The 56,244-nt window shown below is 65.8% G+C and carries 49 protein-coding genes and 3 tRNA genes (2 of these 52 only partly in view); 15 read left to right on the forward strand and 37 right to left on the reverse strand.

The window, feature by feature from the left end; genetic code table 11:
* The 3 genes in view from DTS01S_RS04105 to DTS01S_RS04115 are tightly spaced (at most 15 nt apart) and all read right to left on the reverse strand, a layout consistent with a single transcriptional unit that may run on beyond the window.
* Window positions 1-624, reverse strand: partial view of an ABC transporter ATP-binding protein gene (locus DTS01S_RS04105; RefSeq protein WP_061287376.1) — the 5' portion only. The gene continues 432 nt to the left of window position 1, outside the view; only the first 624 of its 1,056 coding nucleotides appear in the window; the start codon lies at window positions 622-624; its stop codon lies off the left edge, out of view.
* 15 nt (window positions 625-639) lie between these two features.
* A complete protein-coding gene (locus tag DTS01S_RS04110; protein ID WP_016445693.1) occupies window positions 640-1,557 on the reverse strand; it encodes an ABC transporter permease in 918 nt (305 codons plus the stop codon).
* Window positions 1,554-2,516: an ABC transporter permease gene (locus tag DTS01S_RS04115; RefSeq protein WP_061287377.1), complete on the reverse strand. Its 963-nt coding sequence runs from the start codon at window positions 2,514-2,516 to the stop codon at window positions 1,554-1,556. Before DTS01S_RS04115 ends, DTS01S_RS04110 begins: the two co-directional genes overlap by 4 nt.
* A 290-nt stretch (window positions 2,517-2,806) precedes the next feature.
* Here DTS01S_RS04115 and DTS01S_RS04120 point away from each other — a divergent pair, with 290 nt between their 5' ends.
* Window positions 2,807-3,070, forward strand: coding sequence for a YfhL family 4Fe-4S dicluster ferredoxin (locus DTS01S_RS04120; RefSeq protein ID WP_016445695.1), 264 nt, complete (start codon window positions 2,807-2,809; stop codon window positions 3,068-3,070).
* A gap of 4 nt (window positions 3,071-3,074) precedes the next feature.
* Here DTS01S_RS04120 and pth read toward each other — a convergent pair whose 3' ends face one another.
* The 7 genes from pth to DTS01S_RS04155 all read right to left on the reverse strand — a co-directional run bounded on the left by pth (window position 3,075) and on the right by DTS01S_RS04155 (window position 9,015).
* Window positions 3,075-3,698, reverse strand: coding sequence for an aminoacyl-tRNA hydrolase (pth, locus tag DTS01S_RS04125; RefSeq protein ID WP_061287378.1), 624 nt, complete (start codon window positions 3,696-3,698; stop codon window positions 3,075-3,077).
* Window positions 3,699-3,822: 124 nt separating this feature from the next.
* The gene (locus DTS01S_RS04130) at window positions 3,823-4,452 is read right to left on the reverse strand and encodes a 50S ribosomal protein L25/general stress protein Ctc (RefSeq protein ID WP_016445697.1); all 630 of its coding nucleotides are present in this window, start codon (window positions 4,450-4,452) and stop codon (window positions 3,823-3,825) included.
* Between the two features lie 172 nt (window positions 4,453-4,624).
* The gene (locus DTS01S_RS04135) at window positions 4,625-5,584 is read right to left on the reverse strand and encodes a ribose-phosphate pyrophosphokinase (protein WP_026063011.1); all 960 of its coding nucleotides are present in this window, start codon (window positions 5,582-5,584) and stop codon (window positions 4,625-4,627) included.
* 44 nt (window positions 5,585-5,628) lie between these two features.
* A tRNA-Gln gene (locus DTS01S_RS04140) sits at window positions 5,629-5,705 on the reverse strand.
* A gap of 29 nt (window positions 5,706-5,734) precedes the next feature.
* A complete protein-coding gene (gene ispE, locus DTS01S_RS04145; protein ID WP_017405119.1) occupies window positions 5,735-6,598 on the reverse strand; it encodes a 4-(cytidine 5'-diphospho)-2-C-methyl-D-erythritol kinase in 864 nt (287 codons plus the stop codon).
* 72 nt (window positions 6,599-6,670) lie between these two features.
* A complete protein-coding gene (locus DTS01S_RS04150) occupies window positions 6,671-7,183 on the reverse strand; it encodes a lipoprotein insertase outer membrane protein LolB (RefSeq protein WP_017405120.1) in 513 nt (170 codons plus the stop codon).
* Between the two features lie 44 nt (window positions 7,184-7,227).
* The gene (locus DTS01S_RS04155) at window positions 7,228-9,015 is read right to left on the reverse strand and encodes a tetratricopeptide repeat protein (RefSeq protein ID WP_026062311.1); all 1,788 of its coding nucleotides are present in this window, start codon (window positions 9,013-9,015) and stop codon (window positions 7,228-7,230) included.
* 62 nt (window positions 9,016-9,077) lie between these two features.
* Here DTS01S_RS04155 and mutM point away from each other — a divergent pair, with 62 nt between their 5' ends.
* From mutM to mutY, 3 genes are all read left to right on the forward strand, one after another.
* Complete coding sequence (gene mutM / locus DTS01S_RS04160) at window positions 9,078-9,905, forward strand: bifunctional DNA-formamidopyrimidine glycosylase/DNA-(apurinic or apyrimidinic site) lyase (protein ID WP_017405121.1); 828 nt, start codon at window positions 9,078-9,080, stop codon at window positions 9,903-9,905.
* A 338-nt stretch (window positions 9,906-10,243) separates the two neighbouring features.
* A complete protein-coding gene (locus DTS01S_RS04165; RefSeq protein ID WP_017405122.1) occupies window positions 10,244-12,241 on the forward strand; it encodes a dynamin family protein in 1,998 nt (665 codons plus the stop codon).
* A 4-nt stretch (window positions 12,242-12,245) separates the two neighbouring features.
* Window positions 12,246-13,316: an A/G-specific adenine glycosylase gene (gene mutY, locus DTS01S_RS04170; RefSeq protein ID WP_017405123.1), complete on the forward strand. Its 1,071-nt coding sequence runs from the start codon at window positions 12,246-12,248 to the stop codon at window positions 13,314-13,316.
* 22 nt (window positions 13,317-13,338) lie between these two features.
* Here the strand turns inward: mutY and DTS01S_RS04175 are convergent, their stop codons facing one another.
* From DTS01S_RS04175 to DTS01S_RS04205, 7 genes are all read right to left on the reverse strand, one after another.
* Complete coding sequence (locus DTS01S_RS04175) at window positions 13,339-13,599, reverse strand: hypothetical protein (protein WP_017405124.1); 261 nt, start codon at window positions 13,597-13,599, stop codon at window positions 13,339-13,341.
* Window positions 13,596-15,029, reverse strand: a complete 1,434-nt coding sequence (gene creD, locus DTS01S_RS04180) for a cell envelope integrity protein CreD (RefSeq protein WP_061287379.1) — start codon at window positions 15,027-15,029, stop codon at window positions 13,596-13,598. The genes DTS01S_RS04175 and creD overlap by 4 nt, the downstream gene beginning before the upstream one ends.
* Window positions 15,030-15,153: 124 nt before the next feature.
* Window positions 15,154-16,614 carry a two-component system sensor histidine kinase CreC gene (gene creC / locus DTS01S_RS04185; protein ID WP_017405125.1) on the reverse strand — a complete coding sequence of 487 codons (1,461 nt, stop codon included), beginning with the start codon at window positions 16,612-16,614 and terminating at the stop codon, window positions 15,154-15,156.
* Between the two features lie 16 nt (window positions 16,615-16,630).
* A complete protein-coding gene (gene creB, locus DTS01S_RS04190) occupies window positions 16,631-17,353 on the reverse strand; it encodes a two-component system response regulator CreB (RefSeq protein ID WP_016445708.1) in 723 nt (240 codons plus the stop codon).
* A gap of 30 nt (window positions 17,354-17,383) precedes the next feature.
* Complete coding sequence (gene rapZ / locus DTS01S_RS04195) at window positions 17,384-18,286, reverse strand: RNase adapter RapZ (RefSeq protein ID WP_016451048.1); 903 nt, start codon at window positions 18,284-18,286, stop codon at window positions 17,384-17,386.
* A gap of 4 nt (window positions 18,287-18,290) precedes the next feature.
* Window positions 18,291-20,066, reverse strand: coding sequence for a DNA repair protein RecN (recN, locus tag DTS01S_RS04200; RefSeq protein WP_017405127.1), 1,776 nt, complete (start codon window positions 20,064-20,066; stop codon window positions 18,291-18,293).
* A gap of 2 nt (window positions 20,067-20,068) precedes the next feature.
* Entirely contained in the window at window positions 20,069-20,965 is an 897-nt protein-coding gene (locus tag DTS01S_RS04205; RefSeq protein ID WP_016451050.1) for an NAD kinase, read from the reverse strand.
* Between the two features lie 30 nt (window positions 20,966-20,995).
* Here DTS01S_RS04205 and hrcA point away from each other — a divergent pair, with 30 nt between their 5' ends.
* The 3 genes from hrcA to DTS01S_RS04220 all read left to right on the forward strand — a co-directional run bounded on the left by hrcA (window position 20,996) and on the right by DTS01S_RS04220 (window position 22,401).
* Window positions 20,996-22,000 (forward strand): heat-inducible transcriptional repressor HrcA, encoded by a 1,005-nt coding sequence (hrcA, locus tag DTS01S_RS04210; RefSeq protein WP_016445711.1) that lies wholly within the window; start codon window positions 20,996-20,998, stop codon window positions 21,998-22,000.
* Window positions 22,001-22,067: 67 nt separating this feature from the next.
* Window positions 22,068-22,146: transfer RNA gene (locus DTS01S_RS04215), tRNA-Ile, on the forward strand.
* A gap of 178 nt (window positions 22,147-22,324) precedes the next feature.
* Window positions 22,325-22,401: transfer RNA gene (locus tag DTS01S_RS04220), tRNA-Arg, on the forward strand.
* Between the two features lie 89 nt (window positions 22,402-22,490).
* On the opposite strand, the gene DTS01S_RS04225 is transcribed toward DTS01S_RS04220, so the two are convergent.
* From DTS01S_RS04225 to DTS01S_RS04245, 5 genes are all read right to left on the reverse strand, one after another.
* On the reverse strand, window positions 22,491-24,869 hold the full coding sequence (locus DTS01S_RS04225) for a CHASE2 domain-containing protein (RefSeq protein WP_061287380.1): 2,379 nt from the start codon (window positions 24,867-24,869) through the stop codon (window positions 22,491-22,493).
* A 27-nt stretch (window positions 24,870-24,896) separates the two neighbouring features.
* On the reverse strand, window positions 24,897-26,687 hold the full coding sequence (locus DTS01S_RS04230; RefSeq protein ID WP_017404605.1) for a FecR family protein: 1,791 nt from the start codon (window positions 26,685-26,687) through the stop codon (window positions 24,897-24,899).
* On the reverse strand, window positions 26,684-27,397 hold the full coding sequence (locus DTS01S_RS04235; protein WP_016445714.1) for a response regulator transcription factor: 714 nt from the start codon (window positions 27,395-27,397) through the stop codon (window positions 26,684-26,686). The genes DTS01S_RS04230 and DTS01S_RS04235 overlap by 4 nt, the downstream gene beginning before the upstream one ends.
* A 95-nt stretch (window positions 27,398-27,492) precedes the next feature.
* The gene (locus tag DTS01S_RS04240; RefSeq protein WP_017404606.1) at window positions 27,493-28,785 is read right to left on the reverse strand and encodes a tryptophan--tRNA ligase; all 1,293 of its coding nucleotides are present in this window, start codon (window positions 28,783-28,785) and stop codon (window positions 27,493-27,495) included.
* A gap of 75 nt (window positions 28,786-28,860) precedes the next feature.
* Window positions 28,861-29,538 (reverse strand): site-2 protease family protein, encoded by a 678-nt coding sequence (locus DTS01S_RS04245; RefSeq protein WP_016445716.1) that lies wholly within the window; start codon window positions 29,536-29,538, stop codon window positions 28,861-28,863.
* 176 nt (window positions 29,539-29,714) lie between these two features.
* Between DTS01S_RS04245 and DTS01S_RS04250 the strand changes: the two genes are divergently transcribed.
* Window positions 29,715-31,040: a methyl-accepting chemotaxis protein gene (locus DTS01S_RS04250; protein WP_047217067.1), complete on the forward strand. Its 1,326-nt coding sequence runs from the start codon at window positions 29,715-29,717 to the stop codon at window positions 31,038-31,040.
* A gap of 77 nt (window positions 31,041-31,117) precedes the next feature.
* On the opposite strand, the gene DTS01S_RS04255 is transcribed toward DTS01S_RS04250, so the two are convergent.
* Together DTS01S_RS04255 and DTS01S_RS04260 are read right to left on the reverse strand one after the other, a co-directional pair.
* Complete coding sequence (locus DTS01S_RS04255; protein WP_016445718.1) at window positions 31,118-31,762, reverse strand: L-threonylcarbamoyladenylate synthase; 645 nt, start codon at window positions 31,760-31,762, stop codon at window positions 31,118-31,120.
* A gap of 25 nt (window positions 31,763-31,787) precedes the next feature.
* Complete coding sequence (locus DTS01S_RS04260) at window positions 31,788-32,651, reverse strand: 3',5'-nucleoside bisphosphate phosphatase (RefSeq protein ID WP_061287381.1); 864 nt, start codon at window positions 32,649-32,651, stop codon at window positions 31,788-31,790.
* Window positions 32,652-32,862: 211 nt separating this feature from the next.
* Here DTS01S_RS04260 and DTS01S_RS04265 point away from each other — a divergent pair, with 211 nt between their 5' ends.
* The gene (locus DTS01S_RS04265) at window positions 32,863-34,635 is read left to right on the forward strand and encodes a methyl-accepting chemotaxis protein (RefSeq protein ID WP_046984442.1); all 1,773 of its coding nucleotides are present in this window, start codon (window positions 32,863-32,865) and stop codon (window positions 34,633-34,635) included.
* Window positions 34,636-34,692: 57 nt separating this feature from the next.
* Here DTS01S_RS04265 and DTS01S_RS04270 read toward each other — a convergent pair whose 3' ends face one another.
* The 8 genes from DTS01S_RS04270 to DTS01S_RS04300 all read right to left on the reverse strand — a co-directional run bounded on the left by DTS01S_RS04270 (window position 34,693) and on the right by DTS01S_RS04300 (window position 43,711).
* Window positions 34,693-35,355, reverse strand: coding sequence for a DUF799 domain-containing protein (locus tag DTS01S_RS04270; RefSeq protein WP_017407772.1), 663 nt, complete (start codon window positions 35,353-35,355; stop codon window positions 34,693-34,695).
* A 1-nt stretch (window position 35,356) separates the two neighbouring features.
* Window positions 35,357-35,731: a DUF4810 domain-containing protein gene (locus DTS01S_RS04275; protein ID WP_034364091.1), complete on the reverse strand. Its 375-nt coding sequence runs from the start codon at window positions 35,729-35,731 to the stop codon at window positions 35,357-35,359.
* Complete coding sequence (locus DTS01S_RS04280; protein WP_061287382.1) at window positions 35,728-36,408, reverse strand: CsgG/HfaB family protein; 681 nt, start codon at window positions 36,406-36,408, stop codon at window positions 35,728-35,730. Before DTS01S_RS04280 ends, DTS01S_RS04275 begins: the two co-directional genes overlap by 4 nt.
* Before the next feature lie 473 nt (window positions 36,409-36,881).
* On the reverse strand, window positions 36,882-38,234 hold the full coding sequence (locus tag DTS01S_RS04285) for a TolC family protein (protein ID WP_169804689.1): 1,353 nt from the start codon (window positions 38,232-38,234) through the stop codon (window positions 36,882-36,884).
* 68 nt (window positions 38,235-38,302) lie between these two features.
* Window positions 38,303-40,447, reverse strand: coding sequence for a peptidase domain-containing ABC transporter (locus tag DTS01S_RS04290; protein WP_061287383.1), 2,145 nt, complete (start codon window positions 40,445-40,447; stop codon window positions 38,303-38,305).
* 2 nt (window positions 40,448-40,449) lie between these two features.
* Complete coding sequence (locus DTS01S_RS04295) at window positions 40,450-41,694, reverse strand: HlyD family secretion protein (RefSeq protein ID WP_255247308.1); 1,245 nt, start codon at window positions 41,692-41,694, stop codon at window positions 40,450-40,452.
* A gap of 385 nt (window positions 41,695-42,079) precedes the next feature.
* Window positions 42,080-42,535 carry a hypothetical protein gene (locus DTS01S_RS30290; protein ID WP_139223787.1) on the reverse strand — a complete coding sequence of 152 codons (456 nt, stop codon included), beginning with the start codon at window positions 42,533-42,535 and terminating at the stop codon, window positions 42,080-42,082.
* 24 nt (window positions 42,536-42,559) lie between these two features.
* Window positions 42,560-43,711 carry a JmjC domain-containing protein gene (locus DTS01S_RS04300; protein WP_061287384.1) on the reverse strand — a complete coding sequence of 384 codons (1,152 nt, stop codon included), beginning with the start codon at window positions 43,709-43,711 and terminating at the stop codon, window positions 42,560-42,562.
* A gap of 1,251 nt (window positions 43,712-44,962) precedes the next feature.
* Between DTS01S_RS04300 and DTS01S_RS31465 the strand changes: the two genes are divergently transcribed.
* Window positions 44,963-45,226 (forward strand): IS5 family transposase, encoded by a 264-nt coding sequence (locus DTS01S_RS31465; protein ID WP_017406865.1) that lies wholly within the window; start codon window positions 44,963-44,965, stop codon window positions 45,224-45,226.
* Window positions 45,227-45,368: 142 nt separating this feature from the next.
* Here the strand turns inward: DTS01S_RS31465 and recJ are convergent, their stop codons facing one another.
* The 4 genes from recJ to DTS01S_RS04325 form a co-directional block, all read right to left on the reverse strand.
* Window positions 45,369-47,087, reverse strand: a complete 1,719-nt coding sequence (recJ, locus tag DTS01S_RS04310) for a single-stranded-DNA-specific exonuclease RecJ (protein ID WP_061287385.1) — start codon at window positions 47,085-47,087, stop codon at window positions 45,369-45,371.
* Between the two features lie 10 nt (window positions 47,088-47,097).
* A complete protein-coding gene (locus DTS01S_RS04315) occupies window positions 47,098-48,096 on the reverse strand; it encodes a hypothetical protein (protein WP_017406863.1) in 999 nt (332 codons plus the stop codon).
* A 66-nt stretch (window positions 48,097-48,162) separates the two neighbouring features.
* On the reverse strand, window positions 48,163-49,488 hold the full coding sequence (locus DTS01S_RS04320; RefSeq protein ID WP_026062762.1) for a sulfatase family protein: 1,326 nt from the start codon (window positions 49,486-49,488) through the stop codon (window positions 48,163-48,165).
* A gap of 44 nt (window positions 49,489-49,532) precedes the next feature.
* Window positions 49,533-50,555, reverse strand: coding sequence for a tripartite tricarboxylate transporter substrate binding protein (locus DTS01S_RS04325; protein WP_012207201.1), 1,023 nt, complete (start codon window positions 50,553-50,555; stop codon window positions 49,533-49,535).
* 179 nt (window positions 50,556-50,734) lie between these two features.
* Here DTS01S_RS04325 and DTS01S_RS04330 point away from each other — a divergent pair, with 179 nt between their 5' ends.
* The 3 genes from DTS01S_RS04330 (at window position 50,735) to lolD (ending at window position 53,229) form a co-directional block, all read left to right on the forward strand.
* Window positions 50,735-51,205 carry a MarR family winged helix-turn-helix transcriptional regulator gene (locus DTS01S_RS04330; RefSeq protein WP_016445728.1) on the forward strand — a complete coding sequence of 157 codons (471 nt, stop codon included), beginning with the start codon at window positions 50,735-50,737 and terminating at the stop codon, window positions 51,203-51,205.
* Between the two features lie 61 nt (window positions 51,206-51,266).
* Complete coding sequence (locus DTS01S_RS04335; protein WP_026062761.1) at window positions 51,267-52,520, forward strand: lipoprotein-releasing ABC transporter permease subunit; 1,254 nt, start codon at window positions 51,267-51,269, stop codon at window positions 52,518-52,520.
* The gene (lolD, locus tag DTS01S_RS04340) at window positions 52,513-53,229 is read left to right on the forward strand and encodes a lipoprotein-releasing ABC transporter ATP-binding protein LolD (RefSeq protein ID WP_013800885.1); all 717 of its coding nucleotides are present in this window, start codon (window positions 52,513-52,515) and stop codon (window positions 53,227-53,229) included. The genes DTS01S_RS04335 and lolD overlap by 8 nt, the downstream gene beginning before the upstream one ends.
* A 43-nt stretch (window positions 53,230-53,272) precedes the next feature.
* Here the strand turns inward: lolD and DTS01S_RS04345 are convergent, their stop codons facing one another.
* Complete coding sequence (locus DTS01S_RS04345; protein ID WP_061287386.1) at window positions 53,273-54,739, reverse strand: methyl-accepting chemotaxis protein; 1,467 nt, start codon at window positions 54,737-54,739, stop codon at window positions 53,273-53,275.
* Between the two features lie 214 nt (window positions 54,740-54,953).
* On the opposite strand from DTS01S_RS04345, the gene DTS01S_RS04350 reads away from it, so the two are divergent.
* Complete coding sequence (locus DTS01S_RS04350; protein WP_016451088.1) at window positions 54,954-55,775, forward strand: TatD family hydrolase; 822 nt, start codon at window positions 54,954-54,956, stop codon at window positions 55,773-55,775.
* A 70-nt stretch (window positions 55,776-55,845) separates the two neighbouring features.
* On the forward strand, window positions 55,846-56,244 hold the 5' portion of the coding sequence (locus tag DTS01S_RS04355; RefSeq protein WP_016451089.1) for a DNA-deoxyinosine glycosylase. It continues 147 nt past the right edge of the window; only the first 399 of its 546 coding nucleotides appear in the window; the start codon lies at window positions 55,846-55,848; its stop codon lies off the right edge, out of view.

The following is a 56,244-nucleotide window of genomic DNA, read 5'->3' on the forward strand; positions in this document are numbered from 1 at the left end:
CAGCAGCAAGGCCATGGAGTGCTCTGCCACCAGTTCCTGCAGCAGATTGAGAATTTGCTGCTGCACGGTCACGTCCAGCGCCGTGGTAGGTTCGTCGGCGATCAGCAGGTCGGGCCCGCAGGCCAGGGCCATGGCGATGGTGATGCGCTGGCGCTGGCCGCCCGAGAACTGGTGCGGATAGTCATCAAAGCGCTGGGCTGCGCGGGCAATGCCCACGCGCTCCAACAGGGCCACTGCGCGCTCGCGCGCGGCCTGGCGGCCCAGGCGCTGGTGGTGGCGCAGCGGCTCGGCCACCTGGCGGCCGATGCCGTGCACGGGGTTGAGGGCCGTCATGGGCTCCTGAAACACCATGGCCATGCGGTTGCCGCGCAGGCGGCACAGCGCGCGCTCGTCCATGTCCAGCAGCTCCTGGCCGTTGAGCCGGATGCTGCCGTCCACCTGCGCATGCTCCGGCAGCAGGCCCATCAGCGCCAGGGCGGTCAGCGACTTGCCGCAGCCCGACTCGCCGATCAGGCCCAGCGTGGCGCCGCGCTCCAGGATGAATTCCAGGTTCTGCACGGCACGCGCGCGGCCGCGCGGGGTCTGCAAGGTGATGGTGAGGCCGGAGACTTCGAGCAGGGGCATGGGCGCGTGCCTTCCTCAGCGCTGGCGCGACAGGCGCGGGTCGAGCAGGTCACGCAGCCCGTCGCCCAGCAGGTTGAGCCCGAGCACGGACAGTGCAATGGCCAGGCCCGGCCACACGGCCAGCAGCGGCGCCTGGAACATGAGGGTCTGGGCCTCGCTGAGCATGCGGCCCCAGGAAGCCTGGGGCGGCTGCGTGCCCAGGCCCAGATAGGACAGGGCGGCTTCCGCCAGAATGGCCAGCGCGAACTGTATGGTGGCCTGGACCACCAGCACGGGCAGGATGTTGGGCAGCACATGGCGCCAGGTGATGCTGGCGCGGCCATGGCCGCAGGCGCGTGCAGCCAGCACGTATTCACGTGCCCAGACCGCCTTGGCCGATGCCCGCGTGATGCGCGCAAAGGTGGGAATGTTGAAGATGCCGATGGCAATGATGGCGTTGACGATGCCCGCGCCGAACACGGCCGTGAGCATGATGGCCGATAGCAGCGCAGGAAAGGCGAAACTGAAATCGGCCAGCCGCATGATGGCCTCTTCCACCCAGCCCCGGCAGGCCGCGGCGACCAGTCCCAGCACCACGCCCATCGACAGCCCGATGCCCACGGCGATCACGCCGACCAGGATGGAACTGCGCGCGCCCAGGAACAGCAGCGAGGCCACATCGCGCCCATAGGCATCGGTGCCCAGCCAGTGCAGGCTGCCGGGTGCGGCCAGCTTGGCATCCAGGTCCATGTCGTAGGCCGAGCCCGGCGTCCACCACAAGGACAGCAGCGCGGTGAGCAGCAGCAGCGCGGTCAGCATGGCACCCAGCATGAAGCTGCGGTGGCCCAGCATGCGCCGGCCCAGGCTGGCCGGCCTGCTGAGGGTGACCGCCCGCGTGGGCCGATGGCCCGGTGGCGCAGCGGTCGGCGAAACAGGGTTGCCTGGCTGGCTCATATGTCGCTGGCCTCGATGCGTGGATCAATGGCTGCGTACAGCACATCCACGATGAAGTTGATGACCACCACCATGGCCGCCAGCAGCAGCACGCAGTTGCGCACGACGATGAGGTCGCGGTTGGCGATGGACTGGAAGATCAGCCGGCCCAGGCCCGGCAGGTAGAACACGTTCTCCACCACGATGGTGCCGGCCAGCAACTGGGCAAACTGCAGCCCCATGACCGTGAGCACGGGAATCATGGCATTGCGCAGCACGTGGCCCCAGAGCACGGCGCGGCGCGGCAGGCCCTTGGCGCGGGCCGTGCGCACGAAGTCCTCGCGCAGCACTTCCAGCACGGCCGAGCGCGTGATGCGCGCCAGGATGGCCGCCTGCACCACGGCCAGCGAGATCGCCGGCAGCAGCAGGGCCTGCAGTGCGGGCAGGACGCCGCCGCCATCGGCCTCGCTCCAGCCTGGAAAGCCGCCTGCGGATAACCATTGCAGCTTCACCGAGAACACCAGGATCAGCAGGATGGCGAACCAGAAATTGGGGATGGCAATGCCGATCTGCGCCAGGCCCATGACGCCCAGGTCGCCCCATCGGTTGTGGCGCGAGGCGGCATAGATGCCCGCTGCCAGGGCCAGCACGGTGGTGATGAGCATGGCCATCACGGCTAGCGGGGCGGTCACTGCCAGGCGCTCCAGCACCAGATCGCTGACCGGTGTGCTGTAGGCGTAGCTCAGTCCCATGTCGCCATGCAGCAGCCCCTGCAGCCACTGCAGGTAGCGCTGCCAGGCTGGCTGGTCCAGTCCCAGCTGCTCGGCCAGCGCCTGCACGGCCTCGGGGGCGGCATCGGGCCCCATCAGCGTCTGGGCCGCATTGCCGGGCAGCACCTCCAGCACGCCGAACACCACGGCCGAGGCGCCCAGCAGCGTGGCTGCCAGCATCAGCAGGCGCTTGAGCAGGAAGACGCTCATGGGCAGTCGGCCTTGGCACGGTGTTGGGCTGTCACGTCGGCGGAATGTGTGTGGGTGGTTCTTGGCGGGCCCGAATGGTAATGCGCACGGCCCATGCGCGCAGCATAGCGGCCTTTGAAGGTGCATCGCTCCGTGCCGATCCGGCGCGTATGCTTGCCCGTGCAGCCTTCATGCGTATGAAGGGGGCAGGATAATGGCGCAATGACTGATGCCACCTTGCTGCAAGGCCCGTTCGGGGTGCAAGGGCCTGCCCGGCCCGGAGCGTGGCGTGCGCTTGCGAGGGACCTGCCATGGCTTTGATGATCACCGACGAATGCATCAACTGCGATGTCTGCGAACCCGAGTGCCCCAACGATGCAATCTCCATGGGCGAGGAGTACTACGAGATCGAGCACAGCAAGTGCACGGAATGCGTGGGGCATTTCGATGAACCCCAGTGCGTGCAGATCTGCCCCGTGGCCTGCATTCCCGTGAATCCCGCCCACGTGGAAGACCGCGAGACGCTGATGCAGAAATACCTGCGTCTGCAATCCCAGGCTCCCGCCGCTTCCTGATCGCTCAGCCCTTGTCGCTCTCGGCTGTGGCCGGGTGCACGGGCTTGGGGCGTGGAGGCTTGGTGGTGTGGATCAGCAAGGTCGCCTTGTCCATGTCGCCCGCCTGCAGCTCGGGCCAGGCCTTGAGCGAATGGGCAATGCTGCCCTCGATCAGCTGGCGCTGGTCGGGCGCGGGCTTCTTGAGCACCCAGTTGGCGACTTCGGCCTTGTGCCCCGGGTGGCCTATGCCGATGCGCAGCCGCCAGTAGTCGGCCGAGCCCAGCTGGGCATGGATATCGCGCAGGCCGTTGTGGCCGCCGTGGCTGCCGCCGCGCTTGAGCTTGACCTGGCCTGGGGCGAAGTCCAGTTCGTCATGGACCACGAGGACCTCCTCGGGCTGGATCTTGAAAAAGCGCGCCAGCGCGCCCACCGATTTGCCGGACAGGTTCATGAAGGTCTGCGGCTCGAGCAGCCAGACACTCTCGCCACGCACGCTGGCGCGGGCCAAGAGGCCGAAGTAGCTGCGCTCGGGCACCAGGTGGACCTTGAGTTCGCGCGCCAGCGCATCTATCCACCAAAAACCCGCGTTGTGGCGGGTGTCCTCATACTCCGGCCCGGGATTGCCCAGGCCGACAAACAATTTGATCATCGGGCGATTATCTCCATGGCGGCCTCAGCAGGCAGGCGATGGTGTTCACCATGCAAAAGGCCCACGCGAGGTGGGCCTTTTGCAGGTTGCGGCAGCCGCAGCCGCCGCAAGGGAAAGCCAAGAATTACTTCTTGCCCTTCTTTGCCGGAGCGGCCGGGGCCGCTGCGGGAGCTGCGGATGCATCAGGAGCCACTTCGGGCAGCTTGATGGAGATCAGGGCCGGGTTCTTGTTGGAGCCGCGCACCACAGCCTTCACGCCGTTGGGCAGCTTGACGTTCTGCAGGCCCAGGGTCGACTTGGAGGTCAGGCCGCTCAGGTCCACCTTGATGAACTCGGGCAGTTGGGCGGGCATGCACACCACGTCCAGTTCATGGATCAGGGGAGTGATGGTGCAGTTCTCGACCTTGACGGCCTGGGACTGTTCCATGCCTTCGAAGTGCAGCGGCACCTTCAGGTGAACCTTGGTCTTGTCGTCAACGCGCTGGAAGTCCACGTGCAGGATCAGCTGCTTGTAGGGGTGGAATTGCACGTCGCGCAGCACGACCTTGGAGGTCTGGCCGTTGACTTCCATGTCCAGAACGCTGGAATGGAACACTTCCTTCTTCAGGGCGTGCCACAGGGCGTTGTGATCGATCTCGATCAGTTGGGCTTCGGCAGCACCGCCGTAGACGATGCCAGGGGCCTTGCCCGAATTGCGCAGACGGCGGCTCGCACCCGTACCTTGCTTGGCGCGCTCAAAAGCGACGAATTGCATAACTAACTCCTAGATGGATGGACCGCGACCAGCCTCATCCGTTGATAAAAGAACGCCTGCCCCGTGCGGAACAGGCTGCTCTTGCGGTGTCCCGGGATGGTCCTGAAACCATCCCGGAACGCGCAAACCTCCCGAAGGAGGTTTGCTGGTTCAGACCACAGGGGCCGATATTTTATTCGGAGAACAGGCTCAGCACCGAATCGCCGGTGGAAATCCGCTGGATTGTCTGGGCAATCAGGGGGGCCACGGACAGTTGGCGGATCTTGCCGCAAGCCTGGGCTTCGGCGCTCAGAGGAATGGTGTTGGTCACCACGACCTCGTCCAGTGCACTGCCGTTGCCGATGCGCTCGATGGCCGGACCCGAGAAGATCGGGTGCGTGCAATAGGCGTAGACGCTCTTGGCACCACGCTGCTTGAGCACTTCGGCTGCCTTCACCAGGGTGCCGGCGGTGTCGATCATGTCATCCATGATCACGCAGTTGCGGCCGTCGATGTCGCCGATCACGTGCATGACTTCGGAGACGTTAGCCTTGGGGCGGCGCTTGTCGATGATGGCCAGGTCGCAGCCCAGCTGCTTGGCCAGCGCACGGGCACGGACCACGCCACCCACGTCGGGCGAGACAACGATCAGGTCTTCGTAGTTCTTCTGGCGCAGATCGCCCAGCAGCACCGGCGTGGCATAGATGTTGTCCACGGGGATGTCGAAGAAGCCCTGGATCTGGTCTGCGTGCAAGTCCATGGTCAGCACGCGCTCAACACCCACGGCCTGCAGCATGTTGGCCACGACCTTGGCCGTGATCGGCACGCGGGTGGAGCGCGGGCGGCGGTCCTGGCGGGCATAGCCGAAGTAGGGAATCACCGCGCAGATGCGCTCGGCCGATGCACGCTTGAGGGCGTCCACCATGACCAGCAGTTCCATCAGGTTGTCGTTGGTCGGTGCGCAGGTCGATTGCACGACGAAGACGTCGCGCGTACGCACGTTCTGCTTGATCTCGACGGCGACTTCTCCATCGGAGAAGCGACCCACGTCGGCTGCACCCAGCGTGGTGCCGAGGTGCTGAACGATTTCAGCGGCCATGCCAGGATTGGCATTGCCGGTGAAGACCATGATGTCAGGATGATGTGAATGCATTGAGCGCCCCAGTACGATGGGTTTGCCTTGACGCGAAAGACGTTTGGCAGGGGAGGAAGGACTCGAACCCTCGCATGCCGGAATCAAAATCCGGTGCCTTTACCAACTTGGCGACTCCCCTACACAGGCCCTCTGCCGCAGGCAGACAGCCTATAAACTCTCATCTTTGAGCCAATCCTTGAGGGGATGGGCCTGCAGATTCCTGCAAACTCTGACATTCCAGATGCCTGGGGCATTCTCGAAGTCGATTGTTTGCGTCAGTGGTGCAAATACTGCACTTCCCGAGCCCGTCATTCTAGCACGCAGTTTGAAGGACTTGAGCCAATCAATGGCTTTTTTCACTTCAGGCTGCAGCCTTTCGGCGACGGGCTGCAAGTCGTTCTGGCCAAAGCCATAGTGATCTGCAGCAAAGTCGGCGATTGTAGCATGGGCATGATCGCGCTTGAGGTCGGGGGCGCGGAAGATGGACAGGGTTTCCAGTCCCGCCTCGGGCTTGACCACCACGAACCGCTGGGGCGGCAGGGCATGGCTGTGCTCCAGCGGCGTGATGTGCTCGCCTATGCCCTCCACCCAGGCGGAGCTGCCGCACAGAAAGAAGGGCACATCTGCGCCCAGGCCCAGTCCAATGCGCTGCAGTTCGCGCCGGGTCAGGTTCAGTTGCCACAGGCGGTTCAGCGCCATGAGGGTGGATGCCGCATCCGACGATCCTCCGCCCATCCCGGCCTGTGCCGGCAGGCGCTTTTCCACGCCTATGTGCACGCCCTGGCTGCAGCCGGTGGCCTGTTGCAGCGCGCGTGCGGCCCGCATGATGAGGTCGTCGGCAGGAAGGGCCATGCCCGAGAGGTCCTCGCGGCTGACGTTGCCGTCGCCGCGCTTGTCGAAGTGCAGCGTGTCGTGCCAGTCCAGCAGCATGAAGACCGATTGCAGCAGGTGGTAGCCATCGTCTCGGCGGCCGGTGATATGGAGGAACAGGTTGAGCTTGGCCGGAGCCGGCACGTCGTGGAGCGAGCGCATGGGCTGGAGAGGATGAGAGGGATGGAGGCGGGTGCGGCGGGATGGGGGTGCAGAGGGCGCGCCCGGCGCAAATCAGGGTGTGTCGAGCACGATGCGCAGCGCTGCCGGCGGCTGCGGGTCATGGCGCCGGGCGGACAGGCGGCCCTGCTCCATGCGGGAGAGGTCGACCTGCCAGCCTGCGGCTGCGGTGGCCCGGCCCTGCAGCCAGTCGAACAGGGCGGCGATGGGCAGGTCGCTGCCCGTCAGCTCTTGCACCAGCGTGGGCAGCGAGTCCGAGGTCTTGCGGTCCTCGCCTTGCTGCAGGCTGGCCTGTCCTGGAGCCCAGAGCAGGCGTGCCAGCGTCGATCCCAGGGGGGTGAACAGCAGCAACTCGCCGCGCTGGGGTGTGCCCAGCAGCTCGAAGCCTGCGCTGAAGGAGTGGTTCTGCGCATCTTCCACCTGCAGCGCCAGTCGGCCCGACCAGTGCCCGGCGGCGGCCGGTGCTGCTGCATCGGCCTGGAGCTGGCGGGGTGGCAGGGCGCAGCCGGCCAGAGTCAGCAGCGCCGTGGCAGCAGCCGTGGCGCACAGCTGCCGGCGGATGAGCATGGGGCGCAAACGATGGGGCACGGGGTGGGGCACGGCGCGGCGGCTCAAAGCGAGACGCCCAGGCGGCGCAGGGTGTCGCGCAGCGTGGTGTTGTCGGGGCTGGAGGCCAGGCCCTGGCGCCAGATCTTCTGCGCGCGTTCGCGATCGCCCTTGACCCAGAGCACCTCGCCCAGGTGCGCCGCGATCTCCACGTCGGGGCGGGAGGCGTAGGCGCTTTCAAGCAGCTTGAGCGCTTCGTCCAGGTTGCCTTGGCGGAATTTCACCCAGGCCAGGCTGTCGGTGATGAAGGGGTCGCCTGGCGACATCTCCAGCGCCTTGCCCACGAGCTTTTCTGCTTCGTCCAGATGGATGCCGCGCTCGGCGAAGGAGTAGCCCAGCGCGTTGTAGGCATGCTGGAAGTCGGGCCGACGCGCGATGATACCGCGCAGCAGCCGCTCCATTTCGTCATGCTTGCCGATGCGCTCCGCGAGCAGGGCCGTGTCGTAGGCCAGTTCGGCGTCTTCGGGGTCCTGTTTTTGCAGCTCGGCCTGCAGCGCATAGGCCTGGGCATTCTGATTGGCGTCGCGCAACAGCTGCACTTCGGCCAGGCGCTTGAGCCGTTGCTGGCTGGGGCCGCTGGCAGGCACGGCTTCGATCAGGGCGCGCGCTTCCTTGAGCTTGCCCTGGCGTGCAAGCAGGCTCGCTCGGCGCGCCTGCACGCTCAGCAGGTTGGGGGCATCGTCGATGCGGCGCAGCAGGGCATCGGCCTCGTCGAACCTGCCTTGCTTTTCAGCGATCTGTGATTGCAGCAGGTAGTACTGGGACTGGCCAGCGCTGCGCGCCACGCCGGCAGGAATCTGCGGCACGAGCTTGCCGAAGCGCTCGGTGGATGCCTGAGCCGCACCCACATCGTTCGTTTGCAGCTGCAGGGCGGCCAGCGTGGCCCAGGCTTCGGCGTAGTCGGGCGAATCCATGGTGATGGAGACCAGTTGCTGCCGGGCCTCGTCCAGGCGCTGCTGACCCAGCAGCACGCGGGCATAGGCCATGCGCATCTGGGCTGACGGGTTCTTGGCCAGGTAGCGCTTGACGATGGGTTCCGCCTCCGGCATGCCGGCTTCCAGCAGCTCCATGGACAGCAGGGCCACGGGGCCTGTGTCGGGCGTCAGCGCCTGGGCCTTTTGCACGGCCTGCATGGCTGCGGCCTTTTGCCCGGCGCCCAGGCGCATGTGGCCGATGGTGGCCCAGGCCAGCGGGCCGCTGGCCGGATTGTCGGTTTCGCCGGCCATAGCCTGCTCGACCACATCGGCAGCAAGGGCCTTGTCGCTGGCGTTGTTGTAGAGCTGGGTGATGCCCAGATAGGTGGCAGGCTTGGACGGAGCGGGCGTGGCCTCGATCTCGCGCTTGAGATAGCTGCCGGTATCGGCGATGCGGTTCAGCGCAACGAGGATCTGGAGCACGAAGCGGTTGGCATCGCGTGACTGGGGAAAGGCGTCCAGCCAGGCGCGGGCATTGGCCAGTGCGCGCTCACCGGAGCGCGACTGCAGCGCCAGTTCCGTGCCACGGCGGTACAGCTGCTCGCTGCCGCTGGTGCGCGCAGCCTCCATCATCATGGCCTGGGCATCGCCCAGCGCGCCTTCGCTGGCAGCGATTTCGCCGACCAGGATCTCGTAGAACAGTTCGGCGTTGAGCGCTGCGCGCTCCTCTTCGGCAGACGCGGCGGCGGACGATGGAGGTTCCGGGGATTCCGTCTCGATGGTGGCTGCGGTCTTGCCAGGCAGAGCCCAGGCAGTGGCGGAACCCATGGCCAGGGCTGCTGCCACGGCGAGTCCCTGAAGGCGAAGGCGATGATCCATCGAATCATAATAATCGAAGCCTCGGCCCGCATTTCGCACAACCTCAGTACAACCCGGATCGCATGCCCGAATTGCCAGAAGTAGAAGTCACGCGGCGTGCGTTCGCCTCGCAGATCGCCGGAGCGCGCATTGAATCCGTGGCGCTGGGCAAGCCATTGCGCTGGCCTCTGGGCATTGCCCCCGAGCTTCTGACCGGGCGCGAGGTGCACAGCGTGCACCGGCGCGGCAAGTACCTGCTGATGCAACTGAGCGAAGGCCTGCTCATGCTGCATCTGGGCATGTCGGGCAGCCTGCGTTTCGTGGCGCCGCACGAGTTGCCGCTGGGTCCGGCGGGCGCACATGACCATTTCGATCTGCACACCAGCAAGGGCCAGCTGCGCCTGCACGATCCGCGCCGGTTCGGTGCGGTGATGTATGTGCCGGCCGAGAACGATCCCTGGGCGCGCAGGCTGCTGGACCATCTGGGAATGGAGCCGCTGGATGACAGCTTCCTGTTCGAGACCTTCAAGGCCGGTCTGAAGGCCAGCCGTACGCCCATCAAGCAATTGCTGCTGAGCGGCAGCGTGGTGGTGGGCGTGGGCAATATCTATGCGTCCGAAGTGCTGTTCATGGCACGCATTGCGCCCACGCAGCCGGCCTGCGAGGTGGGGCCGCGCAAGGTGCGCCGGCTGTTCGAGGAGATTCGCCGCGTGCTGGAACTGGCGGTGGAGCAAGGGGGCACGACGCTGCGTGATTTCTCGGCGCCCGACGGCATGGCAGGCCACTTCCAGCTGCAGGCCAAGGTGTATGGCCGCGAGGGCCAGCCCTGCACGCATTGCGGCTCGCCCATACAGCTGCTGCGCCAGGGCCAGCGCAGCACCTACTTTTGCGCGCGGTGTCAGAAAGCGTGAGATTGCCTCAAAAAGAGGAGCGAATTCTCAACGTCTCGTAACGCTTGTGGAGGCCAGTCTGCGCGAGATTCATATCGGGTCTGTGCGGGAAGCTCACATTTCTGAAAAATCACCCCTCAGCCGCGCTGGATTGATGGTGAAATATTGTTTCATTTGTAAATAAACGATGTTTTGCCCTGAATCCCCCCGTTCCAGGAGCCGGCCTTGGGGCGCAGCTGCGGGCAAAACGGGGCGACGGTGCTATATTTTGATGAGAAAAGGCATCACGCTTGCGGCGCAATGTCGAGGCGATCACTAAGCATCGGCAGGCATTGGCGATGCAATGGCGGGGGAAACACGTGGGACCATCATTCAACGAGCAATTCGACCAGCATGGCGCATGGCGCCGTGGCTTTGCGCAGCAATTGCATGCGCTGCGCGAATGGTTGCAGTCCCAGGAGCTGCTGGATGTCGCTGTGCAGGAGCGGCTGCAGCGGCTGGAAGCCCAGGTGCGCGGCGACAAGGTCATGGTGGCCTTCGTGGCCGAGTTCTCCCGCGGCAAGTCCGAGCTGATCAACGCAGTCTTCTTCGCCCACTACGGCCGCCGCCTCATGCCGGCCAGCGCAGGTCGCACCACCATGTGCCCGGCCGAGCTGGGCTGGGAAGCCGAACTGCAGCCCAGCCTGCGCCTGCTGCCCATCGATACGCGCGAATCGCTGGAAAGCCTGGGCCAGTGGCGCGCCCGGCCCGAGGCCTGGCTGCAGCTGCCGCTGGATGTGAACAATGCCCAGCAGATTGCCGACACGCTGGCCAAGGTGGCCGAGGTGCGCAAGGTGTCGGTGGATCTGGCGCGAACCTGGGGCTTCTGGCATGACGATGACCAGGGCGGCAATCCCTTCGTGGATGAGCAGGGCCTGGTGGAGGTGCCCATGTGGCGCCACGCGCTGATCAACATGCCCCATCCCCTGCTCAAGCAGGGGCTGGTCATTCTGGATACGCCCGGCCTGAATGCCGTGGGTGCCGAGCCCGAGCTGACCGTCAACCTCATCCCCCAGGCCCATGCCGTGGTCTTCGTGCTGGCGGCCGATACCGGCGTGACCAAGTCCGACCTGGCCATCTGGCGCGACCATGTGCTGCCGCCCGATGCGGCGTCGGGCCAGCAGGCACTGGCCGATTCGCGGCTGGTGGTGCTCAACAAGATAGATACGCTGTGGGATAGCCTCAGCTCCGCGACGCAGGTGCAGGCCCAACTGCAGCGCCAGCGCCAGGAATCGGCCCAGATGCTGGGCCTGCCTGTGGAGCGGGTGTTGCCCGTGTCGGCACAAAAGGGCCTGGTGGCCAAGGTCTCCGGCAACGAGGCGCTGCTGCAGGCCAGCGGGCTGCCCATGTTCGAGAACATGCTGGCCGAGGGCATCATGGGCCAGCGCCAGAAGGTGCTGCAGACGGCTGTCAGGGCCAATGTGCAGCAGTTGCAGGTCGAGGTGGAGCGCGTGCTCAATATCCGCCGCCGCGACCTGGACGACCAGATGGCCGAGCTGCGCAGCCTGCGCGGCAAGAACGCCAGCGTGATTGCCTCCATGCGCAACCGCATCGAGAGCGAGCAGCGCGATTTCGATGCCAGCGCCGCCAGGATCCAGGCCGTGCGCCTGGTGCACATGCGCATGCTGCGCGACATCTTCCGCCAGCTCGGTTCCAGCGCGCTCAAGCAGGAACTGGTCGATCTCAAGGAGGCGCTGGAGCAGCGCGGCCTGAAGCTGGGCGCGCGCAAGGTCTACGCGGAAACCTTCGAACGCCTGCGCACCGTGGCGACCCGGGCCCAGGCGCAGGCCGGCGAGATCCAGTCCATGCTGGGCGCGACCTTCAAGGAACTCAATGCCGAGTTCGGCTTCTCGCTGCAGGCTCCTGCGCAGCTGGAGCTGACCGAGTTCGGCGGCGACCTGCAGCGCATCGAGGCCAGCTACACCCAGTACCTGGGCCTGGGCCACGCGCTCAGGCGCAGCAATCCCGCGTTTGCCCAGCGGCTGATCAAGGCCCTTGCCATGCGTCTGCGCACGGTCTTCGAGTCTGCGGCCAACGACGTGGACATGTGGAGCAAGTCCGCCACGGCCCAGCTGGATGCCCAATTGAAAGAGCGCAAGCGCAGCTTTGCCCGCCGCATCGAAGCGGTGGACCGCATCCAGAATGCGGCTTCGGGCCTGGTCGAGCGCATTGCCGAAATCGAGGCCGCCGACGAACAGCTCACGGCCTTGCAGCTGCAGCTGGGACAGGCCACCATGGAACTGCTGCAACCCCTGTCGCCCACGCCCGCCTTCCCCGGCCTGGCAAAGGCTGCACAGGAAACTTCACTGACTGCTTGATATCTTGACCTTTCCCTCGATTGCCACGCCCGTCGTGCAGTGGCAGGCGTCGCATGGACGCAATCACCTGCCCTGGCAGCAGACGCGCGATCCCTACCGCGTCTGGCTCTCTGAAATCATGCTGCAGCAGACCCAGGTGAGCACCGTGCTGGGCTACTACCAGCGCTTCCTTGATGCCTTTCCCGATGTCGCCAGCCTCGCGGCCGCACCGCAGGATGCCGTGCTGGCGCTGTGGAGCGGCCTGGGCTACTACAGCCGTGCGCGCAACCTGCACCGCTGCGCCCAGGCTGTGGTCCAGGAGTGGGGTGGTGCCTTTCCACGCAGGGCCGAGGATCTGGCCACGCTGCCCGGCATAGGCCGGTCCACGGCGGGCGCCATCGCGTCCTTTTGCTTTTCCGAGCGCGTGCCCATCCTCGACGCCAATGTGCGGCGCGTGCTCACGCGCGTGCTGGCTTTCGATGCCGATCTGGCCGTGGCCAGGAACGAGCGCGAACTGTGGGACCTGGCCCAGCAGCTGTGCCCCACCGAGGACCTGCAGCAGGCCATGCCCCGCTATACCCAGGGCCTGATGGACCTGGGTGCCACCATCTGCACGCCGCGCAAGCCCAGCTGCCTGGTCTGTCCGCTGCAGCCGCAGTGCCGGGCGGCCCGCTTCGGCAATCCCGAAAACTACCCCGTGCGAACGCGCAAGCTCAAGCGCAGTTCCGAGGCTTGGTGGCTGCTGATCGCCGTGGACGGGCAAGGCCGCGTCTGGCTGGAGCGCCGCCCGCAGCAGGGCATCTGGGCGGGCCTTTATGCGCCTCCTGTGTTCAATGAACGCGAGGCGCTGGAGCAGGCCGCCGCACGGCACTGGCCCGCCGCACGATCCGCCGACTGGACCGAGCTGCCGGCTTTCCTGCATGTGCTCACCCACCGTGATTTGCATCTGCATCCGGTGCGCGTGCCTGTCCATGGCAGCGGCCCGGATGCTGCCATGGCAGACGGCCAGGGCTGCTGGGCCGATGCCAGGGCCTGGGCCGACATGGGCCTGCCGGCCCCGGTGCGCAAGCTGCTGGATGCGCAGTTTGCGGGCTGAAGCCCAAGGCCGCCGCGTCTTCCTAGAACGTGCGGCGCGGCAGGAGCAGGGCGCAGCGCAGCAGCATCCACGCCAGCCATTGTTCACGTGCGCCCGGCTTGCGCCGTGCGCGTGCGGCGGCCTCGGCAATGTGCAGACGCAGGCTGAACAGGGCCTGGCGGTCGCCCCTTTGCACCGCCTGGTGCCAGGCCTGCTCGCAGCGCTGGCGTTCCAGCGCCTGATCGAGCGGGCTGCGCACGCCGGGCACATCGGCCGTGCCATGGGTGTCGGTGAGGACGTTCATGGCTGCAGCGCTCCCACGGTTGGGCGGGTGCCTGCGTCTGCATCGCCGCGGTCGCCATCCTGCCGGCCAAAGGCATACCAGTCCACATGCCGTGTGCAGACCATGATCAGGGCCAGCACGGCGAACAGCGCGATGGAGCCCACGATGAGCGCGCTTTGCTCCAGCTGCAGCAGCACATACAGCAGGCCGTAGAGCGAGGCGATTCCCGCAGCAAACGGCAGGCCGCGCTGCAGGCTGTCCAGGATGTGGCTGGCGTAGTAGGCCAGCAGCAGCACGCAGGCCGAGGCAGCAATGCCGTAGGCGCTGGCAAATCCCATGTGCTCCGACAGGCTGATCAGCAGCAGGAAGAAGCTGCACAGCGCCGATCCCACCAGCAGGTACTGGATGGGGTGCACGCGCAATTGCTTGAGCACCTCGAACAGGCCGACGGCCACAAAGGTCAGCACCACGAAGAGCAGGCCGTACTTGGTGGCCCGGTCGCTCAGCGAGTAGGCGTTGATGGGATCCACGAAGTCGGTGTCCAGCGACTCCAGGCAGGGGCCGCTGCTGGGCGCGTGCGCCGTGGCGGCGTATTCCTCCATGTCGCGGCGGCCTGGCTGGCACAGCGGCTGCTGGTCGGTGAAGGCCTGGCGCGCGGAAGAGGCCAGTGCCGAGAGATTCCAGCTGGCGTTGAATCCCTTGTCGCTGACTTCACGCCGGTTGGGCAGGAAGCTGCCGCCGAACGAGGGGTGGGGCCAATCGGCCGACAGCTGGACCTGGCTGTGGCTGCCCAGCGGCACGAAGGCCAGCTTTTCGGTGCCCACCAGTTCCAGGGCAATCTTCAGCTCAAGGGGCTCGTCCTTCTTGAGCAGGGCAGGCGCCAGCTCCGCCTGCAGGCCTTGCGAGTAGCGTTCCAGCGAGGTACCGGGTCCCACGTCCAGGCTCTTGCCGCCGGCCTCGATGGTGGCCGAGCGTATACCGCGCGGATCGGTCAGCGACAGCGCCACGCGCAGTGCGCCGCAGCGCACGGCCTGGTTGGCTGTCGCTTCGATGGACGGCTTTTCCAGGTACTGCGCGGCATGGGTGAAGCTGGCGCTGATGCTGTCCTGCATGGCGTAGGTGCTGACCTGGTGCAGGCCGCGCGAGCGCTCTTCCATGCGTGCCGTTGCCTCATGGCGCAGTTGGTCGGGCAGCAGCATGCGCTGGAACTGGCGCGTGGTCCATTCCGTCTTGCTGCCCTTTTCTATGCCGGTGGTCTCGGTGCAGTTTTGCACCAGCACCGGTCCCATCAGCGTCTGGCGTCCGGCCAGGCTGGCGACCACGCCCTGCACGGCGTTGTCGCGGTTGCGTATGCGGTCGCGCACCACGTCATGTACCAGGCCCAGGCCCAGCATCAAAAGGCCCAGCATGACCAGCAGGGCCACGCCTTTGGCAAGAAGTCGGTTCTTCATTCCACATCCCGTTCGTTGATCGTGGACGCAGTCTGGGCGGGGGCTGTGTGGCCGGAATGAAGTCTGTGAAGTGAAGGTGAAGTCGGATTCGCGCCTCCAAATCCGAGTGAACAGGCCCTGGCGGTCAGGGTGCCCGCAGTGGCCAGTTCAGCGTGACACGCAGCCCGGGCTGGGCGTTGGCGGCCTGCATGCTGCCGCCGTGCAGCAGCATGATGCGCAGCACGATGGACAGGCCCAGTCCCGTGCCGCTGCGCTCCCCGTTGGGGCGGGGGGTGGTGAAAAAGCGTTCGCCCAGCCGGCCCAGCAGGGCCTCGGGCACGCCGGGGCCGTGGTCGCGCACGCTGACACGGCCGGGCTCCAGGTCCACTTGGATGCTGCTGCCCTCTGGGGCGAAGTCGATGGCGTTGCTCAGCAGGTTGCTGAGGGCCAGCACCACCAGGTCCTGCTCCCAGGGGCCGCTGCTGTCCTGGCCTTGCAGCACCAGCCGGATGCGGCGCTGGTGCGCAGCGCTGTGCACTTGCGCCATGGCCTGTTCGGCACAGGCCTGCAGGCTGCAGGCCGTGTGCGCGTGCAGGGCGCGGCGCTGCTCCAGCTGGCTCAGGCGCAGCAACTGGTCCACAAGGTTCTGCAGGCGCTGGCACTGGTCCACCACCTGGCGCGCGAACAGCTCGCGGTCGGCGGCGGGCAGGTCTTCCTGCAGCAGCTCGCCTGCGCCACGGATGGCGGCCACGGGGCTCTTGAGTTCGTGCGTGAGGGCGCGCACATAGCCCTCGATGTAGTCGCGCCCCTCCAGGCGGCTGCGCATGTTCTCCATGGCACGGGCCAGTTCGCCCAGCTCGCCGGGCATGCGTGGCGCCTCGGGCATGGGCGGGGCGGTGGTGGGCGAGGCGGCCTCGTTGAGCGTGGGCGCCTGTACCTGCTGGGCATAGCTGCGCAGGCGCCGCACATGGATGACCAGCCACCAGGTCACGGCAAAGCCCACGCCGGCCGACAGCAGGAGGAACAGCAGGCCGCCGCGCAGCATCTTGCTTTCCGCGCTGTCCACGATCTTCTGCACCGAGTGCGCGGGCTTGGAGGCCGTGAGCACGCCCGCAATGCGGCCTTCCACCATGATGGGTGCCGACACATACATGACGCTGCTGGCCTCGTCGTTCTGCACCTCGCGCGTGGTGCGTGCGCCGTATTCGCCGCGCAGCGTGCGGTACACGTCGCGCCAGCGCGAGTAGTCGGCGCCCTGGTCCAGGCCGGCTGAGTCGAACAGCACCAGGCCTTGCTGGTCGGTGATGGTGACGCGCATGTCCAGGCTGGTCTTGCGCGTGTCCCAGATCCAGACCTTGACGGTCTGGTTGGCATAGGCCTGCATGTGGTGCGCGAAGCGGCTGTCCGCAAGGCTTTGCTGCAGCACGCCGCTGGCCATGTCGTCGCTGGCCAGCGCGGCCAGGGCGTAGGCGGTTTCGACCAGCGTGTCCTCGGTCACCTTGCGCACGCTGGGCTTGACCTCGACCATGAAGACGCGCAGCACGAAGAATGCGGCCAGGCCGTTGATGACGAAAAAGGCGAAGAACAGCCGCAGTCCGAGGCGCATGGCGTGCGGCGGCGTGTCAGCCCGGCAGCGTCAGGCTGTAGCCCATGCCGCGGTGGGTGGTGATGAAGTCCTGCTGCGGCACCTGGGCACGCAGCTTGGCGCGCAGGGTCTTGACGTGGGTGTCCACGGTGCGGTCCGTGCTGTCGCTGTCCTGGCCCCAGATGCTGTCGAGCAGGAACTCGCGGCTCAGGATGCGTCCGGGGCGCTCCAGCAGGCAGCGCAGCAGCTGGTACTCGCGCCGCGTCAGCTCCAGGGGCACGCCCTGCATGCGCACGCGCTGACCTTGCGTATCGATGCTGAACAGGGCATCTGCCGGCGGCGCTGTGCTGGCTGTGGGCGCGGGCTGCAGGCGCTGCGCACGGCGCAGCAGGGCGCGGGTGCGGGCCACCAGCTCGCGCGGGCTGAAGGGTTTGGTCAGGTAGTCGTCGGCGCCCAGCTCCAGGCCCAGCACGCGGTCCATTTCCTCGCCGCGTGCGCTGAGCACCAGCAGCGGCACGGCGGCGCCTGCCTGGCGCAGCTCGCGGCACCAGTCCAGGCCGTTGCCATCGGGCAGGCCCACGTCCAGCAGCAGGGCATCGGGCGGCTGCGCCTGCCATTGCGCGCGTGCATCGGCCAGCTGCAGGCAGTGGCGCACGGCGATGCCGTCACGCTCCAGCGCATAGCAGACGGTGCGCGCGATGGCGGGGTCGTCCTCCACCAGCAACACGCGCGGGGCGTTCGTCATCGGCATGCCTTGCATCGCAGTACTCCGGGAGCGGACCCTGGCGCTTCAGATGTCGTGCGCAAGCAGGTCGGCAGGCTTGAGCGTGGGCCGGCTGTCCAGCGAGCGGTGCCGGCACAGCGTGGGCCAGCGCGGGGCGAAGTGCCGCGCCAGTTCCTCGACCAGGAAGACCGAGCGGTGCTGTCCCCCGGTGCAGCCGATGGCCACGGTGACATAGCTGCGGTGGTTGCTGGCCATCATGTCCAGCCAGGACTCCAGGAACTGCTGGATGTCGCGGCGCATCTGGTCCACGCCGGGCTGCTGGCGCAGGAACTCGGCCACGGGCGCATCCATGCCGGTCAGCGGGCGCAGCTGGGGTTCGTAGTGCGGATTGGGCAGCATGCGCACATCGAATACATAGTCGGAATCCGAGGGCAGGCCGTGCTTGAAGCCGAAGGACTGGAAGACCAGGGTCATCTGGCCCACCGGGGCCGCAATCAGCTCCTTGATATAGCTTTGCAGCTGGGACGAGCGCAGGTGGCTGGTGTCGATGACATGCGATTTCTCGCGCAATTCGCCCAGCAGTTCGCGCTCGGTTTCTATGTCCTGCACCAGGGCGCGGCGGCCCTCGGCGACAGGCCCTTGCGACAGAGGATGGCGGCGCCGCGTTTCGGAGAAGCGCCGCACCAGGGTGCCCGTGGTGGCGTCCAGAAAGACCAGGTGGGGCACGACACCCTGGCGCTGCAGCCGTTCGAGCTGCCCGGGCAGGTGGGGCAATCCCCCGGCGCTGCGCGCATCCATGGCGATGGCCACCTTGTTGCTGTGGCGGCCGTGCTCCAGTTCGACGAAGGCGGACAGCAGCTCGGGAGGCAGGTTGTCCACGCAGTAGTAGCCGGCATCCTCCAGCGCATGCAGGGCGACGGATTTGCCCGATCCGGACATCCCGGTGATCAGCACGATCTCAAGCGACATGGCATCAGCCTCCATTGGTGTTGCGCGCGCCGTTGGCCGCACGGTCTGGCTTGGGCCGGGTACGCTGCGCGTCGGCCTGCGGCCGCTGCCGGCCGGGCCTGCGCGGCGCCGGGCGGGGCGGGGGTGCCTGGCGCGCCATGGCCAGCATTTCGCGGGCATGGGCCATCGTGGTTTCGGACTGGCGCTCGCCGCCCAGCATGCGGGCCAGCTCTGCCTCGCGCGCGGCGCTGTCCAGCGGCTGCACGGTGCTGAGCGTGCCCTGCCTTGCGCGCTGCTTGGCCACCAGATAGTGGTGGTCGGCACAGGCCGCGACCTGCGGCAGATGGGTGACGGACAGCACTTGGCGCGATCGGCCCAGCGCATGCATGAGGCGGCCCACGGTCTCGGCGACGGCGCCGCCCACGCCCGAGTCCACCTCGTCGAAGATCAGCGTGCCGGCCTCGCCCAGCTCGCTGGTGGTCACGGCAATGGCCAGCGAAATGCGCGACAGCTCACCGCCCGACGCCACCTTGGCAATCGGCTTGGGGCTGGCTCCAGGATGGCCGGCGACCAGGAAGGCCACGCTGTCCACGCCAAAGGCACCGGGAGAATCGGCCGTGGACAGGGCGGCCTCGAACAGGCCGCCTTCCATGCCCAGGCCCTGCATGGCCTGGGTGATGGCGCGTGACAGGCGCGGCGCAGCCAGGGCGCGTTGCTGCGACAGCACCCGGGCGCTGGCCTGGTAGTGCTGCTGCGCGGATTGCTCTGCAGCGTGCAGGGCCTCGATGTCCACGGCGGCGTCCAGCTGCTGCAGCTCCTGGCGCCAGCCGGCCAGCAGTGCCGGCAGCTCATCGGGCGTGCGGCGGTAGCGGCGCGCCAGCTGCATCCACAGCGACAGGCGTGCATCCAGCTCGGCCAGGCGTTCGGGGTCCAGGTCGGCGCGGCGCAGATAGGCCTGCAGCGAATGGCGCGCATCCTGCACCTGGGCCGTGCACGAGGCCAGCACGTCGGCGATGTTCTGGAACTCGGGCTCCAGGTGTTCCTGGTTCTGTATCAGATGGCTGGCGCGGCCCAGCGGAGTGATCACGCCGGCCTCGTCGTCCTCCAGCATCTGCAGCGTGGTCTGGGCGGTGTCTATCAGGGTCTGGGCATGCGACAGGCGCGTGTGCTGGGCATTGAGCTCGTCCCACTCGTCGGCCTGCGGGGCCAGCTTGTCGAGTTCGGTGATCTGCCACTGCAGCCGTTCGCGTTCGCGCTGCAGGCTGTCCTGGGCTGATTGCGCATGCTGCAGGGCTTGTCGTGCCTGGCTCCAGCGGCTCCAGCAGGCCTGGACCTCGCGGCTGTCTATGCCCGCATAGGCGTCCAGCAGCGCGCGTGCTGCGTCGGGCCGCGTGAGGCTTTGCCAGGCATGCTGGCCGTGGATGTCGATCAGCTGCTCGCCCAGGGCGCGCAGCTGCGTGGCCGTGGCCGGCGTGCCGTTGATCCAGGCGCGGCTGCGGCCCTGGGTGTCCACCGTGCGCCGCAGCAGCAGGCTGTTGTCCTCGCAGGCCAGGCCTGCCGCCTCCAGCCAGGGGCGCAGCCGCGCGCAGCCGTCGAACTCCACGCAGATATCGGCCTGGGGGCAGCCTTCGCGCACCACGTCGGCGTCGGCGCGGGCGCCCAGGGCCAGCTGCAATGCATCGATCAGGATGGATTTGCCGGCGCCGGTCTCGCCGGTCAGCACGGTGAAGCCCGCATGCCAGTCCAGATCCAGGGCCTGCACGATCACGAAGTCGCGCAGCACGATGCGCTTGAGCGCCATGGTCAGGCGCCTCCCTCGTTCCAGCCCAGTTTCTTGCGCAGCGTGGCGAAGTAGTTCCAGCCCTTGGGGTGCAGAAAGCGCACGCTGTGGTGGGCGCGGCTCACGAGGATGCGGTCGCCGTGCTGCAGCGAGGCCAGCGACTGCATGTCAAAATTGGCGCTGACATCGCGCCCGGCCACGACTTCGATCGTGACCTCGTTGGCATCGGACAGCACGATGGGGCGATTGGACAGGTTGTGCGGCGCAATGGGTGCCATCACCCAGGCGGGGATGGACGGATGCATCATCGGCCCGCCGGCGGACAGCGCATAGGCCGTGGAGCCCGTGGGCGTGGCCACGATCAGGCCGTCGGCGCGCTGGTTGGAGACAAAGCGGCCGCCGACCTCGATGCGCAACTCCACCATGCCGGAGGTGCCGCCGCGGTTGACCACCACGTCGTTCATGGCCAGGGCCTCGAACACGCATTCGCCCTCGCGGATCACGCGGGCGCACATCAGGGGACGCAGGTCCTCTTCGTACTCGCCCTGCAGCATGGGGGTGAGCGTGGCCTCGAAGTCCTCCAGCGCGATGTCGGTGACAAAGCCCAGGCGGCCCTGGTTCACCCCGATCAGGGGCGTTCCGTATTGCGCCAGGTGCCGGCTCACGCCGAGCATGGTGCCGTCGCCGCCGACGACCAGGCCCAGGTCGCAATGCCTGCCCAGGCCATCGACATCGAGGGTGGGGTAGTCTGTGAGCCCTGCGTGCAGGGCCGATTGGGTATCAAGCACGACTTCGCAGCCCTGGCGCCTGAGGAAGTCCGCAATGCGCTCGAGCGCGTTGCTGGCATTCTCGGACGGGGCGCTTGCGCTGGGAGCGTGGTACTTCCCGATCAAGGCAACGTGGCGAAACGTGGACGTCATTTCTGGAAATTACATCATTAAAATCATCACATGCTCGACGAACGTGCCAAGTTGTTGCTCAAAGCGCTGATCGAGCGTTACATCGCTGACGGCCAGCCTGTGGGCTCGCGGACCCTGTCGCGTGCGTCGGGGCTTGAATTGTCGCCTGCCACGATACGCAATGTGATGGCTGACCTCGAAGACCTGGGGTTGATCATCAGTCCGCACACCTCGGCCGGCCGCATTCCGACCGCCCGGGGCTACCGGCTGTTCGTGGACACCATGCTCACGGCGGACCGTGCAGATATCGTGACGCCCGAGCTCGTGCCCGAGCAGCCGCAGAAAGTCATCGCCAACGCCGCCAATCTGCTGTCCAGCCTTTCCCAGTTCGTGGGCGTGGTGCTGGTGCCTCGCCGCACCTCGGTGTTCAAGCACATCGAATTCGTGCGACTGTCGGAGCGGCGCTTTCTGGTCATCATCGTCTCGCCCGACGGTGACGTGCAAAACCGCGTCATCTTCACCGACGTGGATTACTCGGCCTCCCAGCTGATCGAGGCATCGAACTTTCTCAACAGCCACTACGCAGGCCTGGCCATGGAAGAGGTGCGCGAGCGCCTCAAGGGCGAGGTCGAGCTTTTGCGCGGCGAGGTGGCCACCCTCATGCAGGCAGCCGTCAACGTGGGCACGGAGGCCATGACCAGTGCCCAGGAGGACGTGGTCATCGCGGGCGAGCGCAACCTGCTGTCGGTCAGCGATTTCTCCAGCGACATGGGCAATCTGCGCCGCGCCTTCGACCTGTTCGAGCAAAAGACCCAGATCCTCAGGCTGCTGGATTTCTCCAGCCAGGCCGAAGGTGTGCGCATCTACATCGGGGGCGAAAGCCAGGTCGTGCCCTTCGAGGAGCTGTCCGTGGTCAGCGCGCCCTACGAGCTCGATGGCAAGGTGGTGGGCACGCTGGGCGTGATCGGCCCCACCCGCATGCACTACGACCGCATGATCCAGATCGTGGACATCACCTCCAAGCTGGTCAGCAACGCGCTGAGCCACAAGCGCTGAGCCGCGCAGGTTAGGATCTACAATAGCCGTTTGCCATGGCGTGCATCCGCGCTGCCTTGGTGAATCAGGGGCCTTAGCTCATGCTTGGTTAGAGCAGCGGACTCATAATCCGTTGGTGCCCAGTTCGACTCTGGGAGGCCCTACCATCCATTGGTATGAAAAAGCCTGCCGCCTTTCCGGGCGGCAGGCTTTTTTGCTGGGAGCGACGCTGCCGGCTGGCATGGCTGCGCCTGGCTGCCATTGAATGCGACTTCCAGGTTTTTTGCAGAAATATGGCGCTTTTGCCTGGAAGCTCCAAAACCCGCTGCTACAATGCGAAGCGTTGCGGCTGTAGCTCAGCTGGATAGAGTACTTGGCTACGAACCAAGGGGTCGTGGGTTCAATTCCTGCCAGCCGCACCAAAAAACGCAAAGCCCTGAAGTTGAAATACTTCAGGGCTTTTTCGTTTTCACGGGCCATCCGCTGGGATCCGCTGGGATGACACCCCCGGTCAGGCTTGCTGCGCCTTCGGCAGCACGATGCTGAAGGTGCTTCCCTGGCCTGGCGCGCTTTCTATCTGCAGCTGCCCGCCATGGCGGGCAGCCACGGTGCGGACAAAGGCCAGCCCAAGGCCTGCGCCGTCCAGGTGCTGATGGTGGTCCAGGCGCTCGAAGGGCTGGCTCAGGCGGGCGACGGCCTGCGCATCCATGCCGGGTCCGTGGTCCCGGATGGCGATGCGGCAATGGCCGGCGTCCTGCAGCAGCAGGCATTGCACCGTGGCGCCGCTTGCCGGTTGCCCGTGCGCTCCGTACTTGATGGCGTTGCCGATCAGGTTGACGGCTGCGCGGTGGAGCATGCCCGGGTCGCCCAGCACGGGGCATTCCTGCTCGGGCAGGCTGAATTCCAGCTGCACATGGGCGGCGCTGGCCTGGGCCCAGCAGCTTTCCACGGCCTGGTCCAGCACCAGGCCCAGGTCCAGCTGCTGCTGGCGCAGCGCCTGCTGCTGGGCACGAGCCAGGTGCACGAAATCGTCGGCCAGCTGCAGGGAGGCCTGGGCATAGCCTTCGATGCGCGGGAGCAGCATGCCCAGGTCGGGCGCTTGTACGGAACCACGCTGCATCTCCAGCAAGGTGATGATGGATGCCACGGGCGCCCGGATGTCGTGCGAGATGAACTGCATGGCCTGGTCGCGCTGGGCCTGGGCGCTGCGCAGATCGCTGATATCGACCAGGGTGATCAGCCAGCCCGTGGTGGGCGGAGCCTCGAAGGCCTGGACCAGCAGCATCAGGCTGCGGCCGCGACCGTCGCGCCCCTCGCTGCTGAGCGGCAGGCCGCCGGCGGCAAGCGCCCTGGCCGTGAGCAGCGGGCTGCCGGCTTGCGGGCCGGGCGCCGTGTCCAGCGCCTGCAGGCCATCGAGCAGCCTGGGAAGGGAGTCGCCAGCGCGCAGGTCGTGATCCAGGCTGCGCGCATAGGCATGGGCCGCGGCATTGGCCAGCAGCACATGGCCCTGGCGGTCGCAGACAAAGGTGGGCGAGGGCAGCTGGCGCAGGCTTTCGCTGACGAAATGGTGCAGGGCGCGCAGTTGCCGCGAAGCCTGCTCGACGGCGGCAATGCGCTGGTCCAGCAGGTCGCCGCCCAGGCGCAGCGCGGTGGGCAGGCCCTGGCCCTGCAGGTCTCGCAGTTCCAGCGCCAGAAAGCGGGCGGCGGCGCGCAGGCGCAGCCAGCTCCACAGCGGATAGGCCAGGGCCAGGCCCAGCAGGGCTGCGGCAGGGGCCGTCTGCACCTGCCAGATGCGTGGTGCCAGCCCGGCCAGCGACAGGCAGGCCAGGGCCAGCAGCGCGCAGGCCAGCATGCCGCCCGAAGGGCCCAGCCAGGCCAGGGCCAGCAGGGCCAGCAGCACGGCTGCGGTGTTGAGCGCACGGTCCAGCCCCGCCGAAGCGCGGTGTACGTGCGAGCCCTGCAGGCTGCCGTTGAGCACATGGGCCAGCATTTCCACGCTGGAGATGGGGCGCGCGCTGGCACCCAGCGGTGCGGTGAACTGCGCTCCCAGTCCGGCGGCCGTCGTTCCTATGAGCACGTATTTGCCGCGAAATGCCGCAGCAGGAATGCGGCCGCGCAGCACGTCGATGTACGAATAGGTGGTGAAGGGCGAGCGGTCACGCGCGCCCTGCTCGGGCCTGGCCTGTGCGAAGGCAATGATCTCCCGCTGGCGGCGCTGCCATGCGGGTGTGCCGGGGTCCAGCGGCGGCACGGGTTCGGGGCGGGCGCATGCGCGGCCGTGCTGGCCCACGCAGTGCAGGGCCAGCGCCATGTGCCACCAGGGCTGCTGCGCGCTGCCTTCAATGGCATGGAAGCTGCGCACGGCGCCGTCGGAATCCACGGGCAGCTGGGTGTGGCCCAGCGCTGCCGCAGCCTGTGCAAAGGCCGGCAGCGGATCCGTGCCCGACGCCACGGGCAAGGCGGTGCGGCCGCTGCGCTGCAGGACGCGCGCCAGCAGCAGATCATCGCCTGGATAGTCCAGATCTTCTTCGCTGAGCATCACGTCCAGGCCGATGGCGCGCGGCGGGGCCTGGCTGATGCGCTCCAGCAGGCCCGCGTGCAAGGCACGCCTCCAGGGCCAGCGGCCTATGGCGTCGATGCTGGCATTGTCGATGGCCACGATGACGATGTCCTGAGATGCCTTGGGGCGGTGCAGCCAGCTGGCCGTGTCCTGCACCAGTCCGTTGATGCGCTCCAGCTGCCCGTCACCGCTGAGCCAGAACACCAGGGACAGCAGTCCCGCCGCCAGCAGCAGCCAGTCCCGCCGCAGCCCCCGGCCACGCGCGGGCGCCGGCTGCACCTGCTGCGCCGGCGTGGCGGGACTGTCAGGCGAAGGCGGCAGGGTGGACAAGCGTGGTCAAGGATTGAACGGGTGCGGTTACTGGCGCTGCAGGCGCTCTCCGCTGCCCGATTGCATCATCTCGCCGCTGGCATCGACGATCCAGCTGCCGGTGCGGAACTGGCGTGCGGCCGAGAAATCGCTGCGCAGGCCGTTGGCGTCCTCGATCTGCAGCCGCAGGTAGTAGCTGCCTGCGGGCAGGTCCTCGGTGCTCCATTGCGGCTGGTCGGTCCAGAGGTCAACCAGCGGCGCGGTGAACTCCTGGTCGCGCGCCACCATCACGTGGTAGCGCTGGCCGGGCTCGCCACTCCAGCGGATCTGGCGGCTGCCCTCGGCGGGGCCGTCGCCCATCTGCAGCGCGCTGGCCGAGGGCTGGGGCGGCACGGCCGCCAGCTGCATGGCCTGGGCTGCGGCGAACGGGCCCTGGTCGGGCTTGCCGTCGGCCAGCGTGCGGATGCTGGCGGCGCGCCAAAGATAGCGGCCGGCCGGCAGCCGGGCCAGCGCGGCTGCGGGCAATGTGCAGTCGTTCAGGTCGCGCGCGTCGATGGCAGGTTCGGCAAAGCCGGCCTGGGCATCGGCAGAAACGACCTGGATGCGGTAGCGCACGGCGCCCACCACCTTGGTGCACTGCAGGCCGGCGCGGCCCAGGCCCACGGTGGCGTCGGCCTGCGGTGATTCGTACAGCGGCGGCACGGGATGGGCCTTGACGCGCAGGGCGCGCCGGCTGGCTGCACCCGGAATGCCCTGGGCGTCGATGCCGCGCAGGGACAGTACATAGTCGCCATCGTCCACGCCTGCCAGGCGCAGCGGTGAGGCCATGGCCTGGAAGCTGGCGCTGCGCAGCACCTGGGTCATGTCCGCGTCGCGCGACAGCTGCAGCTGGTAACGCACGGCGCCGGGCAAGGCCGGCAGGGGCAGGCTGATCCAGTTGGCGTCTTCCGCCAAGGCGGGCCAGGCGGTGATGTCGGGCGCACCCAGCATGGGGCGGGGTTGGCCGACGCGGCCGTCTGCCGCCACGGCCACGCCCTGGCCGGGGTGCAGCAGCGCATCGCCGGAAGGTGCGCCAGAGGCGTCCGAGCCCACGGCGACCGTGCCTTCATCGACGGCGGCCGCTGTCCTGCCTGCCGCATCGGTCTGCACCAGGAAACGCGTGCCCCGCACGCTGGTCGATGCCGCAGGCGTGCGCACTTCGAAGCGGCGCTGGGCATTGCCCTGCTCGGGGGGGACCGAGGCCTCCACGCTGCCTTCTCGCAGGTCGATCACGGACTGCAGGCTGCCGGCCCGGCCCTTGCGGCGCATCTGGCGCAGCAGGACATCGGACTGCGACTGCACGCGCACCAAAGAGCCATCGGCCAGGCGCACGGCCACAAAGGCGTCCGGCGCAAGCTGCAGTCGATCGCCTTCCTGCAGCGTCTGTCCCTTGCGCAGGACCTGGCCAGCGTCTTCGGCCGAGCCGCCTTGCGTGTCGGCCAGATGGTCGAGCGCGCGTGTGCTGCGCGCATCGCCCTGCACGAATTCCACGGAGGCCACGGCGGCGCGCAGCAGGCGCACGGGAATCTCCAGCACGGAGCCGGGCCGCAGACGGTACGGGTTGGCCACGCCGTTGTGCTGCTGCAGCTGGGTCCACTGGCGTGCATCGCCCAGGTAGCGGCTGGCCAGCTGTTCCAGGGTGTCGCCTGTGGCCACGCGGTGGGCGAGCATGTCGCCGCCGCTGGCGGCGGGTTTGATCTGGGCCTGTGTGGCGGCAGCGCCCAGCAGGGCCAGGCTTGCCAGCAGGCAGGCCCGCGCGACGGGCCCGCGCAGGCTGGCGGCGAGCAAGAGTCTGTTCATGGTGTTTGAGGTGCCGCCTGCAATGCCTCGTCAGGCACGTCCAGGCGGTAGCCGTAGCCGTACACGGCGCTGATGGCGTAGGGCTGACCGGCGCGCAGGTTCAGCAGCGCGCGCAGGCGCGAGATATGTGTGTCCAGCGAGCGTGACTGCACTTCGGCGTTGTGGCCCCACACGGCTTCGCGCAGGTGTTCGCGCGACAGCAGGCGGCCCTGGTTCTGGAACAGCGTCAGGGCCAGCGTGTATTCGCGGTGCGTCACCTCGATGGGCTGGCCATTCATTTCCAGGCTGTTGGTGGTGGTGAGGAACCGGAAGGGGCCGAACTCCAGCACGCTTTGCGTGTTCACCGGATAGGCGCGGCGCAGCAGGGCGGCCATGCGCGCGCGCAGCTCGCCGTGGCGCACGGGCTTGACCATGAAATCGTCTGCGCCGCAGGACAGGCCTTCGACGATGTCGGCCTCTTCGCTGCGGTGGGTGATGATGAGGATGGGCAGCTCGCGGCTCACATGTCCGCGCGTCCACCGCACCAGGTCCGTTCCTTCCATGTCCGGAAGGTGCCAGTCCACGATCAGAAGGTCGAAGCTCTCGCGGCGCAGTTCCAACTGCAGGGCCGAGCCCGTCTGGTAGGTGTGGCAGCTGTGGCCCGTCTCCAGCGCAACCTGACGCAGCATCTCCAGTTGCAGCGGATCATCGTCCAGAGCAGCGATACGCATCCCAATGTCCTTTCACGCAAGCGCCAGAATCCCGGGCGCAGGGCTTGCGGGCAAGACTGCCCGCAAATATGCGGTTTCTCAAGCGAAGCTTACCCTTACTCCGAAGCATCGCGCAGTTGCTGCAGGGCGGCCAGCACCAACTGCGCGTCGGCGGGCTGCAGCCGGGACTGCAGTGCGGACAGGGCCGCCTCGCCTTCCCTTTGCAGTTGGCCGATGGCCTGGCCGGCTTCCTTGGGGGCGTCGAAGCCCAGGCTTTGCAGCAGCAGCTGGCCGTCGGCAGCCACGAGCTTGAAGTAGAACTTGCCGTCGGCTTCGCGGTATTGCTTGAACTGGGGCAGGGCCTGCTTCGCGGCCTTGGCCTTGGCGGCCACGGGGGCCTGGGCCAGGCTGCGCAGGCCGACGGCCGAGCGCAGTTCGCGGATCAGGGGCAGGGTCTCGCGGCGGGCCTTGGTGGCGCCGGCCTGCAGGATGTCCTCCAGTTCGCCCGGATGGGCCACCAGGTGCTCGTAGCGCTCGCGCATGGGGGCCAGCTCGCGGTCGATGCGCTCGAACAGCTGCTGCTTGGCGTCGCCCCAGGCAATGCCTTCGGCGTACTGGCGGCGCAGCGCCTCGGTTTCTTCCTCGCTGGCAAAGCCCTGGTAGATCTGGAACAGGGCCGAACCCTCGACTTCCTTGGGCTCGCCGGGCGTGCGCGAATCGGTGGTGATGCTGCCGATGAGCTTGCGCAGCTGCTCGCGCGTGGAGAACAGCGGGATGGTGTTGTTGTAGCTCTTGCTCATCTTGCGGCCGTCCAGGCCGGGCAGCGTGGCCACGTTGTCCTCGACCTGTGCCTCGGGCAGCGTGAAGAACTCGCCGCCATAGATGTGGTTGAAGCTGGAGGCCATGTCGCGCGCCATCTCGATGTGCTGGACCTGGTCGCGGCCCACGGGCACCTTGTGGGCGTTGAAGGCCAGGATGTCGGCAGCCATCAGCACGGGGTACATGAACAGGCCGGCAGTCACGCCGTCATCGGTCTCGGCGCCGTCCGCGTGGTTCTTGTCCACGGCCGCCTTGTAGGCGTGGGCGCGGTTGAGCAGGCCCTTGCCGGTCACGCAGGTCAGCAGCCAGCACAGCTCGGGGATCTCGGGGATGTCGGACTGGCGGTAGAAGGTCACATGCTCGGGGTCCAGCCCCGCCGCCAGCCAGCTGGCCGCGATCTCGATGGTGGAGCGCTGCACGCGCGCCGGGTCCTGGCACTTGATCAGTGCGTGGTAGTCGGCCAGGAAGTAGAAGTTCTCCACCTCGCGCGAGCGGCTGGCCGCGATGGCCGGGCGCAGCATGCCGGCATAGTTGCCGAGGTGCGGGGTTCCGCTGGGAGTGATGCCGGTGAGGAAACGGATGGTGCTCATGACGGGAGACTGCGACAGGCAATAGAGAGAAAAGAAGGGAATCTGACGGGCAGGCTGGGCGGGTCTGCCGCGCGTTCAGCGCAGCAGCGCGATCAGCGGCGTCAACGCGAGATCGATCACGGCATAGCCGAGATCCATCAGCGGCCGTAGCCACAGGCTGCCGACCACGCCGGCGATGACCAGTCCCATGACGATGAAGAATCCCCAGGGTTCGATTCGCGCCACCCATTGCGCCTGGCGCCAGGGCAGCAGGCCGACGAGGATGCGCCCGCCGTCCAGCGGCGGCAGCGGGAAGAGGTTGAAGGCCCACATCACCAGATTGACCAGGATGCCGGCGCGGCACATTTCAATGAAGAAGCGCTCGCCCACTCCCGATCCGACCAGAACCACGAGCAGCACGCCCCACATCAGCGCCTGCACGAAATTGGAGGCCGGGCCCGCCAGGGCCACCCAGATCATGTCGCGCTTGGGGTTGCGCAACTGGTCGAAGCGCACGGGCACGGGCTTGGCGTAGCCGAACAGGAAGGCGCCCGAGGTGGCGAAATACAGCAGCAGCGGCATCAGGATGGTGCCGATGGGGTCGATGTGCTTGATGGGGTTGAGCGTGATGCGTCCCATCATGGCGGCCGTGTTGTCGCCGAAGTGGCGTGCGGCATAGCCGTGGGCAGCCTCGTGCACCGTGATCGCGAAGAGCACGGGCAGGGCATAGATGAGTACGGTCTGGATGAGGTTGGAGATGTCCACGGCGGGCATTGTCTCAGACGGCGGCCACCCTTGCCGCTGGGCACCGCCAGAGCCCGTGCGCAGCGCTGCGGCCGACCGGATATGGTGGTTTCCCGCGGATTGGCAACAGCCGCCTCTGTGTTGCAAAATGAAACAGCAATGCGATGGGCGAATCAACAGGTTTTTCACCAAGGCCCTCGGGCCATATGGACAAGAGGTGGCACGTGGGCGTACTGGGCTTGGGCAGGCTGCCGATAGGCTGGCGGCTGGTGATTGCGTTCGGCGGTATCAATCTGCTGGTGTTCACGATGATGGCGGTCACGGTGCTCTCGCTGGGGCAGGCCGAGCAGGCGCTGGCGGCCGGCGGGGCGACCACGGTGGCCGAGCAGGCGCTGGTGCACACGCGCTGGTGGGTGCTGGGCCTGGGGGCGGCCGTCTGCACACTGGCCCTGGTGGCCTGGTTCAGCCTGCGGCGCGGCATCGTGCAGCCGCTGGGCCAGGCCATCCTGATTGCCGAAACGGTGGCCGCCGGCGACCTGAGCCAGGAGTTTTCGACCGAGCTGCAGGGCGACTTCGGCCGCCTGCTGGGCGCGCTGGGCACCATGGAAGACACGCTGACCGAGCTGGTCGGCCGCATCAAGCAGTCCACGGATTCCATCGGCCTGTCGGCCGGTGAGATCGACGCCGGCAACACCGACCTGTCGCGCCGCACCGAGGCCCAGGTCTCGGCGTTGGCCCAGACGGCGGCCAGCATGGAGCAGCTCACGGCCACCGTGCGCCAGAACGCGGAGCGCGCGCATTCGGCCAGCGGCCTGGCCGTCGATGCATCGTCCACGGCCAGGCGCGGGGGGGCCGTGGTGGGCGAGGTGGTGCAGACCATGGAGGCCATCAGCGGCAGCTCGCGCAAGATCGTGGACATCATCCAGGTCATCGAAGGCATTGCCTTCCAGACCAATATCCTTGCGCTGAACGCGGCCGTGGAGGCGGCACGCGCGGGCGAACAGGGCCGGGGCTTCGCCGTGGTGGCCAGCGAGGTGCGCAGCCTGGCCGGCCGTTCGGCCGAGGCTGCCAAGCAGATCAAGGAACTGATCACCACCAGCGTGCGCCAGGTGGAAAGCGGCGCGGGCCTGGTCAACCAGGCGGGGGCCACCATGCAGGAGATTGTCGGCGCCGTGGGCCAGGTCTCGGGCCTGCTCGGCGAAATGTCGCAGGCCCTGCGCGAGCAAAGCGAAGGCATTGCCCAGGTCAACGCCGCCGTGGGCCACATGGACAGCGCCACCCAGGAGAACGCGGCCCTGGTGCATCAGGCCTCGCGTGCGGCCTCAGCGTTGAGCGAGCGCGCCCAGGAGCTGGAGCAGGCCGTGGGCGCCTTCAAGCTCGATGACGAGCCGCAGGATGCTGGCGCTGGCGTGCGGGTGCAGCCGCAGAAGCCGTCGATGGCTCCCGCCGCAGTCTTGTCCGCCGCTGTGACGAGGCCGTTGCAGCGCGCGCCGGCTGCTGCACCCCGGCCCCTGGAGTGGGCGCAGCACTGAACGCCTTTCAGGATCAAGCTGCAAAAACAGACGCCGGGCATGCCCGGCGTTGATGTTTGTGCGGGGGGTGGGGTGATTCAGGTCATTTCCAGGCCCAGGGCCTCCAGGCTGCCCCGGCCTTGCCGCACCACGGTGGGCGGATTGCCCAGGGCCATGGGCACCAGGTCGATCACCGTGGTCGGCTCCGAGGGGCAGGCACCTGCATCGACGATGGCATCGAGCTCGTGGGGAAAGCGCTCCAGGATGGCATCCGCGTCATGCAGGGCCTCGGTCTCTCCGGGCGGGATCAGCGTGGTGGCGATCAGCGGCTCGCCCAGCTGCTCCAGCAGCAGCTGCGTGCCCTTGCGGTCCGGCACGCGCAGGCCGATGGTCTTGCGCGAGGGGTGGCTCAGGCGCTTGGGCACTTCCTTGGAGGCTTCCAGGATGAAGGTGTACGGCCCCGGTGTGGCCAGCTTCAACAGCCGGTACTGGCGGTTGTCCACGCGCGCATGGCTGGACAGCTCCGACAGGTCGCGGCACAGCAGCGTGAGGTGGTGCTTGTCGTTGATCTGGCGGATGCGGCGCAGCCGCTCCACCGCAGGGCGGTCGTCCAGATGGCAGACCAGTGCATAGCTGGAGTCCGTGGGAATGGCCAGGATGGCGCCCTGGCGCAGCATGTCGGCGGCCTGCTTGATGAGACGGGGCTGGGGATTGTCGGGGTGGGCTTCGAAGCGTAGGACCATGGTGTGCGTTGTTTGCGGGAAGGGCTCAGGCCGGCTGAATGCGCTCGCCCAGCAGTTCCCATACCGGCGTCAGCTGGCCCGGCAGGTAGGGCAGGTCGCCCAGGTCGGTATGCGACTCCTCGGGGCTGTGGAAGTCGCTGCCGCGCGAGGCGGCCAGGCCGAACTCGCGGGCCATGTCGGCATAGACGGCGTACTCGCTGGGGCGGTGGCTGCCGGTGACGACCTCCACGCCCTGGCCCCCATGGGCCTTGAATTCGGAAAACAGCGCGTACTCCTCGTTGGCCGTCAGCGCATAGCGGGCCGGGTGGGCGATCACCGCCACGCCGCCGGCCTGCGTGATCCAGCGCACGGCGTCGGCCAGGCGCGCCCAGGTATGGGGCACGTAGCCGGGATGGCCTTCGGTCAGGTAGTGGCGGAACACCTCGCCGGTGTCGCGGCAGCGGCCGGATTCCACGAGAAAGCGCGCGAAATGCGTGCGCGAGATCAGCGCGGGATTGCCGGCAAAGCGCAGCGCGCCTTCGTAGCTGCCTTCAATGCCGGCCAGCTCCAGCTGGCGGGCCATCTCGCGGGCGCGGGGACCGCGTCCGTCGCGCGTGGCATGCAGGCCTTCGACCAGGGCCGGGTCGTCTGCGTCAAAGCCCAGGCCCACGATGTGCACCGTGGCGCCTGCAAAGCTCACCGAGATCTCTGCGCCCGTCAGGTAGTCCAGGCCGCAGGCGCGCGCTGCGGCGGCTGCGCGGTGCTGGCCGCCGACCTCGTCGTGGTCGGTCAGCGCCCACAGCTGCACGCCGCGGGCCGCGGCACGTTCGGCCAGTTGTTCAGGCGTCAGCGTTCCATCCGAGACCACGGAGTGGCTGTGCAGATCGGCATTCAGATAGGACTTGGGCACCGGCCCATTGTAGGTGTCGGTCCTTTTCCGAGCCTGGCGCTGCGGCTGGGGACTTCCCTGAGTGCGGGTTTACCGCCCTCAATAGTGACAGCGGCATGACGATGATCAGCCAGGCGCCGTCAAGGGTGGACAAGAATGATTGCCCGGAGCGAAGGTCGGCGGGGCGCCATGGCCAGGCTCCGGCATTGTTAGAAAAAAGATCGGTTTTTCCATGAATCTGAATCAAATCACCGTCGCCCAGAAACTCTGGGCCCTGGTGCTGGGACTGCTGGTGAGCATGCTGGCGGTCAACGGCGGCATCCTGTTCTATCTGCACGGAGTCAACGAGAAGATCAACACCGACGTGATGACCGCGCAGCGCGGCGCCACGCTGGCGCGCGAGTGGCGGCATCTGACCCAGATGAGCGTGGAGCGCTCCATCGTCGCGGCCATGTCACCCGACGAGACGCTGGCGGCGCAGCAGCGCGCGCTGATGAGCAAGGGCATAGAACGCATCAACGTGCTGCAAAAGCAGGTGGGCGAGCTGCAGCTCGATGCCAAGGGCAAACAGGCGCTGGAGGCCGTGGCGGCCGAGCGCCGGGAAACGCTCAAGGCCAACTCGGCGGCCCAGGATGCGCGCAAGGCCAGCGACTTCGCCTCCACCTTCGACATCGTGGAAAAGCAGCTGCGCCCGGCGGCCGAGCGCTACAACACGGCGCAGGAAGCCTTTGTGCAGCAGCAGGAGCGCCAAAGCGAGCTGGCGCGCGAGGAGGGCGTCGCCCACCGCACCCGGGCCTACTGGATCGGCGCCCTGGCCAGCGCGCTCATCGTGGCCCTGGGCCTGTTCATGGGCATGGCCATCATGCGTTCCATCACACGGCCGCTGGACCAGGCCGTGGCGCTGGCCGACGGCATTGCCGCAGGCGATCTCACGGGGTCGGTGCAAAGCAACCGGGGCGATGAGCTGGGCCATCTGCTGCAGGCGCTCAACGGCATGGCGCAGCGGCTGCGCGGCGTGGTGGGCGAGGTGCGTTCGGGCGTGGAGTCCGTGTCCACGGCTTCCAACCAGATCGCCAGCGGCAACCAGGACCTGTCCTCGCGTACCGAGCAGACGGCGGCGAATCTGGAGGAGACGGCGGCCAGCATGGAGGAGCTGACGGCCACCGTCACCCAGTCGGCCGATACGGCGCGCCAGGCCAACCAGCTGGCCGCCACGGCCGCGCAGGCGGCCGAGCAGGGTGGCGCCGTGGTGGCCCAGGTGGTCACCAGCATGCAGCAGATCACGGACAGCAGCCGCAAGATCGCCGACATCATCGGCGTGATCGACGGCATTGCCTTCCAGACCAACATCCTGGCGCTCAACGCCGCCGTGGAAGCGGCCCGCGCAGGCGAGCAGGGCCGGGGCTTTGCCGTGGTGGCCGGCGAGGTGCGTTCGCTGGCGCAGCGCAGTGCCGAGGCCGCCAAGGAGATCAAGCTGCTGATCACCACCAGCGTGGACAACGTGCAGTCGGGCTCGCAGCAGGTGGAGCAGGCGGGGCGCTCCATGGAGGAAATCGTCTCCAGCGTGCGCCGCGTCAGCGACCTCATCGGCGAGATCACCGCCTCGTCCACCGAGCAGCGCGACGGCATTGGCCAGGTCAACCAGGCCGTGAGCCAGCTCGACCAGATGACGCAGCAGAATGCGGCCCTGGTCGAGGAATCCAGCGCGGCTGCGCTGGCCATGCAGGACCAGGCGCGGCGCCTGTCCGAGGTGGTGGCGGTGTTCAAGCTGGGGCAGGAAGGCAGTGCGCTGGCACCGGCCCGGGCGCAGGCGCCCGCCAGTTCAGCCGCCGTGGCGCGCCGACCGGCAGCAGCCCCTGCAGCGGCGGCGCGTCCCGCGCCCGCGGCACGCCCGGCTGCCGCCGTGCGCAATGCACCGGCGCCCCAGATCCAGCCGCCGGTGGCCAAGGCGCCCGCCCGGGCACCTGCCAAGGCCGGCGCGGACGACGACTGGGAGACCTTCTAGCGGGAGGAGCGGGGATGCAGGCCGGCGCGTCCATGTGCGCCGGCCTGCAGGCCTTCGTCAGTTGCGCGGTTTGCCGTAGTCGGGCGAGCGCGGGCCCGGCAGCAGTCCGCGCTGCGCCATGGGCGACAGCAGGCGCTGGTTGGCGATGGAGGCGATCTGCACGCTGCGGTCGTTCATGGTGTCCAGGATCTGGTTGAGCAGTGCCGTCACCAGAATGCCGACCAGTCCGCCGCCCGAGCTTTGGCCTTCGGCACTGGAGGCCGTGGCGCTGCCGTCCCACAGCTGTGTGCCGGTACGCAGGTCCACCAGTTTGGCGTCCAGCGTGACCACCGAGGCGCTGCTGATCACCGCATAGCTGGTGCCGTAGTTGCGGATGTTCAGGTACAGGGCCGCATCGGCGCCAAAGATTTCACGGAGCTTGGCCACGGGCAGTTCCTGCGCATCGTCGGCGCTGACGATGCCGTTCTGGCGGAACATTTCCTCGGTGACCGCCACGGGCAGGACGTAGTAGCCAGCCTCGGCCAGCGGCAGCGTGATCTGCGACAGCACGCCGGCCGGCGCATTCACTTCCGGCGACTGGTTCAGCGCGGGCATGACCAGGATGGATGCAGGCTTGGATGCCCGCAGTGCCGAATAGTCATAGGGCGCAGTGGTGGCGCACCCGGTCAGTGCGACGGTCATGGCCAGGGCCAGGGTCTTGATGTGTGTGCTCAGGCGCATCTCAATCCTTGCGGGCCGTGAAGGTTTGCAGCAGCGTGTCCATGAACTTGGCGGATTCGGGGAAATGCTGCTTTTCCTCTGCCAATTGCTGCACCGTCTTTTCGTTGTTGCCGGTCCGGGAATACAGCATGGCCATATGGGCGCGATAGCCGGGGGGCAAAGCCTTTCCCTCGGCCTGCACCTTCAGGCGGGTTTCTTCCAGCTTGAGCAATTGGTCCTCGGCGCCTGTGCTTCCGTCATCCTTGAGGTATTGATAGACCTGGGGCTGGTAATCGTTCCAGGCATACAGAGGCTGGCGCGGTGCGGCGCAGCCGGCCAACGAGGCGCAAACGGCCAGTGCAGCCAGGGTTGCGGCCGAATGGGGAATCTGCTTCATTGCGCGGGCTTCCATGCACCGCTGTCCATGCCGGCCGCCAGCTTGTCCACGGCTTCGCGGATGGCCAGATCCAGCACCTTGCCATTGAGTGTGGAGTCATAGCCGGCCGTGCTGCCGAATCCCACGATTTCCCGGTTCGACAGGCTGTATTCGCCTGCGCCCTGCACCGAATAGACGACTTCGGAGGTCTGCACCCGGACGATGTTCAGGCTGACCTTGGCATAGGCCACCTGCTCCTTGCCACGGCCGAGCACGCCGAAGAACTGGCGGTCCCCGACCACCTTGCGGCCGAACTCGCTCACGTCGCCGGTCACGACGTAGGTGGCGCCCTTGATCGCCTGCTCCTGCCGGTTGAAGCCCGCTTCCTGGCGGGTCTCGGACATGTTGTCGCGGTCCAGCACGCTGAATCGGCCGCTTTGCTGCAGGTGGGTTACCAAGATGGTTCTGGCCTGGCCACCGAGGCGGTCGACTCCGTCCGAGAAAATGCCGCGCTGGAAGCTGGAGCGGTTGTCGAACTTGCCCACGGAAATGGGGCTGCGCGGGCCTTGATAGGCGCTGTATGCAGAAGCGGGTTTGGCCGTTTCAAGCGTGCGCGATTGCTCGGTGGTGGCGCAGCCGGAAAGGCCGGCGGCCAGGGTGATGGCAAGGGTCGAGCAAGGCAAAATGCGAAAAGTCATGAGTGGTTTCCCCAATTTTCTTGGAATGAATTTGCAATATTTTGTTGCAAAGCCGAGAATATTAACTGAGCGGCTCCGCGAAAGGTGCAGCGACTCTCTAAAGGATTGTTTGAACTTTCGTTCGCTGCGATCGGTAGACTGAGTAGGGTTTGACGATGTGGGATGTTTCCGGTCTCAGGGATACCGTCTTGGCCAACTGAAGAAATACGCCTCTCTGCGAAGGATGCCTGGGCCTGAATTCAACAGGCCTCCGTGGCTATTTCACATCCCGGCATTTCGGGGTGGAATGTTCATCTTTTCCTCGATTTGCACCTGGCTTTTCACGCTCTCCTGCTCGATTTCGCCTTCAGACTGATCTGCTCCGAGGTGTGCATGCGCACCAAATCGTAGGTCGTCATCGTCCGCTCAAACATATGGTCCACGCTATTGAGTCCTCGCACCATCGCTGACCAGAATGGTATTTCTTCAGCCTGCTACGGGCTTTCCATGCTCCAGAACCCCAGTTGTCCCAAGTGAGCTGCCAGCGTCATGCGCGAGACCTGCCAGTTGGTCATCGCCCCGATGTGCTGTTGCTGAGCACTGGCATAGATCTCCATCGCGTTCAGAACTTCGGTCATGCTACCCACGCCGGAGCGATAGCGGCCTCGCACGATTTCCATGGCTTGCTTTGACTGATCAACGAGTGCCGAGGTGTGTGCCAGGTTGGCTGTTTCCGTCCGCAGACTGGTGTACTGCGTCCACACATCCACCGAAACGCCTAAGCGCGCGGTGTCGAACTCGGCGGCGTGGGCTGCGGCCTGGGCTTGGGCCTCCCGAATCTGATAGGCCTGCTCAAACCATGAGAACAAGGGGATGCTCAGTTGCAGTCCAATGTTCATGTCCTGGCGCCCGCTGCTTGGACCATGCCCGGAGAAGTTTGAGCGCCCGAGATTACTCGTCAGCGCAATGGATGGCCGCGCCATCATTCGAGCCTCGTGCATTGCAGCCTGAGCAGCTTTCGCGCGAGCCTGCGTGGCAATCAGGCTTGGATTTTGGTCGCGCGCAATGCGTATGAGCTCGTCGACTTCGGACATAAAGTTCAGTGCAGGCAAAGTTGCGCTGTGTTCATCTATGTTCACGATCGTCTGTGCAGGCAACCCCATGCGCAACGCCATGGAACCCAGGGCACTGGACAGAGCACCCTTTTCGCGTGATGCGCGCAAGCTGGCCTGGGTATAGGCTGTCTGGGCCCGTAGGCGATCGGACAGGGCCGCCGCGCCGGCTTTGTACTTCTCATCTGCGGCGATGTAATTGTCTTTGGCCAGGTCCGCGACTTGCTGGGCAGCGGTAAGCCTCTGGTTGCTCGCGCGCGCGGCAAAGTACAGTTGCGCGGCATCGAGAAACGCACGCTGAATTGCCGCGTTCTGATCGGAATTGGCCGCTGCCAGCAACTGGTGGGCGGCCTCCAGCGCCGCTTCTCGACGACCAAAATCGAAGAGCATCCAACTCAGGCTGAGATTGTCTGTGCGCATCCGACTGTTGTTGCGGATCACTCCCAGGTCGCCGCCGTAACGGGTCGTGGTGCGGCTTGCAGACTGGCCCAACCGCCCATCCAGACGGGGCAGATATTCGGACTGGCGCTGGCCCAACTGGGCCGCCCGCACTCTGGCCGTGGACCAGGCGTGCCGGATGGCCGGGTCATGGCACAGGATGCGGGTGATGGCTTCGTGCAAAGTCAGTGGTTCTGGCGGCATGCCGGCCGGGCAGGCGCCCACCCCCACAGCGGTGGAAGCCGTCGTCGGGGAGGTCACGAGGCTTTCTGTAGCGAAGGCATCGAAAGCCGGCATGGCATATGCAGGCTTGAGCAGGACGGCACCGACAAAGCACGCGGCGAGAGGCAGCAGCCTATGCATCGTCACGCTCCCGGCGAGCGCCGGCGCTGCAATGGCCGCACTCGTACGTCATTGATCACCCGGCCCTGGCAGAGCTCGATGATCCGATCTGCACAGGCAATCGTTTCCGGACGATGGGCGATCATGATCCTGGTGATATCCAGGGTTTGGATCGCAGCATTGACCTGCCGTTCGGCGTCTACGTCGAGGTGGCTGGTGGCCTCGTCCAGGAAGAGAATCCGGGGTTTCTTGTACAACGCACGCGCCAGCAGGACCCGCTGCTTTTGTCCACCGGAAAGCACCGTGCCCATGTCGCCAACCAAGGTGCTGTAGCCCATGGGCATGCGCTCGATATCGACATGGATTCCTGCAATGCGCGCGCACTGCTGCATCCATTTCGCATCCGAGTGAGGATCGAAGAAGCAGATGTTTTCGGCAAGACTGCCGGCAAACAGCGCGTCGTCCTGCATCACGCAACCTGACAGCGCCCGAAGCGTAGACAGGCTGGCTCCGCCGATTTCATTACCTGCGACGCGAATGCTCCCCCGAGCTACTGGCAGCATGCCTAGAAGCACCTTGAACAAGGTGCTTTTGCCACAGCCCGAAGGCCCGATGATGGCCACTGAATCGCCTTCGTCGATGCTGAAGCTCAGGTCGTTCAGAATCCAGGGCTCCTGGTCTCCATAGCGGTAGGCCACCGCTTGGACTTCGATATCCGCCCGGCCGCTGCATTCATTGGCAACGAGTGCGCGAGTCTCTTCTTCGGGTGGATGAAGCACGATGTCGGCCAACCTCTCACTGTGCAGTTGCAGCATGCGCAGGTCAAAGAGACGATCGATCAGGCTGCCCACGCGGCTGCCGAACTGGGACTTGTAGGAGTAGAAGGCCATGAACATGCCGACACTGAAGTGCCCGTCCATCACCATGGTGGCCCCCAACCAGATCACAAGCAGATTCTCGGCGCCGAACAGCAGTGCGTTGGCTTGCGCGTAGAACAGTTGCAGCTTCTGGGACTTCAGGCCCGCATTGATCTGCTCGACGAAGAGGTTCAGCCAGACGGCTCTGCGCATATCCAGCTTTTGAAACAGCTTCAACGCCTGCACACCTCGGACCGATTCGAGGAAGTGGCTTTGCTGGCGAGCGGCATGGACGATCTGCTCTTGCGTAGCGTTTCGCTGCGGGTGGTACCACGCCCAGCGGATCAGCCCGTAGAGCGCCATCGCGCAAATGACGACAGTAGCCAATTGGGGGCTGTAGACCAGCATCAGCACCAGGGTGGACAGCGCCATCAGGCCGTCCAGAATGACCGAGAAAAAGCTTGCCGTCAGGGTTTGCTGGATCTGATTGACAGACCCGAAGCGGGAAACCACATCGCCCAGGTGGCGCTTCTCGAAGAACTGGCTGGGCAAGCGCAGCATGTGGCTGAACACGTTGGTCCGCCATTGCAGGCTGAACAACGTGCCCATGTGCATCAGTGCCCAAGCCCGGCCGGTGCTGATGAGCATCTGCATCAGTAGCACGACGGAGAACCCCAGAATCAAGGTGGCCAGCAGATGGCGATCGTTGCTGACGATCGCATTGTCTATGGTCCACTGAAGCAGGAACGGGCCGACGAGCGCCACGATCTGCAACGCCACGCCCATCACCAGCACCTGGAAGAAGGACCGGCGCAATCCGGTGATCTTCCCCATCAAGCCAAGCAGCCTGACCCTGGGCTTTGCCTCCTTCTTCTCGAAGTTCGGGTTTGGCCACAACTCCAGAGCCACACCTGTGAACTTGCGCGACAGCTCTTCGAAGCTGACGGAGCGGGCTCCGGTCGACGGATCATGTATCACCACACTGTGGGCACTGACGGATTTCAACACCACAAAATGGTCGAGGTTCCAATGCAGCACACAGGGGGCGGTCAGATTCTGGAGTTCATCGCGTTCCAGGCGCACCGCCCGAGTACCCAAGCGAAGGCCGTGCGCCACCTGGACTACCTGGGCAAGGTTCATCCCCTTGAGGGAAACGCTGAAGCGTTGGCGCATTTCCGTCACGTCTACCTTGTAGCCGTGATAGCTCGCGACCATCGCAAGGCAGGCCAGGCCGCACTCAGCGGCCTCTGTCTGCAACATGACCGGCAAATGCTTGCCCCAGCGCAGTGCCAACGTATCCAAAGAAGCCATGGCTACCCGGACACCCTGCCGGCCAAGCTGTATAGCGGCTCAAGGACCCACTCGTAGAGGCGGCGAGATTCTTGAAGAATGTCGGCTTCAAGCAGCATGCCGCTCTGCAGCGCCTGTTGCCTTCCGTATGCGGTGACAGCTTGGTTATCCAGCCTGACGCGCAATCGATACAGCGGCTCCCGCGTTTCACCTGCACCCTGGAATAGGTTGGCCGCGCTGGATAGTTCGAAGGGCGAAATGCTGGTACGAGATACGGAGACCAATTCACCCCGATAGATCCCGAATTTCTGATATGGGTAGGCTTGGTAGCGAACATTCACGGGATCGCCTGGCTGGACAAAGCCTACGGCCTTGCTTGGTGCGTAGAGCTCGGCCTCAAGATGAGAGCCCGTGGGGATGATGAGCAACAGGGGAAAGCGGGCATCGACGCTATGACCGGCTTCCGCGAGCACCGCGGTTGCCACGCCTGCCTCGGGGGCGGTAATGATGAATGCCCGCCGCGCCTCGCTCTCGGTGAGTTCCTGGGCAAGCGCTGAAAGTTGCCGGTCGATCTGCGCCAGCTGATTCGTCTGGCGGCTATCCAGCCCCGACAACTCGTTGGTTCGTTCCACCAACTGTTGCTCCAAGGAGGTGCGTTCGCGCCGCAGGCGCTGAAGCACCTGTACCTGGCCCAGTTGCTCCGACTGGCGCTGCTGGAATTGATCCTGCGAGATATAGCCCTTGTCCAGCAATCCTTGGTATCGCTGGATGGCATTGTCGGCCAACGCCAGTAGATGCTGCTGGCTGTTGAGCTGCTCTGCCAGCACAGCCAGTTCCTCGTGAAGGCTGGTGATCTTTCTGGTCAAGGTGTGGCGCTCATCAGCATGCAACTGCCGGGATTTTTTCTGCTCACCCCGCAGCGATTCGCGTCTGTGCGCCAGGTTCTGGCTGATGCTGGCCAAGACCGCGCCGGTATCCTCCCCATATCGTTCGCTGGAGATCTTGTAGAGAACAGCGCCCTTTTCAACCAGCTGCCCTTCCTGCACAAGCTTCTCCAGCACGACCCCCGGTTGTTGCGAAACGACCCTGATCTGGCCTGCCGCCGGCAGCAAGTGGCCTTGGACCGTCGCCCGCTTGGTATAAGTGGCGAAGAGCAGCACTCCCGCGATCAAGGCGGCGACGGCCATGGAAAGCAGCGTCAAGATCGAAAAAGACAACGGACGTACCATGACGATATGACCAAGCCATTGCATCTCCTTCGAAGCCAAAGCCTCACGCCTGAACAGAAACACCTGAAAGTCCACCTCGTTAACGACTATTTTTGATAGTTGCTGCCGTCTTGGTAATTGGCTCCTGATTTATCATCGCCCCCGCCCAGCTTCCCTCCTGCCCAATTACCGATAGCACCGCCTGTTACGGCACCTAAGCCGCCGCCTGCCCATCGGCCTACGACCACACCGGCGGCGGCCCCGCCGGGCCCGCCAAGGCCGGCGCCAATAGCGCCTCCTACCCATCCCCCGACAATCTGGCCAGTTAGATGTCCACCCCATGCCCCCGCGACAGCGCCACCGCCACCAGCTAATTGAGCGCCATCGTCAGAACTAAGACCACCCCCAACCAATTCCAATTCAACGACAGTAAGGTTACGCATTTTTATTTCCTCCTAGACTTTATTGCGGCCAAAAAAAACTCAACCTCTGCTGCAATAATAATGAACGAAATCACTGCCGCCGAGATGAGTGGAGGTGAAGTGAATTTCAGCAGAATTACTGCAAAGCAAAAAACAATAACCACTAAAACCAACACTACGGCTTTCTTGAAGGTGCTAAGAGAGCCTGTTCCTGAATATTCTTTTAGATATTCTTGCAAATGATCTTCCGGATACTTCTTTAGGGACTCCATGCATTTAATCGATTCGTTGACCATTCTCACGGAGAACATCACGACGCAAAATGCCAGAACCAAATCTATTCTGAATAGCCAGTCATTGGGGAAAGACAGTTTTTCGTGGAATAAAACGAACATCGATGCCAATGCAAAGCTGGCGCCGGTGCCGGTACTGGATACTCTTAACAGAAGATTTCCGTCGAGTTCCGGTAGTTTTTTCATGTGATACCTTTCGTTTGGTGAACGCTAGACCCATGGCTCCAAGATATCTTGGCGACACAGCTCTGTAATCAATGCTCGAATTTTATTCAGATCGATCTCTGGATGCTCTTTCAACAATTCCGAGACTTTAGTACCTGGCGATCGTGCGATGCGCCGCATCAGCTGCATTCCGATGCTATCAAGATTTACCTTCACCCCATTGGCGATGATGTATGCCTCTTCCAAGCCGTGAAGATTGTTCATGGCAACTCGGAGTTTTTGATCATCTGATACGACGTGGACTGCGGGATTGCCAAGAATATCTATTGCCAACGAAGAATTCAGTCGAAGATCTGAATAAAACTTATCCTGAAATCGGCGGTAATTTATCGGGTTGGCGATAAACTCTGAAAAATAATCCGCCAGTAACTGAATTGTGTCTTGGCTCTGATTCCAGGTTCCAAGAGCCTTGCGGGCAGATAGAAAATGCTGCGACTCATCAACTGCCCATGACAAATATTCGATAGCAAACGGGGGAAATGTACCGAAGGCAAGGTGAAAGGTTGCTTCACCCAATGGCAAAGGGTTGTGCCACCATCCTCTGGGTAGATAGAAAACATCGCCCGGCTCTAGAACGAAGTCCATATAGACGTCCTCCGGCTTGGGGTAGGCATGCTCGTAATCCTTGCTCTGCTGTGTATGGAGCGGGCACTCGAAGGTCGGTCGATAAACAAGCCAACGCTTGCGCCCAAGCAATTGAACTGCAAAGACATCTCGGGTGTCCCAATGCGCGCGAAACGAATCCCGGTTGCCGAACGCCGCATATGCGCTGGATACCACCTGCTGCCCGGTGAAGGTGCCGATTTGCCTGGCCAGCGCATCCACCATCGAATCACCTTTGATCTGGTTGGCGATCAGCGTTGCGCCATTGCGCATGAATTCGTACACGGCGGGCTTGATGAGGCGGTGACGCAAGACGCCCACATCCAGATAGCTTTCGACGTACTTTCCCTTTGGAACGATGCCATCGAATGCAAGCTTGAATGCATCTGCGAGCACATCACATCGTTCGAAGATCTGATTGGCTTGGCGCCAAGTGACGCCGCTCGCATTGCAGCCACCTCTTATCAAGAGAGGCTCTCTTTCAGAGAGGTTTCCGGTGAATTTCTCAGGAGGAATCTTGAAATCTATAATCATATATTAATCGAGAAAATATTTGTATTGCATACATGTCCAGTATTCTTCACGGAAATATGAAAGATATATGCGCCTTATTATTCCGCTTATAATAGCGGCTAGCACCATGAGAAGCGCATGCTCAATACAGTCCAGTCTTCTTTCTAATTTCCCAGAGACTAATCGCTTCGCTATAGTGTAGCCTCCAAAAACAATTATCGTTGTAGGAGTCATGGCGATAAATTACTTCGAATCCGCAGTGCTCCATGGTCCCCACTGTAGCCCCGGAAAATCACATGAATCTTTTGGTGGACTATTAATGTGTATGCGGTATTTAGTATCAGGTATTGATGGAGTTGCTAGTTATAGTTTGTGCCATCTTTGTTGTAATCACTTCCATCCTGACTGCCATAATCTCTATTCATCAATCCGTTGTCTAGGTCTGTGTTAAACCACTAAAGTGGGAAGCAATATTCCGCTCGCTACAGTGTTTGGTTGCATAAGCGCACCGGTAATTGCTCCGGCGCCTACAGCGGTAAAAAAATCCCGTCCAAGATCCTCCGGATTCTTCACCTGCGGTATTGTCAACGTAGGTTGCACCTCCTGATATTCCTCCGACGATGGCGCTTGGTACCCCTTGTCCCCCCATGAACAAGCTCTAGATCTTTAACAAATAACTCTCTCATTAGGTCGTCTCCATGACTTGGTAGATAAAAAATAAATCTCCGACGAAACTTCGAGAAGCACTGATTAGCACTTGGTTGAAGGATTTCACATAATCGAATCGTCTGATTGACGGAATGCTACGAATCCGAAAAAAACCGCATATATTGAGCGATGGCGCCATTTTCTGAGGAGAGTTCGGATATTTCCTTCACAGACCTTCCCCGTTGCTGCGATCAAGACCCGCGTGTCATTCTGAAATTAGAGAGCGTAAACCGCATTCCATGCGGCATTGACGGTAAGTGCATTGCATTCTTATCAAAAGAAGATTGCTGGTCAACGATTTTTATTAGAGCGAGCTAAAAATCAGATTTATCCTATAGTGTGTTGTGAATTTGTTTTAGACGTAACCATTAGATCTGGCTTTGGCTCGATGGGGGCTGCCTTGAGGGAATGGTGTCTAACCTGCACGCCTTCATCCGTATTGCCCAAGGCGCTAAGGCCAACCAGTGCCTTGATGATGGATGGACGCGCATTGCAGTCGAGTTGCGACGGCGGTCCGTGTGTTGGCTATGACAGCCAAAATGCAAGCGCGGCTGCAAGCTCCATATGGCAATGGATATCTTGAGCCTTCTGCTTGCCGTGCAAGTCACACCAGCCGATGAACAAGAGCGAGCCCATGTGCGAACGCTGTGCAAGCAAGTGCAACAGGCCACGGGCCATTCGGTGGAACTGGCTTGGCATACGGGCGAGCAGGCACGCCAAGCAGCCCAGGACAACGGGATTGTTCTACAGAGAGTCAATCTGCCCGAAGCGAAGAAGGGCTTCGTGCCGTTGCCCAAGCGGAGGATGTTGGTACGCAGCTTCGAGTGACCGGTTAGATTTCGCCGTCTGTCGCGGGACTATGAGCGGCTACCGCAGGTGCTGAGTGGCTTGCACTTTCTGGTTTTTGCAGCGCTCATGCTGCCGGGGGGGCAGCTCAGGCATTGGCTTGGACTAAAAGTACATAACGGGTCTAGGAAACGTCCGAATGAACGCCCTCGATCAGGAATTGCACCTTGCGCTCTCCGCGCCATTCATTGATGTCCATGCGAAATGCAATGCAGGCCGATGACGGCAGCGGGTCGGTATGGCCGAACCAGATGCCGTCCACGGTTTCGCCCTGATGGCGCAATTGCAGTTTCAGGTGCTTTTCCCCGACCAGGCGCTGTGACAGCACTTCCAGCTGTTCACTGAAGGTGGGAGGCGCAAAGCCCTGGCCCCAGACCGCGAGATTGAGCTGCTCGACCATTTCCGGCTTGCGGAAATCCGGGTCCAGAGGCCCGTCGGTTTCTATGCGCCGCGTCAGCGTGGCCGCGTCCAGCCATTCCTGGGCCACCTGGGCCAGGGCCTTCTCGAACACGGCGAATCCGGCTTCGGCAATGGTGCAGCCGGCCGCCATGGCGTGGCCGCCGAAGCGCAGCAGCAGGCCAGGGTGGCGCTTGGATACCAGGTCCAGCGCGTCGCGCAGGTGAAAGCCGGGAATGGAGCGGCCCGAGCCCTTGAGTTCATGCTCGTGCCCCGGCGCGCCGCTGGCTGCGAAGACGAAGCTGGGCCGGTGCATGCGGTCCTTGATGCGCGAGGCCACGATGCCGACCACGCCTTCGTGGAAATCGGGGTCGAACACGCTGATGGCCGCCGGCGGCGTCATGCCGTCCGTGCACAGGCCCTCGGCCATGAGCAGGGCCTGCTCGCGCATGCCGCCTTCCAGCTCGCGGCGCTCGCGGTTGATGGCGTCCAGCATCTGGGCCAGGTTGGCGGCGCGGCCCGCATCGTCTGTGGTCAGGCACTCGATGCCGATGGTCATGTCGGACAGCCGGCCTGCTGCATTGATGCGCGGGCCCAGGGCAAAGCCGAAGTCGAACGTGGTGGCCGCAAAGGCCTTGCGGCCGGCCGCGTCGAACAAGGCCTGCAGGCCCGGCTGCATCTGGCCCCGGCGTATCTGCTTGAGGCCCAGGGCGACCAGGCGGCGGTTGTTGGCGTCCAGCCGGACCACGTCGGCCACCGTGCCCAGGGCGACCAGGGGCAGCAGGGCCTCCAGCCGGGGTTGGCTGGCCTTGTCGAAGCGGCTGCGCGCGCGCAGTTCGGCTCGCAGGGCCAGCAGCACGTAGAACATCACGCCGACACCGGCCATGGACTTGCTCTCGAAGCTGCAGCCGGGCTGGTTGGGGTTGACGATGGCATCGGCCAGCGGCAGGTGGTTGCCGGGCAGGTGGTGGTCGGTGACGACCACCTGCAGGCCCAGGGACTTGGCCTCGGCCACGCCTTCGACGCTGGCAATGCCGTTGTCCACGGTGACCATCACGTCGGCGCCGGTTTCCTTGACACGGCGCGCGATGGGGGGTGTCAGGCCGTAGCCGTCCACCACGCGGTCGGGCACCAGGTAGCTGACCTCGGTCGCGCCCAGCATGCGCAGGCCGCGCCAGCCCACGGCGCAGGCGGTGGCGCCGTCGCAGTCGTAGTCGGCCACGATGCACAGGCGCAGGCCGCGCTCTATGGCATCGGCCAGCAGCCGCACGGCGGCGTCCATGCCCAGCAGGCCCGAGGGGGCCAGCAGGCGCGCGGGCGTGTCGTCCAGTTCGTCGGCGGAGCACACGCCGCGTGCGGCGTAGAGCTGGGCCAGCAGCGGGTGGACACCGGCCTGGCGCAGTGCCCAGGCCTGCTGCGCAGGGATCTCGCGGGGAATGATTTTCATGGGCAGTGTGTCAGAGCATGCGGCCCAGGTCGGGCAGGGCGCGGGGGCCGAAAAGGCCCGTCAGCCTGTCCAGCCAGCGCGGCGGGCGGCTGCTCCATGCGATGGCATGGCGTTCGCCGCACAGCGTCAGCGTGAGCGGGTGGCCTGCGCGCACGCGCTCCAGCAGGCGGGCGATGAGCCCGGCGTCCAGCGCCTTCCAGGCCTCGCGCCACGCAGCGGGGTTGCCCTGCAGGGCTGCGGCGTGAAGGTCGTCCAGGCATTGCACGGCGGCCTTGGCGCCGGTGGCCGTGCCGGGCTGCAGGCGCCCGGCGCCGTGGACCCAGAAGGCGTTGATGGGCACCTGGCCGCGCGCGGCGCGGGCGTCGTTGAAGACATGGGTGTAGAGCAGCATCTGCACCTCGCTTTGCAGGCGGTGCAGGGCGCGCGCCTGCTGCGCATCGGGCAGCCAGGGCCGCACGTCGCGGCCGATGACGCGGTCCATGGAGGCCGTGGCCAGGTCATCGAACAGCGCACCGCGCGCCAGCCAGCGCTGCGGCTGCTGGTACTCCAGCACGATGCCGTCGTCGGCGAACCAGGGCGCCAGCAGGGCCAGCAGCTGGCGGGATTCCTCATCGCTGAGGGGTGTGGTGGCGGGATCGCTCTGGTGCACCTGGTCTGCGCCTATGTGCCAGTGGCAGGGCGTGACATAGGCGCAGGCCTGTGCCGTCTCACCGGCCTGCCAGGCGGCCCAGGCAATCAGGCCCGGTGTATCGGGCAGGCCCAGCGAGTGCGCCAGGGCGCGTTCGTGGGGGGGAGAAAAATCCATCTCCGTGCCGGTCTGTGCGGGCGCGGGCTGCATCAGCGCCAGCAGCGATTGGAGATGGGGCAGCTCCAGGCCGCCCCAGACGGCCGCGACGGCAGCGTCATCCGCCGCATCCGAGGACGGACCGCCGGCATAGGGAATGATCCATTCGGTCGTTTCCTCCAGCGGGGCTTGGGTGGAGGACACCAGGGGCGCAGTCAAAAGCATGGCCGCTATTGTCGGGCATGGGTTGCCGCAATGCCGGCGCCTTCGTTTTTCCCCTTGGAGCGCGGTTCAGCGCTGGGGCATGTCGCGGGCCGAAGAGACCAGGCTGACCGTGGCGTCCTCGGGGATGGGTGGCATGCCCTGGCTCCAGTCTTCCCAGGCGCTGCGCATGGCGGCCAGTCTCTCGGGCGCGCGCACTGCCTGGTTGGCGCGCTCGCGCTCGTCGGCGGCAAGGTCGAACAGGTAGTCGATGCCGTCCACGCGCAGGTACTTCCAGTCGCCATCGCGCAGGGCACGTTGGCCGCGGTGCTTCATGCGCCAGTGCAGGGTGCGTGGGAATTCGGCATCTTCGGCGCGCAGCACGGGCAGCAGCGAGATGCCGTCCAGCGCATGGCCCTCTGGCGCCTGCACGCCGGCGGCATCCAGCACCGTGGCCGACCAGTCCATGCTCATGCAGTGCTGGGGGCTGCTGCGGCCCGGTGCGATCACGGCCGGCCAGTGCGCGATCCAGGGCACGCGTATGCCGCCCTCGGTCAGGTCCATCTTGCCGCCGACCAGGGGCCAGTTGTCGGAGAAGCGTTCGCCGCCGTTGTCGCTGGTGAAGACGATGAGGGTGTTGTCCAGCTGCCCGTTGGCGCGCAGCGCCTCGACGATCCAGCCTATGCCTTCGTCCATGTGGTGGATCATGCGGCGGTACTGGTGGATGTTGCCGCCGTCCAGGTGGGCAATGCCTGCGCCCAGTGCCTCGGCCGTGCTGCGGTCCTCGCGCGTTTCCCAGGGCCAGTGCGGCGCCGTGTAGTGCAGGCTCAGGAAGAAGGGCGCATCGCCTTGGGCCATGCGGTGGACGAAGTCCACGCTGCGCTGCGACAGCAGGTCGGTCAGGTAGCCCTCGTCATGGTGTTCCTCCTCGCCCACCCACAAGTCGTGCTGGCCCGAGCTGCTCAGGTGGGTGAAGTAGTCCACGCCGCCCGACATGGGGCCGAAGTATTCCTCGTAGCCCGAGCGCAGCGGGCCGAAGTGCGGCGGGTAGCCCAGGTGCCATTTGCCGATCAGCGCCGTGCGGTAGCCCGCATCCCTGAGCATGGAGGCCACGGTGGGCATGTCCGGCGGCAGGCCCAGCTTCTCGCCCAGCGGCGTGCCGCGTGTCTTGCTGTTGATGGGTTCCTCGGCCGCACCGCGCAGGCGGTACTGGTAGCGCGCCGTGGCCAGGGCAAAGCGCGTGGGAGAGCACACGGGCGAGTTGGCATAGCCCTGGGTGAGCCTGAGGCCACCGGCGGCCAGTCGGTCGAGCACGGGCGATACCGGGCCGAAGTCGGCCGCCCGGCCGCCGTAGCAGCCGAGGTCGGCATAGCCGAGGTCGTCGGCCACGATGAAGAGGATATTGGGACGGGACATGGACATGCGCTCTGTGCAGGGTTGTGGACGGGAAGCGGCGGCGCTCATTCCATCTTCATTCCGGTGGACTGGATCACGGTCCGGTAGCGGTCGGCCAGCGCCTGTATGCGTTCGGCGGCGGCCGGGCCGGTCAGGCCTTCATAGAACAGGTCGTTGGCGCGCATGCGCTCGCGCAGGGCCGGATCCTTCATGGCCTTTTCCAGCGCGGACTGGATCCTGGCGACCAGCGGCTCGGGCGTGGCGGCCGGCACCCACAGGGCGAACAGCACTTCCTGCTCCAGGTCCTTGTGGCCCAGCTCGCCCACGGTGGGCACGCCGGGCACCAGCGGGTTGCGCTGGCGCGTGGTCACGGCCAGCGGCACGACCTTGCCGGCCGCCACCTGGCCCAGCATGGCCGAGGAGCTGATGATGCCGCCGTCCACCTCGCCCGCCAGCACGGCCGTGCTGGCCGGGGCGTTGCCCTTGTAGGGCACGTGGCTGACCTTGGCGCCCGTGGCATGGGTGAGGATGGCCGAGGCCAGGTGGCCTGGCGTGCCGTAGCCGGCCGAGCCCAGCGTCAGGCCGCTTCTCTTGCCCTGGGCGATGAACTGGTCCAGGGTCCTGAGGCCGGTGCGGGGATTCACGGCCACCATCATTCCCTGCGAGGCGATCATCATCACGGGACGCAGGTCCGTGCCCTTGAACGGCATGCTCTTGTAGATGAAGGGATTGACGGTGAAGGTCGTGTCTATGCCGACCAGCAGCGTGTAGCCGTCGCCGGGCGCCTTGGCCGCGTTGTCGGTGCCGATGTTGCCGCCCGCGCCGGGCCGGTTGTCCACGACGAAGGGCTGTTTGAGCTCACGCTGCAGTACCTCGCCCAGGCTGCGCGCCAGGATGTCGGCGGCGCCAGCGGGCGCGAAGGCGACGACGATGCGCACGGGTTTGGCGGGCCAGGCGGCAGCATCGGCGGCCGCATCGGCCCGGGCGCCAGCGCCGGAGCCCAGGCCCAGCAGAAGGGCCAGGCCGGCCCGCAGCAGCGGGCTGCGCAAGGCATGGGTGGCATGGGTGGCTTGGAACAGGGAAAACATGGTGGCGAACTTTCTGCGCTGCGGGGGCGCCGGGCTTTGCGAGAATCCCCAGGCCGGCTCCGGACGGTGGCTCCCGTTGTCTCCTTTCCGGACGGGGCCACTGTAGAAGTCCCCGCAGCAATTGATCTAATCAACTGTTCCCCGTGAATACCCGTCCAGCCCCCACGTCCATCCAGCAGATGCTGCTGTTTCGCATCAACCGCTACTTTGGTGCGGCCGGCGGCGTGGCCATGCGCATGTGCGAGGCGCATTTCGGCATCACGCGCCGCGAGTGGGGCGTGATGGCCACGGTGGCTGCCAACGAGGGCCTGCTGTCGTCGGAGCTGGCCGAACGCGCGCAGCTGGACCGCGCGCGCACCTCGCGCGCCCTCAGCGGGCTGGAGGAAAAGGGCTGGGTGCAGCGTAGCCCCCTGCCCGGCGACCGCCGCCGCGTGGCCGTGTCGCTGACGGCCGAGGGGCGGCGCATGTATGGCCTGATCCTGCCGCGCATGGCCCAGATCCACCTGGACCTGGTGTCGGTGCTCAGCGACGAGGAACTTGAACAATTCGACACCTTGCTGGCCAGGCTGCAGCGCCATGCGCTGACGCTGGAGGCAGAGGGCCGCTACGACGCCCTGCCGCGCGTGGACCGCGGACGGCACCGGCGCTGACACGCCGACGGCAAAGCCTGCCGCCATGCAGGGCCTGCGGGCGATGACACAATGCATGCCCATGCAATTTCCCTACGAACTGGCCGTCGGCTGGCGCTACACCCGGGCCGGGCGCGCCACGCGCCGCAACGGCTTCATCTCGTTCATCTCCGGCGTCTCCATGCTGGGCATCGCCCTCGGTGTCGCGGCGCTGATCATCGTGCTCAGCGTGATGAACGGCTTCCAGAAGGAAGTGCGCGACCGCATGCTCAGCGTGGTCTCGCACATCGAGATCTTCGCGCCCCAGGGCGCGGCGCTGCCCGATCTGGAGCGCACCATGCGCGAGGCGCGCGCCAACCCCGACGTGCTGGGCGCCGCCCCCTTCGTCGCGGCCCAGGCGCTGCTGGCGCGTGGCGAGGACATGAAGGGCACCCTGGTGCGCGGCATCGATCCGGCGCGCGAGGGGGAGGTCACCGACGTGGCCGCCACCAATGCCGAGGTGCTCAAGCGCCTGGTGCCTGGCGAGTTCAACGTGGTGCTGGGCGTGGAGCTGGCGCGTTCGCTGGGCGTGCGCCAGGGCGACATGGTCACGCTGATCGCCCCGGGCGGCCAGGTCACGCCGGCCGGCGTGGTGCCCCGCCTCAAGCAGATGCATGTGGCCGGCACCTTCGACTCCGGCCACTACGAATACGACTCGGCCCTGGTGATGATGCATTACGAGGACGCGCAGCGCCTGTTCCGCCTGGAAGGGCCGACTGGCATCCGCCTGAAGCTCAAGGACCTGCATGAGGCACCGCGCGTGGCCATGGAACTGGCCCACACCATCACCGACCGCCTGCTGATCCGCGACTGGACCCAGCAGAACCGCACCTGGTTCGCGGCCGTGCAGCTGGAAAAACGCATGATGTTCATCATCCTCACGCTCATCGTGGCCGTGGCTGCGTTCAACCTCGTGTCCACGCTGGTGATGACGGTGACCGACAAGCGCGCCGACATCGCCATCCTGCGCACGCTGGGCGCCTCGCCGTCCAGCATCATGGGAATCTTCATGGTGCAGGGCGCCATGGTGGGCGTCATCGGCACCTTCGCGGGCCTGCTGCTGGGCCTGGGCATTGCCTTCAACATCGATGTCATCGTGCCGGCCATCGAGCGCCTGCTGCATGCCAACTTCCTGCCCAAGGACATCTACCTGATCAGCAAGATGCCCAGCGATCCGCAGTACAGCGACATCATGCCCATCGCCGTGATCTCCCTGGTCCTGGCCTTTGTCGCCACCATCTATCCCAGCTGGCGCGCCAGCCGCGTGAACCCCGCCGAGGCGCTGCGCTATGAATGAAGTGAATGTGATGCCCGGTTTCGAAGTGTCCCAGCAGGGCGCCGTGGTCCTCGATGCGCGCGGCCTGACCAAGCGCTTCGCCGAAGGACGGCTCAACGTGCAGGTGCTGGCAGGTGTCGACCTGCAGGTGCGCGCGGGCGAGACGCTGGCCATTGTCGGCGCCTCGGGCTCGGGCAAGAGCACGCTGCTGCACCTGCTGGGCGGGCTGGATGCCCCCACCAGCGGCAGCGTCACCCTCAAGGGCGAGCCCCTGCATGAACTCAGCGCCCAGAAGCAGGGAGCGCTGCGCAACAGGCACCTGGGCTTCATCTACCAGTTCCACCATCTGCTGCCCGAATTCAGCGCCCAGGACAACGTGGCCATGCCGCTGCGCATACGCCGCGACGACCGGGCCGAGTGCATGGAGCGCGCCGCACGCATGCTGGCGGCCGTGGGCCTGGGCGAACGCATGCTGCACCGGCCGGCCGAGCTGTCGGGGGGCGAGCGCCAGCGCGTGGCCATTGCCCGCGCCCTGGTCACGCAGCCTGCCTGCGTGCTGGCCGACGAGCCCACCGGCAACCTGGACCGCAGCACGGCCGACACCGTGTTCCGCCTGATGCTGGAGCTGGCGCGCAGCCATGGCACGGCCTTTGTGATGGTCACGCACGACGAGCAGCTCGCGGCGCGCTGCGACCGCATGGTGCGCCTGGTGCAGGGACAGCTGGCCTGACCCTGTACTGGGTCCTGCGTGCGCCGTCCTGCGCGCTCCGGCGTCAGGCCATGCGCAGCAGCTTGCCGCCCATGTGCGGCGTGCGCACAGGCACCACGGTGGGCGCTGGCGCCGCCTTGATCTGCGGGGCCTCGGGAACCATGGCCGCCGGCAGCGACTGGCGCACGGGTTGCGCGCGGGGCGTGTCGCCGATGTTCACGCTCTGGGCCGTCAGGTCGGCCGTGACCTCGCGCAGCCGCGCAGACTGCGCCATGGAGGCCTGCACCACGTCGCCCATGATGGCCGTGACCTGGTGGGAGGAATCCACGATTTCCTGCATGGTCCCGCCGGCCTGTCGCACCTGCTCGGCGCCCAGAGCCACCTGCTCCACCGAGGTGTGGATGAGCTGCTTGATCTCCTTGGCGGCGGCGGCGCTGTTCTGCGCCAGTGCCCGCACCTCGCCGGCCACCACGGCAAAGCCCCGGCCCTGCTCGCCGGCGCGGGCCGCCTCCACGGCGGCGTTGAGCGCCAGGATATTGGTCTGGAAGGCGATGCCGTCCATCACGCCGATGATGTCGCTGATCTTGCGCGAGCTGGCGCTGATGGACTCCATGGTGCCCATCACCTCGTGCACCGTGCGCCCGCCCTGCTCGGCCACCCGGCAGGCCTGGCGGGCCAGTTCATTGGCCTGGCCTGCGTGCTCGGCGCTTTCGCTCAGGCCCTGCATGGCCTCGCCCAGGGTCTGCGCGGCCGTGAAGCGGCGCGTGATATCGCGGGCGTACTTGACTACCTTGAAGGGCCGGCCGTCGGCATCGAGGATGGGGTTGTAGCTGGCCTCGATCCAGACCTGGCGGCCGTGCTTGCCGATGCGCAGGTACTGGCCTGCATCGTGCTGGCCGCTGCCCAGCTTGCGCCAGAACTGCGCGTATTCGGCGCTTTGGCGCTCATGGGGCTGGACGAACATGCTGTGGTGCCGCCCGACGACCTCGTCCAGCGTGTAGCCCATGGCCTGCAGGAACAGGCGGTTGGCATGGAGGATGTTGCCGTCCAGGTCGAACTCGATGATGGCCTGCACCTTGGAGATGGCCGCCAGCTGGCCTTCGGCATCGGCGTTGCGGCGCTGCTGCTCGGTGATGTCGGTGGCGTACTTCACCACCTTGAAGGGCCGGCCATGCCGGTCGAAGATGGGGTTGTAGCTGGCCTGCAGCCAGACATCGCGCCCATCCCTGGCGATGCGCCGGTAGCGCCCCGCATCGTGGATGCCGCTGCCCAGGCGCTGCCAGAACCGGGCGTATTCGGGGGATTCGCTGACCTGGCTGTCCACGAACATGCGGTGGTGCTGGCCGATGACCTCGTGCGCCTCGTAGCCCATGGTGTCCAGGAAGTTCTGGTTGGCAGCCAGCACATGGCCTTGCAGGTCGAACTCGATCACCGCCTGGGACTTGTGTATGGCGGCCAATTGCCCGTCAAGCTCCGCCTTGCGGCGTGCGCCACCGAGGTCCAGGATTCGACTCCATGCTGAGCGCTTCATGGGAATTCCTCTCTCCAAAGCATGCCGGCCGGTGATGCGGGAGCCCGATGCGGGGTGTAAGTGTTACTTTATGTATTTTTATGGAGGCGCAAGCCATTCGTGTATTGATTTTGTCAAACGGAGCCGACTCGCAATAAGCCAAGGGTTTGCCCTTGCTCCGGGCCTCGTCTGCCCCTTGGACGGGCGCTGCCCGGGCCGGTGGCATGATGCGGCCATGCCCGCCTGGATAGACACCCACTGCCACCTCGATGCCCCTGAATTCGATGCCGACCGCGATGCCGTGCGCGCGCAGGCGGCCGAGACAGGCGTTGCGCATCTGGTGATTCCGGCCGTGGCGCGCGAGCACTGGGACACGGTGGTGGCGCTGGCGCGGCGCCATGGCGACAGCTATGCGCTGGGCATCCATCCGCTGTACACGCCCAATGCCCGCGAGCAGGACATTGCCGCATTGCGCGAGACGCTGGACCGGCTGCGTGGCGATCCCCAACTGGTGGCCGTGGGCGAGATCGGGCTGGACTTCTTCGTGCCAGGGCTGGACGCACAGCGGCAGGTCTGGTTCTACGAGCAGCAGATCGCGCTGGCGCGCGAGTTCGATCTCCCGGTCATCCTGCATGTGCGCAAGTCCAGCGACCGGCTGCTCAAGACCCTGCGCGCGCGGCCCGTGGCGGGTGGCATTGCCCATGCCTTCAACGGCAGCGTGCAGCAGGCCCAGGCCTTCATCGACCTGGGTTTCAAGCTGGGCTTCGGCGGCGCCGTGACCTATGACCGCGCGCTCAGGCTGCGCGAGTTGGCAGCCAGCTTGCCGCTGGACGCGCTGGTGCTGGAAACCGACGCTCCCGACATTCCGCCGCACTGGCTCTACACCACGGCCGGGCAGCGTGCCCAGGGCCAGGCCCAGGGCCGCAACACGCCGGCCGAGCTGGCACGCATTGCGGATGTGATTGCGCAACTGCGCGGCATTACGCCCCAGGCCCTGGCCGAGGCCACGGGCCGCAACGCGCGTGCCGCGCTGCGCGGCCTGCCCGCCATGGCCTGAGCCTGGGCCGCGCATGCCCATGAGCGGTCTTGCCGCCCGCTGCGAGCAGCCCGGCGAGTGCTGGGCGACAATGCCGGCCATGTCCTTGACCGTTCCCGACCTGCCGCCCCCCGGCACCCCGCGCTGGCAGGGCCTGGCGCCGGTGGCCGATGCGCGGACCCGGGCCCTGGTGCTGGGTAGCTTTCCGGGCCTGCGATCGCTGCAATTGCAGCAGTACTATGCCCATCCGCAAAACCAGTTCTGGCCCCTGCTCCAGGCCTTGTGGCCCGAGTATCCGCAGCCCGGCCGCGATGACTATGCGGGCCGCTGCGAATGGCTGCTGGCCCGGGGTCTGGGGCTGTGGGATGTGTACGCCAGCTGCGAGCGCGAAGGCAGCCTGGACAGCGCCATCCGCGCTGCCGAGGTGAACGACTTCGCTGGGCTGCGCACGCACTGCCCGCAGTTGACGCTGGCCTTGCACAACGGTGGC

The organism is Delftia tsuruhatensis NBRC 16741 (assembly GCF_001571325.1).
GTDB classification, from domain to species: Bacteria; Pseudomonadota; Gammaproteobacteria; order Burkholderiales; family Burkholderiaceae_C; genus Comamonas; species Comamonas tsuruhatensis.

Coding starts and splice junctions, on each gene's coding strand:
- DTS01S_RS04110 (WP_016445693.1), bottom strand. CDS start 1,557: ATGAGCCAGCCAGGCAACCCTGTTTCGCCGACCGCTGCGCCACCGGGC.
- DTS01S_RS04115 (WP_061287377.1), bottom strand. CDS start 2,516: ATGAGCGTCTTCCTGCTCAAGCGCCTGCTGATGCTGGCAGCCACGCTG.
- DTS01S_RS04120 (WP_016445695.1), top strand. CDS start 2,807: ATGGCTTTGATGATCACCGACGAATGCATCAACTGCGATGTCTGCGAA.
- pth (WP_061287378.1), bottom strand. CDS start 3,698: ATGATCAAATTGTTTGTCGGCCTGGGCAATCCCGGGCCGGAGTATGAG.
- DTS01S_RS04130 (WP_016445697.1), bottom strand. CDS start 4,452: ATGCAATTCGTCGCTTTTGAGCGCGCCAAGCAAGGTACGGGTGCGAGC.
- DTS01S_RS04135 (WP_026063011.1), bottom strand. CDS start 5,584: ATGCATTCACATCATCCTGACATCATGGTCTTCACCGGCAATGCCAAT.
- ispE (WP_017405119.1), bottom strand. CDS start 6,598: ATGCGCTCGCTCCACGACGTGCCGGCTCCGGCCAAGCTCAACCTGTTC.
- DTS01S_RS04150 (WP_017405120.1), bottom strand. CDS start 7,183: ATGCTCATCCGCCGGCAGCTGTGCGCCACGGCTGCTGCCACGGCGCTG.
- DTS01S_RS04155 (WP_026062311.1), bottom strand. CDS start 9,015: ATGGATCATCGCCTTCGCCTTCAGGGACTCGCCGTGGCAGCAGCCCTG.
- mutM (WP_017405121.1), top strand. CDS start 9,078: ATGCCCGAATTGCCAGAAGTAGAAGTCACGCGGCGTGCGTTCGCCTCG.
- DTS01S_RS04175 (WP_017405124.1), bottom strand. CDS start 13,599: ATGAACGTCCTCACCGACACCCATGGCACGGCCGATGTGCCCGGCGTG.
- creD (WP_061287379.1), bottom strand. CDS start 15,029: ATGAAGAACCGACTTCTTGCCAAAGGCGTGGCCCTGCTGGTCATGCTG.
- creC (WP_017405125.1), bottom strand. CDS start 16,614: ATGCGCCTCGGACTGCGGCTGTTCTTCGCCTTTTTCGTCATCAACGGC.
- creB (WP_016445708.1), bottom strand. CDS start 17,353: ATGCAAGGCATGCCGATGACGAACGCCCCGCGCGTGTTGCTGGTGGAG.
- rapZ (WP_016451048.1), bottom strand. CDS start 18,286: ATGTCGCTTGAGATCGTGCTGATCACCGGGATGTCCGGATCGGGCAAA.
- recN (WP_017405127.1), bottom strand. CDS start 20,066: ATGGCGCTCAAGCGCATCGTGCTGCGCGACTTCGTGATCGTGCAGGCC.
- DTS01S_RS04205 (WP_016451050.1), bottom strand. CDS start 20,965: ATGACGTCCACGTTTCGCCACGTTGCCTTGATCGGGAAGTACCACGCT.
- hrcA (WP_016445711.1), top strand. CDS start 20,996: ATGCTCGACGAACGTGCCAAGTTGTTGCTCAAAGCGCTGATCGAGCGT.
- DTS01S_RS04230 (WP_017404605.1), bottom strand. CDS start 26,687: ATGAACAGACTCTTGCTCGCCGCCAGCCTGCGCGGGCCCGTCGCGCGG.
- DTS01S_RS04235 (WP_016445714.1), bottom strand. CDS start 27,397: ATGCGTATCGCTGCTCTGGACGATGATCCGCTGCAACTGGAGATGCTG.
- DTS01S_RS04240 (WP_017404606.1), bottom strand. CDS start 28,785: ATGAGCACCATCCGTTTCCTCACCGGCATCACTCCCAGCGGAACCCCG.
- DTS01S_RS04245 (WP_016445716.1), bottom strand. CDS start 29,538: ATGCCCGCCGTGGACATCTCCAACCTCATCCAGACCGTACTCATCTAT.
- DTS01S_RS04250 (WP_047217067.1), top strand. CDS start 29,715: ATGGACAAGAGGTGGCACGTGGGCGTACTGGGCTTGGGCAGGCTGCCG.
- DTS01S_RS04255 (WP_016445718.1), bottom strand. CDS start 31,762: ATGGTCCTACGCTTCGAAGCCCACCCCGACAATCCCCAGCCCCGTCTC.
- DTS01S_RS04265 (WP_046984442.1), top strand. CDS start 32,863: ATGAATCTGAATCAAATCACCGTCGCCCAGAAACTCTGGGCCCTGGTG.
- DTS01S_RS04270 (WP_017407772.1), bottom strand. CDS start 35,355: ATGCGCCTGAGCACACACATCAAGACCCTGGCCCTGGCCATGACCGTC.
- DTS01S_RS04275 (WP_034364091.1), bottom strand. CDS start 35,731: ATGAAGCAGATTCCCCATTCGGCCGCAACCCTGGCTGCACTGGCCGTT.
- DTS01S_RS04280 (WP_061287382.1), bottom strand. CDS start 36,408: ATGACTTTTCGCATTTTGCCTTGCTCGACCCTTGCCATCACCCTGGCC.
- DTS01S_RS04285 (WP_169804689.1), bottom strand. CDS start 38,234: ATGCCGGCTTTCGATGCCTTCGCTACAGAAAGCCTCGTGACCTCCCCG.
- DTS01S_RS04290 (WP_061287383.1), bottom strand. CDS start 40,447: ATGGCTTCTTTGGATACGTTGGCACTGCGCTGGGGCAAGCATTTGCCG.
- DTS01S_RS30290 (WP_139223787.1), bottom strand. CDS start 42,535: ATGAAAAAACTACCGGAACTCGACGGAAATCTTCTGTTAAGAGTATCC.
- DTS01S_RS04300 (WP_061287384.1), bottom strand. CDS start 43,711: ATGATTATAGATTTCAAGATTCCTCCTGAGAAATTCACCGGAAACCTC.
- DTS01S_RS31465 (WP_017406865.1), top strand. CDS start 44,963: ATGGCAATGGATATCTTGAGCCTTCTGCTTGCCGTGCAAGTCACACCA.
- recJ (WP_061287385.1), bottom strand. CDS start 47,087: ATGAAAATCATTCCCCGCGAGATCCCTGCGCAGCAGGCCTGGGCACTG.
- DTS01S_RS04315 (WP_017406863.1), bottom strand. CDS start 48,096: ATGCTTTTGACTGCGCCCCTGGTGTCCTCCACCCAAGCCCCGCTGGAG.
- DTS01S_RS04320 (WP_026062762.1), bottom strand. CDS start 49,488: ATGTCCCGTCCCAATATCCTCTTCATCGTGGCCGACGACCTCGGCTAT.
- DTS01S_RS04325 (WP_012207201.1), bottom strand. CDS start 50,555: ATGTTTTCCCTGTTCCAAGCCACCCATGCCACCCATGCCTTGCGCAGC.
- DTS01S_RS04330 (WP_016445728.1), top strand. CDS start 50,735: ATGCTGCTGTTTCGCATCAACCGCTACTTTGGTGCGGCCGGCGGCGTG.
- DTS01S_RS04335 (WP_026062761.1), top strand. CDS start 51,267: ATGCAATTTCCCTACGAACTGGCCGTCGGCTGGCGCTACACCCGGGCC.
- lolD (WP_013800885.1), top strand. CDS start 52,513: ATGAATGAAGTGAATGTGATGCCCGGTTTCGAAGTGTCCCAGCAGGGC.
- DTS01S_RS04345 (WP_061287386.1), bottom strand. CDS start 54,739: ATGAAGCGCTCAGCATGGAGTCGAATCCTGGACCTCGGTGGCGCACGC.
- DTS01S_RS04350 (WP_016451088.1), top strand. CDS start 54,954: ATGCCCGCCTGGATAGACACCCACTGCCACCTCGATGCCCCTGAATTC.